At 71.1% G+C, this 56,696-nt stretch carries 55 protein-coding genes (2 of these 55 only partly in view); 31 read left to right on the forward strand and 24 right to left on the reverse strand.

Annotation, left to right across the window (positions count from 1 at the left end):
* From AB0C25_RS02005 to AB0C25_RS02015, 3 genes are all read left to right on the forward strand, one after another.
* Window positions 1–504 carry the 3' portion of a PadR family transcriptional regulator gene (locus tag AB0C25_RS02005; RefSeq protein WP_357369032.1) on the forward strand. The gene continues 111 nt to the left of window position 1, outside the view, so only the last 504 of its 615 coding nucleotides appear in the window; the start codon falls outside the window, past its left edge; it ends in the stop codon at window positions 502–504.
* Between the two features lie 122 nt (window positions 505–626).
* Window positions 627–1,586, forward strand: a complete 960-nt coding sequence (locus tag AB0C25_RS02010; protein ID WP_357368588.1) for an ATP-binding cassette domain-containing protein — start codon at window positions 627–629, stop codon at window positions 1,584–1,586.
* 17 nt (window positions 1,587–1,603) lie between these two features.
* Window positions 1,604–2,359 (forward strand): ABC transporter permease, encoded by a 756-nt coding sequence (locus AB0C25_RS02015; protein ID WP_357241564.1) that lies wholly within the window; start codon window positions 1,604–1,606, stop codon window positions 2,357–2,359.
* A gap of 205 nt (window positions 2,360–2,564) precedes the next feature.
* On the opposite strand, the gene AB0C25_RS02020 is transcribed toward AB0C25_RS02015, so the two are convergent.
* From AB0C25_RS02020 to AB0C25_RS02045, 6 genes are all read right to left on the reverse strand, one after another.
* Window positions 2,565–3,218 (reverse strand): O-methyltransferase, encoded by a 654-nt coding sequence (locus tag AB0C25_RS02020; protein ID WP_357368590.1) that lies wholly within the window; start codon window positions 3,216–3,218, stop codon window positions 2,565–2,567.
* On the reverse strand, window positions 3,215–3,883 hold the full coding sequence (locus AB0C25_RS02025) for a Maf family protein (protein WP_357368592.1): 669 nt from the start codon (window positions 3,881–3,883) through the stop codon (window positions 3,215–3,217). The genes AB0C25_RS02020 and AB0C25_RS02025 overlap by 4 nt, the downstream gene beginning before the upstream one ends.
* A gap of 223 nt (window positions 3,884–4,106) precedes the next feature.
* Complete coding sequence (locus AB0C25_RS02030) at window positions 4,107–5,144, reverse strand: S8 family serine peptidase (RefSeq protein ID WP_357369034.1); 1,038 nt, start codon at window positions 5,142–5,144, stop codon at window positions 4,107–4,109.
* Window positions 5,145–5,263: 119 nt separating this feature from the next.
* Complete coding sequence (locus tag AB0C25_RS02035; protein WP_357368595.1) at window positions 5,264–6,631, reverse strand: hypothetical protein; 1,368 nt, start codon at window positions 6,629–6,631, stop codon at window positions 5,264–5,266.
* Window positions 6,628–7,092, reverse strand: coding sequence for a hypothetical protein (locus AB0C25_RS02040; RefSeq protein WP_357368597.1), 465 nt, complete (start codon window positions 7,090–7,092; stop codon window positions 6,628–6,630). Before AB0C25_RS02040 ends, AB0C25_RS02035 begins: the two co-directional genes overlap by 4 nt.
* 88 nt (window positions 7,093–7,180) lie before the next feature.
* A complete protein-coding gene (locus AB0C25_RS02045) occupies window positions 7,181–7,375 on the reverse strand; it encodes an acyl-CoA carboxylase subunit epsilon (protein WP_357368599.1) in 195 nt (64 codons plus the stop codon).
* A 90-nt stretch (window positions 7,376–7,465) separates the two neighbouring features.
* On the opposite strand from AB0C25_RS02045, the gene AB0C25_RS02050 reads away from it, so the two are divergent.
* Together AB0C25_RS02050 and AB0C25_RS02055 are read left to right on the forward strand one after the other, a co-directional pair.
* Window positions 7,466–9,511 carry a protein kinase gene (locus AB0C25_RS02050; RefSeq protein ID WP_357368601.1) on the forward strand — a complete coding sequence of 682 codons (2,046 nt, stop codon included), beginning with the start codon at window positions 7,466–7,468 and terminating at the stop codon, window positions 9,509–9,511.
* Window positions 9,512–9,598: 87 nt separating this feature from the next.
* A complete protein-coding gene (locus tag AB0C25_RS02055) occupies window positions 9,599–9,832 on the forward strand; it encodes a hypothetical protein (RefSeq protein WP_357368603.1) in 234 nt (77 codons plus the stop codon).
* An 81-nt stretch (window positions 9,833–9,913) separates the two neighbouring features.
* On the opposite strand, the gene AB0C25_RS02060 is transcribed toward AB0C25_RS02055, so the two are convergent.
* Entirely contained in the window at window positions 9,914–10,666 is a 753-nt protein-coding gene (locus tag AB0C25_RS02060) for a GH25 family lysozyme (protein WP_357368605.1), read from the reverse strand.
* 126 nt (window positions 10,667–10,792) lie between these two features.
* Window positions 10,793–11,344 carry a Uma2 family endonuclease gene (locus tag AB0C25_RS02065; protein WP_357368607.1) on the reverse strand — a complete coding sequence of 184 codons (552 nt, stop codon included), beginning with the start codon at window positions 11,342–11,344 and terminating at the stop codon, window positions 10,793–10,795.
* A gap of 101 nt (window positions 11,345–11,445) precedes the next feature.
* Here AB0C25_RS02065 and AB0C25_RS02070 point away from each other — a divergent pair, with 101 nt between their 5' ends.
* From AB0C25_RS02070 to AB0C25_RS02085, 4 genes are all read left to right on the forward strand, one after another.
* Complete coding sequence (locus AB0C25_RS02070; RefSeq protein ID WP_357368609.1) at window positions 11,446–12,189, forward strand: M50 family metallopeptidase; 744 nt, start codon at window positions 11,446–11,448, stop codon at window positions 12,187–12,189.
* A gap of 125 nt (window positions 12,190–12,314) precedes the next feature.
* The gene (locus AB0C25_RS02075; RefSeq protein WP_357368611.1) at window positions 12,315–13,283 is read left to right on the forward strand and encodes a 2-dehydropantoate 2-reductase N-terminal domain-containing protein; all 969 of its coding nucleotides are present in this window, start codon (window positions 12,315–12,317) and stop codon (window positions 13,281–13,283) included.
* A gap of 62 nt (window positions 13,284–13,345) precedes the next feature.
* Complete coding sequence (locus AB0C25_RS02080; RefSeq protein WP_357241602.1) at window positions 13,346–13,846, forward strand: sigma-70 family RNA polymerase sigma factor; 501 nt, start codon at window positions 13,346–13,348, stop codon at window positions 13,844–13,846.
* On the forward strand, window positions 13,839–14,705 hold the full coding sequence (locus AB0C25_RS02085; protein WP_357368613.1) for a hypothetical protein: 867 nt from the start codon (window positions 13,839–13,841) through the stop codon (window positions 14,703–14,705). Before AB0C25_RS02080 ends, AB0C25_RS02085 begins: the two co-directional genes overlap by 8 nt.
* 101 nt (window positions 14,706–14,806) lie before the next feature.
* Here AB0C25_RS02085 and AB0C25_RS02090 read toward each other — a convergent pair whose 3' ends face one another.
* The gene (locus AB0C25_RS02090; RefSeq protein WP_357368615.1) at window positions 14,807–16,390 is read right to left on the reverse strand and encodes an acyl-CoA carboxylase subunit beta; all 1,584 of its coding nucleotides are present in this window, start codon (window positions 16,388–16,390) and stop codon (window positions 14,807–14,809) included.
* 84 nt (window positions 16,391–16,474) lie between these two features.
* Here AB0C25_RS02090 and AB0C25_RS02095 point away from each other — a divergent pair, with 84 nt between their 5' ends.
* Window positions 16,475–17,350, forward strand: coding sequence for a biotin--[acetyl-CoA-carboxylase] ligase (locus AB0C25_RS02095; RefSeq protein ID WP_357368617.1), 876 nt, complete (start codon window positions 16,475–16,477; stop codon window positions 17,348–17,350).
* 122 nt (window positions 17,351–17,472) lie between these two features.
* Window positions 17,473–18,045: a PH domain-containing protein gene (locus tag AB0C25_RS02100; RefSeq protein ID WP_357368619.1), complete on the forward strand. Its 573-nt coding sequence runs from the start codon at window positions 17,473–17,475 to the stop codon at window positions 18,043–18,045.
* A 49-nt stretch (window positions 18,046–18,094) separates the two neighbouring features.
* On the opposite strand, the gene AB0C25_RS02105 is transcribed toward AB0C25_RS02100, so the two are convergent.
* The 3 genes from AB0C25_RS02105 to AB0C25_RS02115 form a co-directional block, all read right to left on the reverse strand.
* Window positions 18,095–18,853, reverse strand: a complete 759-nt coding sequence (locus AB0C25_RS02105; protein WP_357368622.1) for a MaoC/PaaZ C-terminal domain-containing protein — start codon at window positions 18,851–18,853, stop codon at window positions 18,095–18,097.
* Window positions 18,850–19,551, reverse strand: a complete 702-nt coding sequence (locus AB0C25_RS02110; protein WP_357368624.1) for a GtrA family protein — start codon at window positions 19,549–19,551, stop codon at window positions 18,850–18,852. Before AB0C25_RS02110 ends, AB0C25_RS02105 begins: the two co-directional genes overlap by 4 nt.
* Window positions 19,552–19,614: 63 nt before the next feature.
* A complete protein-coding gene (locus AB0C25_RS02115; protein WP_357369036.1) occupies window positions 19,615–20,151 on the reverse strand; it encodes a GtrA family protein in 537 nt (178 codons plus the stop codon).
* Window positions 20,152–20,589: 438 nt separating this feature from the next.
* Between AB0C25_RS02115 and AB0C25_RS02120 the strand changes: the two genes are divergently transcribed.
* From AB0C25_RS02120 to AB0C25_RS02135, 4 genes are all read left to right on the forward strand, one after another.
* Window positions 20,590–22,434, forward strand: a complete 1,845-nt coding sequence (locus tag AB0C25_RS02120; RefSeq protein WP_357241620.1) for a phosphoenolpyruvate carboxykinase (GTP) — start codon at window positions 20,590–20,592, stop codon at window positions 22,432–22,434.
* Between the two features lie 37 nt (window positions 22,435–22,471).
* On the forward strand, window positions 22,472–23,329 hold the full coding sequence (locus tag AB0C25_RS02125) for a hypothetical protein (protein ID WP_357368626.1): 858 nt from the start codon (window positions 22,472–22,474) through the stop codon (window positions 23,327–23,329).
* A gap of 561 nt (window positions 23,330–23,890) precedes the next feature.
* On the forward strand, window positions 23,891–25,033 hold the full coding sequence (locus AB0C25_RS02130) for a geranylgeranyl reductase family protein (RefSeq protein WP_357368628.1): 1,143 nt from the start codon (window positions 23,891–23,893) through the stop codon (window positions 25,031–25,033).
* 31 nt (window positions 25,034–25,064) lie between these two features.
* Complete coding sequence (locus AB0C25_RS02135) at window positions 25,065–25,835, forward strand: isoprenyl transferase (RefSeq protein WP_357368630.1); 771 nt, start codon at window positions 25,065–25,067, stop codon at window positions 25,833–25,835.
* Window positions 25,836–25,874: 39 nt separating this feature from the next.
* On the opposite strand, the gene otsB is transcribed toward AB0C25_RS02135, so the two are convergent.
* From otsB to AB0C25_RS02150, 3 genes are all read right to left on the reverse strand, one after another.
* The gene (gene otsB, locus AB0C25_RS02140) at window positions 25,875–26,699 is read right to left on the reverse strand and encodes a trehalose-phosphatase (RefSeq protein WP_357368632.1); all 825 of its coding nucleotides are present in this window, start codon (window positions 26,697–26,699) and stop codon (window positions 25,875–25,877) included.
* 67 nt (window positions 26,700–26,766) lie between these two features.
* A complete protein-coding gene (locus AB0C25_RS02145; RefSeq protein ID WP_357241645.1) occupies window positions 26,767–27,120 on the reverse strand; it encodes a hypothetical protein in 354 nt (117 codons plus the stop codon).
* A 161-nt stretch (window positions 27,121–27,281) separates the two neighbouring features.
* Window positions 27,282–27,725, reverse strand: a complete 444-nt coding sequence (locus AB0C25_RS02150) for an XRE family transcriptional regulator (RefSeq protein ID WP_357241648.1) — start codon at window positions 27,723–27,725, stop codon at window positions 27,282–27,284.
* Window positions 27,726–27,989: 264 nt separating this feature from the next.
* On the opposite strand from AB0C25_RS02150, the gene AB0C25_RS02155 reads away from it, so the two are divergent.
* From AB0C25_RS02155 to AB0C25_RS02185, 7 genes are all read left to right on the forward strand, one after another.
* A complete protein-coding gene (locus AB0C25_RS02155; RefSeq protein WP_357241651.1) occupies window positions 27,990–28,334 on the forward strand; it encodes a hypothetical protein in 345 nt (114 codons plus the stop codon).
* Between the two features lie 31 nt (window positions 28,335–28,365).
* On the forward strand, window positions 28,366–28,701 hold the full coding sequence (locus tag AB0C25_RS02160; protein ID WP_357368635.1) for a hypothetical protein: 336 nt from the start codon (window positions 28,366–28,368) through the stop codon (window positions 28,699–28,701).
* 415 nt (window positions 28,702–29,116) lie between these two features.
* Window positions 29,117–30,532 (forward strand): PhoH family protein, encoded by a 1,416-nt coding sequence (locus AB0C25_RS02165; protein ID WP_357241654.1) that lies wholly within the window; start codon window positions 29,117–29,119, stop codon window positions 30,530–30,532.
* 277 nt (window positions 30,533–30,809) lie between these two features.
* Window positions 30,810–31,487, forward strand: a complete 678-nt coding sequence (locus AB0C25_RS02170) for a lytic transglycosylase domain-containing protein (protein ID WP_357368637.1) — start codon at window positions 30,810–30,812, stop codon at window positions 31,485–31,487.
* A 107-nt stretch (window positions 31,488–31,594) separates the two neighbouring features.
* Entirely contained in the window at window positions 31,595–32,248 is a 654-nt protein-coding gene (locus AB0C25_RS02175; protein WP_357241660.1) for a rhomboid family intramembrane serine protease, read from the forward strand.
* Between the two features lie 106 nt (window positions 32,249–32,354).
* Window positions 32,355–33,323 carry an NAD(P)/FAD-dependent oxidoreductase gene (locus tag AB0C25_RS02180; protein ID WP_357368640.1) on the forward strand — a complete coding sequence of 323 codons (969 nt, stop codon included), beginning with the start codon at window positions 32,355–32,357 and terminating at the stop codon, window positions 33,321–33,323.
* Window positions 33,324–33,388: 65 nt separating this feature from the next.
* Window positions 33,389–35,059 (forward strand): hypothetical protein, encoded by a 1,671-nt coding sequence (locus AB0C25_RS02185; RefSeq protein WP_357368642.1) that lies wholly within the window; start codon window positions 33,389–33,391, stop codon window positions 35,057–35,059.
* Window positions 35,060–35,098: 39 nt separating this feature from the next.
* On the opposite strand, the gene AB0C25_RS02190 is transcribed toward AB0C25_RS02185, so the two are convergent.
* Window positions 35,099–36,070: a DMT family transporter gene (locus AB0C25_RS02190; RefSeq protein ID WP_357368644.1), complete on the reverse strand. Its 972-nt coding sequence runs from the start codon at window positions 36,068–36,070 to the stop codon at window positions 35,099–35,101.
* Window positions 36,067–37,098, reverse strand: coding sequence for a class II fructose-bisphosphatase (gene glpX, locus AB0C25_RS02195; protein ID WP_357241672.1), 1,032 nt, complete (start codon window positions 37,096–37,098; stop codon window positions 36,067–36,069). Before glpX ends, AB0C25_RS02190 begins: the two co-directional genes overlap by 4 nt.
* A gap of 158 nt (window positions 37,099–37,256) precedes the next feature.
* On the opposite strand from glpX, the gene AB0C25_RS02200 reads away from it, so the two are divergent.
* Both AB0C25_RS02200 and AB0C25_RS02205 read left to right on the forward strand, forming a co-directional pair.
* Window positions 37,257–37,904 (forward strand): DUF4245 family protein, encoded by a 648-nt coding sequence (locus AB0C25_RS02200; protein WP_357368646.1) that lies wholly within the window; start codon window positions 37,257–37,259, stop codon window positions 37,902–37,904.
* Window positions 37,905–38,067: 163 nt separating this feature from the next.
* Complete coding sequence (locus tag AB0C25_RS02205) at window positions 38,068–38,916, forward strand: hypothetical protein (RefSeq protein WP_357368648.1); 849 nt, start codon at window positions 38,068–38,070, stop codon at window positions 38,914–38,916.
* Window positions 38,917–38,959: 43 nt separating this feature from the next.
* Here the strand turns inward: AB0C25_RS02205 and AB0C25_RS02210 are convergent, their stop codons facing one another.
* Window positions 38,960–39,181, reverse strand: coding sequence for an exodeoxyribonuclease VII small subunit (locus AB0C25_RS02210; RefSeq protein ID WP_030328827.1), 222 nt, complete (start codon window positions 39,179–39,181; stop codon window positions 38,960–38,962).
* Between the two features lie 30 nt (window positions 39,182–39,211).
* Window positions 39,212–40,441: an exodeoxyribonuclease VII large subunit gene (gene xseA, locus AB0C25_RS02215; RefSeq protein WP_357368650.1), complete on the reverse strand. Its 1,230-nt coding sequence runs from the start codon at window positions 40,439–40,441 to the stop codon at window positions 39,212–39,214.
* 195 nt (window positions 40,442–40,636) lie between these two features.
* On the opposite strand from xseA, the gene AB0C25_RS02220 reads away from it, so the two are divergent.
* Both AB0C25_RS02220 and AB0C25_RS02225 read left to right on the forward strand, forming a co-directional pair.
* Window positions 40,637–41,623: a 4-hydroxy-3-methylbut-2-enyl diphosphate reductase gene (locus AB0C25_RS02220; RefSeq protein ID WP_357368652.1), complete on the forward strand. Its 987-nt coding sequence runs from the start codon at window positions 40,637–40,639 to the stop codon at window positions 41,621–41,623.
* A gap of 40 nt (window positions 41,624–41,663) precedes the next feature.
* A complete protein-coding gene (locus AB0C25_RS02225; RefSeq protein WP_357368654.1) occupies window positions 41,664–42,098 on the forward strand; it encodes a hypothetical protein in 435 nt (144 codons plus the stop codon).
* Window positions 42,099–42,105: 7 nt separating this feature from the next.
* On the opposite strand, the gene AB0C25_RS02230 is transcribed toward AB0C25_RS02225, so the two are convergent.
* A complete protein-coding gene (locus AB0C25_RS02230) occupies window positions 42,106–43,269 on the reverse strand; it encodes a DNA recombination protein RmuC (RefSeq protein ID WP_357241690.1) in 1,164 nt (387 codons plus the stop codon).
* Between the two features lie 54 nt (window positions 43,270–43,323).
* Here AB0C25_RS02230 and AB0C25_RS02235 point away from each other — a divergent pair, with 54 nt between their 5' ends.
* Complete coding sequence (locus AB0C25_RS02235; protein WP_357368656.1) at window positions 43,324–44,154, forward strand: hypothetical protein; 831 nt, start codon at window positions 43,324–43,326, stop codon at window positions 44,152–44,154.
* A gap of 67 nt (window positions 44,155–44,221) precedes the next feature.
* Here AB0C25_RS02235 and ppc read toward each other — a convergent pair whose 3' ends face one another.
* Together ppc and AB0C25_RS02245 are read right to left on the reverse strand one after the other, a co-directional pair.
* Window positions 44,222–47,008, reverse strand: coding sequence for a phosphoenolpyruvate carboxylase (ppc, locus tag AB0C25_RS02240; protein ID WP_357368658.1), 2,787 nt, complete (start codon window positions 47,006–47,008; stop codon window positions 44,222–44,224).
* A 129-nt stretch (window positions 47,009–47,137) separates the two neighbouring features.
* Window positions 47,138–48,211 (reverse strand): hypothetical protein, encoded by a 1,074-nt coding sequence (locus tag AB0C25_RS02245; protein ID WP_357368659.1) that lies wholly within the window; start codon window positions 48,209–48,211, stop codon window positions 47,138–47,140.
* A 71-nt stretch (window positions 48,212–48,282) separates the two neighbouring features.
* Here AB0C25_RS02245 and AB0C25_RS02250 point away from each other — a divergent pair, with 71 nt between their 5' ends.
* A complete protein-coding gene (locus AB0C25_RS02250; RefSeq protein ID WP_357368661.1) occupies window positions 48,283–49,323 on the forward strand; it encodes a S66 peptidase family protein in 1,041 nt (346 codons plus the stop codon).
* Between the two features lie 60 nt (window positions 49,324–49,383).
* Here AB0C25_RS02250 and AB0C25_RS02255 read toward each other — a convergent pair whose 3' ends face one another.
* The gene (locus AB0C25_RS02255; protein WP_357368663.1) at window positions 49,384–50,547 is read right to left on the reverse strand and encodes a serine hydrolase domain-containing protein; all 1,164 of its coding nucleotides are present in this window, start codon (window positions 50,545–50,547) and stop codon (window positions 49,384–49,386) included.
* A gap of 227 nt (window positions 50,548–50,774) precedes the next feature.
* Between AB0C25_RS02255 and AB0C25_RS02260 the strand changes: the two genes are divergently transcribed.
* On the forward strand, window positions 50,775–52,049 hold the full coding sequence (locus AB0C25_RS02260) for a sensor domain-containing protein (protein ID WP_357368665.1): 1,275 nt from the start codon (window positions 50,775–50,777) through the stop codon (window positions 52,047–52,049).
* 5 nt (window positions 52,050–52,054) lie between these two features.
* A complete protein-coding gene (locus AB0C25_RS02265; protein WP_357369038.1) occupies window positions 52,055–52,702 on the forward strand; it encodes a response regulator transcription factor in 648 nt (215 codons plus the stop codon).
* A gap of 53 nt (window positions 52,703–52,755) precedes the next feature.
* Here AB0C25_RS02265 and AB0C25_RS02270 read toward each other — a convergent pair whose 3' ends face one another.
* Window positions 52,756–53,667: a cyclase family protein gene (locus AB0C25_RS02270; RefSeq protein ID WP_357369040.1), complete on the reverse strand. Its 912-nt coding sequence runs from the start codon at window positions 53,665–53,667 to the stop codon at window positions 52,756–52,758.
* Window positions 53,668–54,157: 490 nt separating this feature from the next.
* On the opposite strand from AB0C25_RS02270, the gene mfd reads away from it, so the two are divergent.
* Window positions 54,158–56,696: the 5' portion of a transcription-repair coupling factor gene (gene mfd, locus AB0C25_RS02275; protein WP_357368667.1), read on the forward strand. It continues 1,091 nt past the right edge of the window; 2,539 of the gene's 3,630 nt are visible here — the first part of the coding sequence; it begins with the start codon at window positions 54,158–54,160; the stop codon falls past the right edge of the window.

Raw genomic sequence — 56,696 nt, forward strand, 5'->3', positions numbered from 1 at the left:
ATCTACCACGCGTTGCGCAAGCTCACCGAGGAAGGGCTGCTCCGAGCCGTCGCCACCGAGCAGGTGGGATCCCGTCCGGCCCGCACCACCTATGAGGTGACCCCCAAGGGTGAGGACGAGTTCGAGACGCTGCTGCGCAACCTCTGGTGGAACCTCGGCGAGCAGTCCGATCCCTTCGCGGCGGCCTTCTCCTTCCTGCCCGCCATGCCGCGCGCCGAGGCTGCGGCGGCCCTGCGCAACCGGGCCAATCTGCTGCGCGCCGGTGTCGAGTCGATGCGCGCCTCGCTGGAGTCGGACTGGGTGCGTAACCGCAAGCCGGTGCACGTGGGTTGGATGTTCGAGCTGTGGGCGGCGCGGGCGGAGGCGGAGATGGGGTGGTGCGACCGGATCGCGGAGCGGATCGACTCCGGAGTGTCGTACCTGCCTGCTGAGCTGGCGGACGTCGAGGGTTGGTCGGGGTGGAGGGGAAGCCCCGAGTCGACGCCTCCGACGCAGGCGGAATAATCAACGTTGACTACAAGAGTTATATCGCGTTAGCCTGCTGGCGGCACATCGGGGGAGTGCGCCGTCCGGCGTCGTCCCACTCCGACGGCCGGCGCGACCGGCCCGAACGACCAGGAGCAAAAATGATCGAGACCAGGGGGCTGCGGAAGTCGTTCCGCTCCCGCGCGGGTCGAGAGACAAAGACGGTGGACGCCGTACGCGGCGTCAACCTCGAGGTCGCCGAGGGCGAGATCTTCGGCTTCCTCGGCCCCAACGGCGCCGGCAAGACCACCACGCTGCGGATGCTCGCCACGCTGATCGAGCCGGACGGCGGCGAGGCCACCATCGCCGGGGCCGACCTGCGCAAGGACCCGGCCGAGGTGCGTCGGCGGATCGGCTACGTCCCGCAGGGCGGCAGCACCTGGGACGAGTCCACCGCTCGCGACGAGCTGGTCCTGCATGCACGCATGTATGGCATCGGCAAGGCCGACGCGCAGCGCCGCGCCGTCCGCGCACTGGAGGCCTTCCAGCTCACCGAGTACGCGGACCGCAAGTGCAAGACCTACTCCGGTGGTCAGCGTCGGCGGGTCGAGATCGCGCTGGGCATCATCCACGAGCCGAAGATCGTCTTCCTGGACGAGCCGACCACCGGCCTCGACCCGCAGAGCCGCGCGCACATGTGGGACGAGATCCGGCGGCTACGCCGGGACGGGATGACCGTCTTCATCACCACGCACTACCTGGACGAGGCCGACGCCCTCTGCGACCGGATCGCGATCATGGACAACGGCGAGATCGTGGCCGAGGGCACGCCGGCCGAGCTCAAGCGCGAGATCTCCGGCGACGTGGTGCTTGTCGGTCTCGACCTGGCCGCCACCCCGCAGGCCGCCCAGGTGCTCGACGCCGAGCCGTTCGTCAACAAGCTGGAGACCATCGACGAGGGCGGCCTACGCCTCTACGTCGACGAGGGCGCCGTCGCCATCCCCCAGGTGCTGCGCAGGCTCGACCACGCCGGGCTGGATCTGCGCTCGATCGAGCTGCACCGACCCAGCCTGGACGACGTCTTCCTCACCAAGACCGGTCGCTCGCTGCGCGAGTCCTGACAACCCGGAGATCACTCATGAAATTCGCCCGTGACACCTGGCTGATCTTCCAACGCCAGACTCAACTCCTCCTGCGCAACCCGGTCTGGGTCTTCGTCGGCGTGTTCCAGCCGGTCATGTACCTGCTGCTCTTCGCCCCGCTGCTCAAGCCCGCACTGAACGCGCCCACCCAGGCCGCCGCCTACAAGATCTTCGTACCCGGTCTGCTGGTGCTGCTGGCGATCTTCGGCGGGCTGTTCCAGGGCTTCGGCCTGATCGCCGAGCTGCGCGCCGGCGTCATCGAACGCTCCCGGGTCACCCCGATCAGCCGACTCGCCCTACTGCTCGGTCGCTCGCTGCGGGACGTCGTGTCGCTCGTCGTGCAGGCGATCATCATCACCCTGCTGGCGCTCCTGTTCGACCTGCGGGTGTTCATCGGGGACCTGCTGCTGGCGTACCTGATGCTCGCCCTGATCGCCCTCATGACCTCGGCCGTCTCCTACGGCGTCGCTCTCAAGGTCAAGAGCGAGGACGCGCTGGCCCCCCTGATGAACACCGTGGCGCAGCCGGTGCTGCTGCTCTCCGGCATCCTGCTGCCGCTCACCTTCGCGCCCGGCTGGTTGCAGGGCATCGCCAACTGGAACCCGTTCTCCTGGGCGGTCGACGGCACCCGGGCGCTGTTCGCCGGTGACCTGGGCAGCGACAAGGTCTGGCAGGGCCTGAGCATCACGGCGGTCCTCGCCGCGCTGGGCGTCTACTGGGCCGCCCGCCAGTTCGCCCGCAGCGTCCGCTGACCCGACCTGGACTCGACCAGCCCCAGCTGGTCGAGTCCACGGCCCGTTGGCCTGGTCGGCGCCCCGGCGCCCCGGCGCCCCTGGTCGGCTCGGCGGCGGCGGCTGGCTTGATCGACTCGGTTTCCTGAAAGTCGGGGTGTCCTACCGGGTGGGATGCCGCGACTTCCAGGAACTCGAGAGGATCAAGCCGGTCAGGCGTCGGCGGTCAGCGCACCCGGGCGAGGGTGAGACCGTCCGCGATCGGCAGCATCACCGGATCCACCCGCACGTCGGCCACCACCTCATCGTTGAAGGCGGCCATCGCCCGGTCGCCCTCGTTCTGCGGCGCGACGATCCGGCCGCCACGCAGGACGTTGTCAACCGCGATCACCCCACCGGGCCGCATCCGAGGCACCAACTCGGCCCAGTAGACCGGGTAACCCGTCTTGTCGGCGTCGATGAACGCGAAGTCCAGGTAGCGCTCGTGCGGCAACTCCCGCAACGTCTCCCCGGCCGGGCCGATGCGCAGCTCGATCCGGTCCTGCACGCCGGCCCGAGCCCAGTAGCGCCGGGCGATGCCGGTGAACTCCTCGGAGATGTCGAAGCAGGTCAGCCGCCCGCCCTCCGGCAAGCCACGGGCAATCGCCAGCGACGACAGCCCGGTGAACGTGCCAACCTCGACAGCCTGCCGTACGTCGAGCAGCCGGGTGAGGAACGTCAGGAAGGCGGCCTGCTCCGGCGCCACCTGCATGCTGGCGTGTTCTGGTAGCACCGACCGGGTCTCCTCGGCCAGGTCCCGAATGATCTCGTCCGGCGGGGAGCCGTGGGCGACCAGGTAGGAGTGCAGTTCGTCAGTCAGCGGAATCGACTTGGTGGTCATGACCGGACGTTACCGACCGACTCGACCGACTGGCCCCCGGGCGCGACCTTCGTCCACAGGTCGGTGATCCGTAGGTCGAGTTCCGCGAGAAGTCGACGCAGCAGCGGCATCGACAGCCCGACCACGGTCCCCGGGTCACCCTCGATCCGCTCCACGAACGGCCCGCCCAACCCGTCGATCGTGAACGCGCCGGCCACCGCCAGCGGCTCACCACTTGCCACGTACGCGGCGATCTCGTCGTCGCTGATGTCCGCGAAGTGGACAGTGGTCGAGGCCACCGCCTCCGCGCGCCGCCCGGCGGAAACGTCGATGAGGCAGTGCCCACTGTGCAGAACGCCGCTGCGCCCCCGCATCCGCAGCCACCGCCCGGTGGCGTCCGCCGGGTCCGTAGGCTTGCCGAGGATCTCCCCGTCGAACGCGAGCACCGAGTCGCAGCCGATCACCAGCGTCCGCTGGCCGGCGCCGGGGCTTAGCCGGGTCAACACCGCCTGCGCCTTGAGCCGCGCCAACTCCAGGCACAACTCCTCAGCCCGATCGGTCACCACCAGCGACTCATCAACCCCGCTGACCAGCACATCTGGCTCAATCCCGGCAGCCTGGAGGATCTTGCGACGGGCAGGGCTCGCCGAGGCGAGCACAAGGCGGAGCGGCAAAGTTTCGGACACCCATCCGACGTTACCGGCTACCACCGCCGCAACGCCTCCCACCACGCACCGACCCAAGCGACCGGGCGCACGATCCGCCGCACGAACCGCCGGGCGATCCGCCGGGCGAACCCCGGGCGAACCCCAGGCGTGATCGACTCGCCTTCGTTGAAATCGGGGTGTCCCACCGCCCCGGACACCGCAACATCAAGAAAACCGAGTCGATCGCCGCGCTGTCGCCCAATCAGCGACTAATCCTGGGCGGCGGATCGTCGCCGCGCCGCCGCCGCCGCGCCACCACCGCCCAGCCGACCCCCGCAGCCAAGATCACCCCTAGCGTGACCAGGCCACGCGCGGTCGCGCCGCCCTCGTCGTCACCCGGCTGGGCACCAGCCGTCGTCGGGCCAGCCGACGCGTTCACAGATTCAAACCCCAGCGGCGGTACGTCCGCCGTCAGCGCCGCCACCAGATCGATCACGCCGTAGCCGTACTCGTCGTCACGCCCAGGCGCTCCCTTGTCGATCGCCGTCGCCGTGAGCCGGTGCGCCACCTCCCGCGCCGGCAGGTACGGATACTTGGACCGGATCAACGCCGCCGCCCCCGCCACGATCGCCGTGGCGTCAGAGGTCCCGGTGCCTTTGCGGTACTTGCCATCGATGCTCGTGCTGTAAATATCGACCGCGGGCGCAACCAAATCAATCTCCGGTCCAGTCACCGAAACGGCAGCGCGGTTCCCGTCTCGATCGACTCCCCCGACAGCGAGGACGCCATCAACAGACGCGGGGTAACCGACCTGGTTGTCCATTGGTCGGTTACCCGCAGCAGCGACGACGACAACATTTGCAGTGAGGGCAGATTTGATCGCGTCACGCAAGACAAGGCTCGAGCCTCCCGCGCTCGATATGCTGATGACGCTGGCGCCCGACGAAATCGCGTATTCGATGGCTCTGCCTAGGTCGTCCGGGTCGCTTCGATTGTCTACTGTAGAGGATAGGATCGGCAGAATTTTAGCTTTCGGCGCAATGCCCCGAGCTCCTTGGGTTTCGCCTTGTCCGTGGGCGGCGATAAGGCCCGCCATGCCGGTGCCGTGACTATTTCGATCACCTTGGCCGTCGCTGCTCCCCTCATCGAGGATGTTGATCCCTCGGAGAAGATTGCCTGCCAAATCGGGATGCGGGGAGACACCCGTGTCCGGAACTGCAACAGTAACGCCCTCGCCTTGGGTGATTCTGTTCGCCTCCGCGGAGGCGAGAGTCCTTAGATGCCACTGGTCGGAGCGAATACGATTAGGGCCTTCGTCAGACGGTAGGCCCGGCGATTCAGCGACAGCAGGGTTCGCTGAGGCGGCGGCGACCCATACGCATGTCAGGACCACCATCGTTATTCGTAGTGTAGATGTCCTCACCGGCCCATGCCGATTGCTGGCCCTGGATCTACTGGACCATCGTCGTCTGGAGGTAGGACCACCGGGTTGACTCCACGCTGGGTCTCCCAAGGGTTGTCTGGGTCCCAATGTCTCGGTTCTGTCGTGTCGTCTTCCCGTCGGCCGAGGCGGCCAGCCCCTCCCGACCCAGGACCCCAGATCCCGGGTGCACCGCCGATGGGCGGCATGCCGTGGGTGCTAGAGAAGCCCCTACCGGCCGAAGGGCGAGAGCCAGCTGCACCAGTAGGGGCGGTCCCCGCGCCCCCACCGCCGATCACCCCTCCAACCGGGTTCACGCGCCGCGAGGGATTGCTGGTGTTTTCCGGTTGACGGGCCGGTGCTCCCGGTGCGCCACCGATAACGCCTCCCGGCGGTGTGGCTCTCAGTGGTTCCGACGCGGGTCCCCGCAGTGGACCACTCGGACTGTTTGGAATGAGTTTGCCAGGGGGTCCGCCGAGCCGCTGGTTCGATGCGGGAGTGCGGGATATCGGCGGAGGTGCGGGCGGCATGACCGATTGATAAGTTGAGGGAGGTGAAGTTGATGCGGAGCTAGGAGTAATGCTATTCAAGTTTGGCGTTACTCCTGTCCCGGTCCCGCCAAGTATGGGGCCGCCGCCGTTTGCTGTAGGTGCAGACGTGGTCGTCGTCCCCAATTTCGAGGATGGCGTAATGGTCGCGCTGTCGCGCATAGGCACAGAAATTACTGACGGGATGATAGGCGCGGCGTTATTGCCATACGCGTCTGGATTTGAGATGTCTTTACCGGCTTGCGAGGGCGTCGAGGGTGGTTTTTGAAGGGTTGCTTGGGCTTGTTGGAGTTCGCCGCTGAGGTTGAACATCGCCGCTCGTGCCTGAACATTGAGCCGTTCCAGGTCCGCATCACTGACGGGCGATTCGGTGACCCGGTTGCCCATCACCGCTTTCGGGTCGGCGGCCATCGACTCGTACGCCTGCTTCTTCTGGGACTTGGTCGCGTACTCCTCGTGGATCTTGCGGAGCGCGGCGCGCGTGGTGCCGATGGCCTGGGTGGCGGCGGAGAGCGCGGTGTAGTTCGCGGCGGCGGCGTTGTGGGTGCGTTGCACCTTGTCGATCAGCTCGTCGAGCTCGGCGAGGTAGGTGCTGGAGGCGGCGCTGGTTTCGGGTGGCCACGCCTCGGCGAGCCCGCGCCGGTATTCCTGGAGGCGGCTGAGGTGGGTCTGCGCCAGGTCGCAGACCTTGCGCCAGCCGGCGACCTGCTTCCAGTGGTTGTCGGTCTCGTGGTCCTGGAGGCAGGCCCACATGCTGTTGACGTCCATCAGGTGCCAGTCGGTGAGGCCGGAGGTGCGGCCGGAATCCCGTTTGATCATGGCAGCACCACCGGCCCTTCAATGTCGGCGTCGGGGCCGGTCGGGTCGGTCAGCATGGGTGTCGGGCCGCCGGGCAGCATGCTGGTCGGGTCGGCGAGGGCCTGTCGTACGTCCACCACTCGCGCGGCGGTGAAGGCGTCGCTGTCGGCGTACCGGGTGGCGACCTGATCGGCGGCGGCGGCCAGGTGGCCGGTGGCGCCGCGGACGGCGTAGACCATGTCGGCGGTGGCCTGTTGCGTCTCGTGGTGCGCGTGCAGGAACGTGACCAGCTCGACGAAGGCGTCGCACGGGTTGGGCAGGCGCGCGGACATGTCCTCGGCGATGTACGGAAGGTGCGGCGCGTAGTTGCTCTCGACCTCGGCGGCGAGCCGGTCGGCGAACTCTCTGAGCTGGCTGATGTCGGCCTCGATGCCGCCGTAGCCGCGCAGCCAGGGCGCTGGCCGGTCCTCTTCGGGGATCACGGGTCCTCCCTCGCTGTCACGACACCGTCTCCCTGAGTGAGGGTAACGTCTGCACGCACCGCTGGCAGCCCCCGCCCGGAGGGTCGCGTCAGCGAGGCAGGCCGGCGGCGCGCCACCCGCCGGAGCTGACCGGCCGACCGCTGCGCGCCCAGGCGGACGCGGTCGTCGGCGCGGGCGCGGCGGCTGGCCGGGATCGTACGATGATCGCCCCCACCAGGGCGGCCAACTCCTCCGCGGTGGGCACGCCCCGGACGACCCGGAACAGCGGCTCTTCGACAGACATGACGCCAGGGTACGCCGCGCGAAGTTACCGGAAGCGCACAGTGGCGTGCCGGCGGTGTGAGCGTCGGTGGGTCCGGGTACCGTCTCACCGATGTCGAACGCGCTTCCCCAACTTGTCGCTGACCGATACCGGCTTCTGTCGCCGCTCGGCCAGGGTGGCATGGGCCGGGTGTGGAAGGCGCGCGACGAGGTGTTGCACCGCGACGTCGCCATCAAGGAATTGGTGCCGCCGCCGGGTCTCACCGACGAGGAGCGCCGTGAGATGCGCGAGCGCTCGTTGCGGGAGGCGCGGGCCATCGCCCGGCTCAACCACGCGAACGTCGTCCGCATCTTCGACGTGCTGCGCACCGATGGTGATCCGTGGATCGTCATGGAGTACGTGGCGTCGAAGTCGTTGCAGGACACTCTCGCCGAAGACGGTCCCGTGTCGGTGGCCCGCACGGTGGAGATCGGTCTCGGCGTGCTGGGCGCGCTCAGTGCCGCGCACAAGGCGGGCGTCATGCACCGCGACGTCAAGCCCGGCAACGTGCTGCTGGGCGACGACGGCCGGGTGGTGCTGACCGATTTCGGTCTCGCCACGATCCCGGGCGACCCGAACGTGACCCGTACCGGCATGGTGCTCGGCTCACCCGCGTACATCTCACCGGAGCGGGCCCGCGACGGCACCGCCGGGCCGGAGGCCGACCTGTGGTCGTTGGGCGCGACGCTCTACGCGGCGGTCGAGGGTAAGTCGCCCTACGCCCGCCCGTCGGCGATCGGCACCCTCGCGGCGCTGGCGACCGAGCCGATTCCGCCGCCGAAGAACGCCGGTCCGCTCAAGGCCGTGCTCAACGGGCTGCTGCGCAAGGATCCGCACGAGCGGATCACCGCCGAGGTGGCGGAACGTCTGCTGCGCCGCGCCGGTGGCAAGCGTGCGCGCGGGATCTCGCTGTTGGATGGCGTACGCCGGCCGGGGCCGAACGGTCCGCGCGAGCCGCGCCCGCCGCACGTCCCCGCCCCGCGGCCGGCCGAGAGTGTCGACCGGCCGGTGTCGCCGCCGCCAGCTGCGGCCTCGACCTCGGTTGCCGCAGCTGCGAGTCCCGCCGCGGATGCCACGCCGACGACAGTCGTTCCCTCCGGCGAGCATTCCGACCCGACCGCACCGGTGCCAGCCGACCCGACCGCGGTGGTGCCAGCCGACCCGACCGCGGTGGTGCCGGCCGAGCCGACCGCCACGATCGACAGCCCGTCCGATGCCGACCCGACCGCGAAGGTCACGGCCACGGCCGACACGACCGACGACGGTACGACGAGCGTCGACGACGGTACGGCGAACGTCGACGACGAACCGACTGTGGTCGACGGCCCGCCGGTGGCGCCGGAGCAGCGCAGGCCGACGACGCCGACGTCGCTCATGCCGCCGCTGAGCCCGGCCGGGCGTGCGGCGGTCCCGCCGTCGGACGGCACGAAGCCGAACAACACCCGACGCAACGTGCTGATCGGGGCGCTTGTGGCCCTGCTGCTGATCGGCCTCGTGGTGATCGTGCCGATGCTCACCAAGGGCGACGACAACGAGACCCCGCAGACCGGCCCGACGACCGGTGCGGCCGCGACGTCGGCGCCGGCGCAGTCCTCGGCTCCGGCGGCGCCTCCGCCCACCACGGGCGCACCGAGTACGTCGCCCTCGGCCACGCCGTCGACCGACCCGAACGCGCTGCCGGCGGGCTGGAAGCTGCACGAGGGGCCGACCTTCTCCATTCCGCTTCCACCCGGCTGGAGCGGCCGTCAGACCAGATCGGACACGGTCGTCTTCAACCAGCCCAATGGGCCTGGCATAATGCTGGTCCAGTGGACCCCCACCCCTAAGAAGGACGCGGTCGCCGACTGGAAGGCGATCGAACCTGACCGTCGGGATCTGGTCACCAACTACCAGTTGGTGGGCAGCATCAAGGCCTGCGACTGGTATCGGACCTGCGCCGACTGGGAGTGGTTGGAGACCCGGGACGGCACCCGCATCCACGTGCGTAACCGGGGCTTCGTAACCGCCACCAACCGGGGTTTCGCCATCCGGTGGGAGATCGCGGAGAAGGACTGGCAGGCGAACCTCGCCAACTTCGACCAGATCGTCAGGGGCTTCAAGCCCGATCGGGTCAACTGACAGGCGTTCCGCACCTGCGCGAACCTCTCTCGCATGTTCTTGCGTCGTTCGGGGTATCTGATCTCCAACGACGGAGGGAGGTGCGACATGGGTTACCGATACAGGAACGCCCGGCCCCGGCTGGCACTGTGGATGCTCGTCGCACTCGGGGATGTGGCACTGCTGCTGATCAGCGTTGGGATTCCGGTGCTCGTCGCGCTGTTCGGCGTCGTTGCCATCACCGCTGGTGCGGTGGGCGTCCGGCGACTCAGCCGGCGGGACGCGCTGGTCCGCGAGGATGCTCCGGTGATGGTGCCGGCGTTGAGCCGACGGCGGGTCTGACCCGTACCCGGTGGGTGGCGGCAGCCGGACCGATTGTCAACCGTGTGGTGACCGTCGATCCCGCTGCCGCCAACGGCCCGATCAGGTGTTGTTGGCCAGCGCGATCAGTCGACTGCGGTCACCGTTCCAGTAGTTGCGGTCCACGTTGCCGCTGATCCCGGAGACGACGCCGGTGCTGGTGTACTGCCAGAAGCTCCACACCGGTGCCCCGGCCGGCAGAGCGCCGGGCGTGCTCGACCAGCGGGCCAGCCACAGCGGGTGGTTCGCCCACGGGCCGGTCCAGCTGCCGGTGCACTGGTTCCACCAGCTCGTGGTGGTGTAGATGACGGCGTACCGGCCGGTGCGCGACCGGTAGGTGTTCAGGAAGTCCTGCACCCAGTTGCGCATTCCGGTCGTGCTGAGCCCGTAGCAGTAGCCGCCGCTGTACGGGTTGGCCTCGATGTCCAGCGCCGCCGGCAGGGTGCGGCTGTCCGCCGACCAGGCGCCGCCGTTGGAGGCCAGGTAGTTGGCCTGGGTGGAGCCGGCGGAGATGTTGGGCCGGGCGAAGTGGTACGCCCCGCGGATCACCCCGGCGTTGTACGAGTTGACGTAGTTGGCGTTGAAGTTCGCGTCCTTGTAGGCGGTGCCCTCGGTCGCCTTGATGAAGGCGAACTGGATGCCCGCGTTGCGGACGCTCGTCCAGTTGATGGTGCCCTGGTAGCGGGAGACGTCGATGCCGGGTGTGGTGGCGGCGGCCGCCGGTCCGGCGGTCGCGACCAGAGCCGCCGCCGCGGTGGCGAGGACGGTGAGGCTGGCCGCGAGCGCGCGGCGCAGCATTGACGAGGTACGGGCCATGAATGCCTCCAAGGACGTCGCTCTATCGACAACCATCTTTGGAGGTAAGTGCCCTAGATCACAAGGGCGACTGAAAAAAGCTTCATCGACGGGCGTGTGTCGCTCCGGTTGCGGGAGTCGGACGGATCAGCTCAGAGTGGCCGGGTCGAGCTGCCAGCGGAACGGCTCGACGACGGTCAGCGTCTCGCCCGCCTTGGCGATCTGGTCCTCGACGTAGTGCTCACCGTCGAGCCGGTGCAGCCGCAGCGAGTGACCCTCGCCGTCCTGCTCGACCAGCAGATACCAGGGGATTCGCGCGATGGCGTAGAGCTGCATCTTGACCAGCCGGTCCGCAGCGGCGTTGCCGGGCGAGACGATCTCGCCGACGAGGACCACCCGGTCGGGGTCGAGGAAGGTGCCGTCGTCATCAACATCGGTCACAACGAGGTCCGGAATGACGACTCGATCGATGCCGAGCCGGACGTTGATCGCTTCGAAGACCGACAGCCCGTGGAGGTCTGCCGCTGCTTCGACGCTGTTCGCCAGTCGGCGCGACACCCGCTGGTGCCGTCGGCTCGGGGCAGGGCTCACCAGAAGGCTCCCGTCGAGCAGTTCGATCCGGTCAGGCGTTTCGCCCAAGGCGAAGTAGTCGGCCTCGGTCCACAGGCCGACGTGCGGCTCCAGGGGCGCTGCGCTCACCCGCGTTCACCTCCCGCTCGACTCGCCACCCGATCAGTCTCCCAGGATACGAGGCGGTGCTCCGGGAGCGACACGGAACGCCGCCGGTAGGCTCGCGCCCCATGATGTCGATCGACGGGCTGGGCGAGACCTGGGACACGCTGTTCGGCGCTCAGCCGGACCCGCCCCCGCTGCTGGTGCTGATCACCGCGGCCGTGGCGCTGGTGGTGGTGTCCACCCGGCTGCCGTGGCGGATCGCCCGTAACGCCATCACCATCGCGCACGAGGGCGGGCACGCGCTCGTCGCCCTGCTCACCGGGCGCAAGCTGCGCGGCATCCGGCTGCACTCGGACACGTCGGGGCTGACGCTCTCCGCCGGCCGTCCCACCGGGCCGGGCATGATCCTCACCCTGCTCGCCGGTTACGTCGCCCCGCCGCTGGTCGGGCTGGCCGGTGCCTGGCTGCTCGGCGGCAACCGGATCACCCTGCTGCTCTGGGTGGCGGTGGCGCTGCTGCTGGCCATGCTCGTCCTGATCCGCAACGTCTTCGGGGTGGTGTCGCTGCTGGTCACCGGCGCACTGGTGTTCGCCGTCTCGTGGTACGCCACGCCGCAGGTCCAGGCCGCGTTCGCGTACGTCGGGGTGTGGTTCCTGCTGCTCGGCGGGGTGCGGCCGGTGGTCGAGCTGCAACGGCTGCGTTCGCGGGGCCGGATGCCCGCCTCCGACGCCGACCAGCTCGCCGGGCTCACCCCTTTCCCGCCGCTCTTCTGGGTGGCCGTCTTCGCGCTCGTCAACCTGGCCGCCCTGGTCGCCGGCGCCCTGCTGCTGACCGGCCCCATCCTCACCAGCGCCGGCCTGGCGCTCTAAAACCGACCTCCGCACGGGTCGATCATGGAGTTGTGGTGGGCCGCGAAAGCCGCAATACCCCCGCAGTCAGGCACCACAACTCCATGATCGACGGCGGGAGGGGTGGGGGCGGGCAGAATGAGGCCATGCGATACGTGATCATCGGGGCGGGTGCGGTCGGCGGGACCATCGGCGTACGGCTGGCCCAGGCCGACCGGGACGTGACAGTGGTCGCGCGCGGTGCCCACCTGGACGCGATCCGGGCGCACGGGTTGACCCTGCGGCAGCCCGACGGCGAGGTCACCGCCCGGCTCGCGGCGGTGGACCGGCCCACGGACCAGCCGCTGCCAGCGGACACCGTGCTGATCCTCACCGTGAAGTCGCAGGACACCGCCGGCGCGTTGGCCGCCTGGGTGGACGCGCCGGTGGTCGGCGGTGGCACGGCGGGCGAACGTCTCCCGCTGGTGACCGCGCAGAACGGGGTGGCCAACGAGCGGGCCGCGCTGCGGCTCTTCGCCGACGTGCACCCGGTCTGCGTCTGGCTGCCGGCCACCCACCTGGACCCGGGCGTGGTGGTGGCGAACGGCTACCCGCACCCGGGGATGCTCCACATCGGGCGCTGCCCCGAGGGCGCCGACGACACCGACCGGGCGATCGCCGCCGGGTTTGTCGCGCCGGTCCGTGAGGACGTGCTGCGCTGGAAGTACGGCAAGCTGCTCAGCAATCTCGGCAACGGCCTCCAGGCGCTGCTCGGTCGGGACATCCCGGAGGCGTTGGCCGAGCGGGTACGCGCCGAGGGTGTCGCCGCGCTCGCCGCCGCCGGGATCGCGCACACGTCGCCGCCGGAGGAGAAGGCCGAACGCGGCGACCTGGTGCAGCAGCGCCCGGTCGACGGCGAGGGCCGCTCGGGTGGCTCCACCTGGCAGAGCCTGGCCCGGGGCACCGGCTCGACCGAGGTCGACCACCTCAACGGTGAGATCGCGCTGCTCGGCCGGCTGCACGGCGTGCCGACGCCGGCCAACGTCGCCGTGCAGCGGGCCGTACGCCGGGCGGTCCGGGAGCGGATCGCGGCCGGCGCGTTCCCGCTCGCCGAACTGGAGAAGATGATCTCCTGATCGGGGCAACCGATGACCCGGCCCGGCGCGTGTTCCCTGCGACCGACACGGGGAGGCAACGGGTGCCGGACGTCGACGAGTTCGACGAGTTCTACCGGGGCAGCCGGCAACGGCTGCTCGGGTTCGTCTACGCCCTGACCGGGGACCGGGTCGAGGCTCAGGACGCCGTGCAGGAGGCGTACATCCGGGCGTGGCAGCGGTGGTCGACGGTCCGCGGGTACGACGACCCGGAGGCGTGGGTGCGGGTGGTGGCCAGCCGGGTCGCGGTCAGCCGGTGGCGCAGCCTGCGCAGCCGGGCCCGCGCGTACCTGCGGCACGGTGCCACCGAGAGCGTTCCCGGCCCGGGCACCGACACCGTCGAGGTGGTCGCGGCCCTGCGTCGACTGCCCGAGGAGCAACGCGTCGCCATCGCCCTGTACTACCTGGTCGGCATGCCGGTCGCCGACGTGGCGCGGGAGACCGCAGCCCCGGTGGGCACCGTCAAGGCTCGACTCTCCCGGGGGCGCACCGCGCTCGCCGGCCTGCTCGCTGTCTCTGACCTGGAGGAGGCTACCGATGCGTGACGACGACCTGGCATTCGTCGAACGGGTCCACCGGGACCTGAGTGACGTCAGGTGGCCGGAGCCGGAGGAGATCCGGGCGGTGGCCCACAGGCGTAGGCGTCGCACGGTCGCGTTCGCGGCGGTCGCGGTAATCGCGGCAGTGACCGGCCCGGCATACGCCCTGACGGAGCGCACGTCGGCTCCGCCCACTGCCGCCGTGCCTGTGGCGACGCAGAGCCCCGCCCGGGCGGAGATCCCCCTCGACTCCCTGCTGACTGTCACCGAGGTGCCGGTGAAGGGCGCCGTGCAGCTCGGCGACGCCGGCCTCGGTGAGGTCGTCCGACTGGATCCGACGCTGCAGAGGTGCGGCGACGACCGTGGCGTGCCGGCGGTGCCCGCGTACTCCCGTTACTCGCGGTCGCAGACCCTGTTGTCGCCGACGAGGGCCGGCAGGGCACCGACCCGGGTCGAACTCAGCCAGGACGTCTACCGGCTCGATCCGTTGGTGAGCGCGCGACTCTTCACTCACCTGAGGGCGCTGCTCGACGCCTGCCCCGAGTGGCATGTCGTCGAGAACGTCGTCGCCGCGGGCGAGACGACGCCCAACGAGAGCAAGCACGCCTGGGAGACGGCGGCGAGCAACTTCGCCGGTGACGAGTCGATTCTGGTGCGGCGAGTGCCGTTCGCCCCCCGTGGCCCGGCCTCGGGAAGGACGCTCCAGCGTTCCAGCCCGGTGGGGATGACCGTCGTGGTCCGGGTCGGCGACCTGGTCACCGTGCTGGTGCCCGACCCGGGCCTGGGCCTGGGCGACGCGGATCTTGAGGCGCTGGGCCGGACGGCCGCTCGGCGACTGTGCCCCGCGGCCAACCCGACCTGCTGACCCTTCTGAACCACGCAACGTCGGGGATGTTGCTGCCTCCCGGTGCCGGGAGGCAGCACTTTCCCCGACGTTGCGCGGATCAAGCGACCAGGCGCCACCGCTCAGAGCGGGATGTTGCCGTGCTTCTTGGGCGGCAGGGTCTCCCGCTTGGTACGCAGCACGCGCAGTGCCCGGACGATCTGGGTGCGCGTCTCGTGCGGTGCGATCACCGAGTCGATGTAGCCGCGCTCGGCCGCCACGTACGGGTTGGCCAGGGTGTCCTCGTACTCGGCGATCTTCTCGGCCCGGATCGCGGCCGGGTCCTCGGCGCTGGCCAGCTCGGAGCGGTAGAGGATGTTCACAGCGCCCTGCGCCCCCATCACGGCGATCTGGGCGGTGGGCCAGGCGAAGTTCAGGTCCGCGCCGAGGTGCTTGGAGCCCATCACGTCGTACGCGCCGCCGTACGCCTTGCGGGTGATCACGGTGACCTTGGGGACGGTGGCCTCGGCGTACGCGTAGATGAGCTTGGCGCCCCGGCGGATGATGCCGTCCCACTCCTGGCCGGTGCCGGGCAGGAAGCCGGGCACGTCCACGAAGGTCAGCACCGGGATGTTGAACGCGTCGCAGGTGCGCACGAACCGGGCGGCCTTCTCCGAGGCGGCGATGTCCAGGGTGCCGGCGAAGTGCATCGGCTGGTTGGCGACGACGCCCACCGGGCGGCCCTCCACCCGGCCGTAGCCGACCACGATGTTCTGCGCGTAGAGCGGCTGGACCTCCAGGAACTCCCCGTCGTCGAGGACGTGCTCCAGCACGGTGTGGATGTCGTACGGCTGGTTGGCCGAGTCCGGGATCAGCGTGTCCAACTCCCGGTCCTCGTCGCTGATCGCCAGGTCGGCGGGCGCGTCGAAGACGACCGGCTCGTCGAGGTTGTTCGACGGCAGGTACGACAGCAGTGCCTTGACGTAGTCGACCGCGTCGTCCTCGTCGGTGGCGAGGTAGTGCGCGTTGCCGCTGCGCGTGTTGTGCGTGCGGGCGCCGCCCAACTCCTCCATGCCGACGTCCTCGCCGGTCACCGTCTTGATCACGTCCGGGCCGGTGATGAACATGTGTGAGGTCTGGTCGACCATCACGGTGAAGTCGGTGACCGCCGGGGAGTAGACCGCACCGCCCGCGCAGGGTCCCACCACCAGGGAGATCTGCGGGATGACGCCGGAGGCCCGCACGTTGCGGAAGAAGATCTCGCCGTAGAGGCCGAGCGAGACCACGCCCTCCTGGATGCGGGCGCCGCCGGAGTCGTTGATGCCGACCACCGGGCAGCCGATCTTCATGGCCAGGTCCATCACCTTGACGATCTTCTCGCCGAAGACCTCACCGAGCGAACCACCGAAGACCGTGAAGTCCTGCGCGAACACGCACACCTGCCGGCCGTCGACAGTGCCGTAGCCGGTGACCACACCGTCGCCGTACGGGCGGTTGCGCTCCAGCCCGAAGGCCGTGGACCGGTGCCGGGCCAGCTCGTCGAGTTCGACGAAGGAGCCCTCGTCGAGCAGCATCCCGATCCGCTCGCGGGCGGTCTTCTTGCCCCGCGCGTGCTGCTTCTCGACCGCGCGGGCCGACCCGGCGTGCACCGCCTCGTCGACCCGGCGCTCCAGGTCCGCCAGCTTGCCCGCGGTGCTGTGGATGTTGGTCCCGGTCTCGGTAGTCACCCTGGGAATATAACGATGGTTCAGGTCGGTGCCGCTGTGCAGTACCCCTCAGTGTCGGCGCCGCCACCGCCGTAGGCTGGCGGAATGTCGGGCTCCCCGTACACCGATCTGGACCGTCCGCCGCTGTCGGCGGCGCGGCTGCGTCGCGCGCTGGTCGCGCCGAACGGGCCGTGGTCCCGCCTGGAGTTGCACGCCGAGACCGGCTCCACGAACGCCGACGCGGCCGAGGCGGCCCGGGCCGGCGAACCCGAGGGCCTGGTCGTGGTGGCTGAGCGGCAGACCGCCGGGCGTGGCCGGCGCGGTCGGGTCTGGCAGTCGCCGCCCCGGGCCGGCATCGCGACGAGCGTGCTGCTGCGGCCCGGCGTGGCCGTGCCGGACCGCGACTGGCCACCCGCGCCACCCACCGGGTACGGGTGGCTGCCGTTGCTGGCCGGCGTGGCGCTGGTGGAGGCGGTGGCCCGGCTGGCCGAGCTGGACGCCACCCTGAAGTGGCCCAACGACCTGCTGATCGACGACGCGAAGTGCGCGGGTGTGCTGGCCGAGGCGGTGCCCGGGCGGGCACCGGACCAACCGCCGGCCATCGTGCTCGGCATCGGGCTGAACGTGACGCTGCGCGCCGAGGAGCTGCCGGTGAATCCGACCGGGCTGCCGGCCACCTCGTTGCAGTTGGCGGGTGCGGCGGCGACCGACCGGGACCCCCTGTTGCGGGCACTGCTGCGCTCGGTCGCCGAGTGGTACGACCGCTGGCGTTCGGCGGGTGGCGACGCGGTCGCCAGCGGCCTGCGCGACGCCTACCTGGCGGCCTGCGCGACGATCGGCCGTGAGGTACGCGTCCTGCTCCCCGACGGCGAGACCGTGACCGGCACCGCCACCGGAGTGGACCCGGACGGCCAACTCCAGCTCACCACCCCGGCGGGCGCCCGAACCCTGGCCGCCGGAGACGTCCTGCACCTGCGCTGACCACCACCCGTTTCGAGACACGTGCAAGATCACGGACAGCGGGTGGGGCCGCGTGGCGGATGTCGTGGTGAGGGCTGGGGGTTTACCGTCTGCGCGTCGGAAAAATGGCGATGGAGGTTGTCGTGGCGTTTCCTGAAGACGTGCTCACCGCGGACGAGCATGTCGTGCTCCATCTGCACCCGCACTGGAAGGCCCTGATCCGGCCGATCGTGGTGCTGGTGCTGGCCATCGCCGCGGTGGTGGTCGGTGTGCTCCTGCTGCCCGAGGGCGGTGGCGGTTCGGTCGCGCTGGCCGTGATCGGAGCGATCGCCCTGGTCGGGGTGCTCTGGCTCGGGCTGTGGCCGTTCCTGGTCTGGCGTAGCACCCACTACCTGTTCACGAATGAGCGGGTGCTGATCCAGCAGGGTGTCTTCTCCCGCGACCGGCGCGATCTTCCGCTCACCCGGGTCAACGACCACGCGATGAACCAGCGGTTCGTCGAACGTCTGCTCGGCTGCGGCACGCTCACCATCGAGTCGGCCGGTGAACGCGGCCAGTCGGTGCTCGCCGACGTGCCGAGTGTCGGAAAGGTGCAGACCACCCTCTACGAGCTGGTCGAGGCGCAACACGACAAGCACTCGCTCGGCGACGGGGAGATGCGCGACATCCTCGCCGACATGCAGGACGGCAAGCCGCTGCGGGACACCACGACCTGATCCGGGTCGGGTGCGGTGGAGGCCCGCCGCCGCAGTGTGTCGGGGCGGGTCAGCCGGGCGGTTCGGCCCGGGGTGGGCCGTTGGCGGGTCGTTCCGGGCCGATCTGGTCCGAGCCGGCGGCCGGCGGCCCACCCGCTGGCTGGCCGGCGTCGGCTTCGGCGGCATCGGCTTCAGCGGGGCCGGCCTGGGACGCGTCGGCCTCGGCTGGGTCGGGCGCGTCGGCCTCGACCGGGTCGGGCGCGTCTGCTTCGACTGGGTCGGCGTCGAGCGGGTCGGCTTCGAGTGGTTCGGCGTCGAGCGTGTCGGCGTCGCGTGGGCGGACGGCGAACCAGCCACGGAAGCGGGTCCGCAGCACCTCCTGCTCGGGCCGGTCGTCCGGGCCGAGACGCAGCATGGTGCCGGTGAGGCTGACGGTGCCGAGCCCCGGGCGGGCGCTCGACGGCCGGGCGCCCATCACGTCGACCCGAACGGCGAGCCGGTCACCGGCGCGCACGGGGGCGAGCCAGCGCAGCTCCTCCAGGCCGGGGGAGGCGTCCGCGGCGGCCCGGGACAGCAGGTGGTCGACGTACGCGCGCATGAACAGGCTGACCGTGTAGAAGCCGCTGGCGATCAGCCCACCGTGCCGGCTGGCCCCGGCCAGGCCGGCGTCGACGTGGTACCACTGCGGGTCGAAGCGTCGCGCGAAGGCGACCATCTCGTCGCCATCCACGGTGACCACGCCGAGGTCGACGGTGAGCCCCGGGACAAGATCCTCGAAGAACAGCTCGGCGGGTTGCCCGGTGCCGGAGCGGGCGTCGGGTGTCGTCACCGGCGGGGCGCGCGGCGGGTGCTGACGTGCAACTCCGCGGCGAGTTCCGCGTCCAGGTCGGCGGCGGGGCTGACGCTCAACCGGGGGCGGCCCTGGGTGGGCGCGCCGGCCGGTGGGTCGGCACGTCGCGCGGACTCCGCCTCCTCCAACTCCGACACGGATTCGGCCAGCTCGGCGACCGGGTCCATCTCGGCCATCGTGTCCCACTCGTCGCGGGGGATGTCGTGCCAGGTGGGCTCGTGCTTCGCCTCGTCGTCGTCGACAGCGACGGGCTGGAAGACGAAGGTCCGGTACGACCAGAACCGGAACAGCGTGGCCAACAGGACACCGACGGTCTTTGCCACGTTCAGTGCCAGCAGGCCGTGCACGCCTAGGCCGTACTTGGCTGCCGCCACGGCGCCCAGCTCGATGAGCAGGCCAGCCCCGTTGAAGAGGAAGAAGAGGACATACTCCCGGCGCAACGCCGATTTCGGGCGATCCCGGTACGTCCAGTGCCGATTCATCAGGTACGACGTGATCGTGGCGACGACTGTCGCAATCACCGTCGCCTTCAACTGACCATTGACGAAAACGGTCAGTGCAAGGGCATTGAACACTGCGTAATTGATGACGGTGTTGATGCCACCGACGATGCCGAACTTGAGCGCCTCGTGGATGAACTTCTGCCAGCGCTCAGGCAGCAGGCGGACAAGACGCATGCGAAACACCTTAGGGCAGTCGGTGTGACCGGCGATCACCGGCCAAACGGGGTGAGCGGCAGGTCACGCCCTGCGGTCGGGGTCGGGTCTTACCTGCGGAACGGTCCGGGTTCCCGCTTCGACGAAGACGAACCGCCGGTACGACCAGAATCGGAACAGCGTGCCGAGGCCCGTGCCGACGATGTAGCTGGCGACGTTGTCGGCCAGGCGCGTCTGGAACACGGCCGGCCAGACGCTGCCGAGCCCGTACCTGCTGATCGCGAGGCAGGCCACCGCGATGCCGAGACCGACGACGTTGAAGAAGAAGAACAGCGCGTACTCGCGGGCCGGGTTGCTGCGCTGGCGGTGCCGCCAGGTCCAGAACCGGTTGCCTACGAAGGCGACGGAGGCCGCGATGATGGTCGAGATCGTCTTCGCCGTCAGCTCCTCGACGCCGCGCGTGCTCGTCAGGTAGTTGAAGAGCGCGAAGTCGACGAGGAAGGCGACGCCACCCACGGTCGCGAACTTGCTCATCTCGCGGACGAGGTGACCGAAGCGGTCCAGCAGTTTGCCAACCAGACCCGGTCGGGTCTGCCGGGGACCCGGTTGCTCCCCGGTCATCGTGGCGGCCACGGAGCGAGCCTACCGGCTCCGAGCCAGTCCGCGGGGTAGCTACGGCAAGCGGGCGTGGTCGCCCGGCACAGCTGATCACCGTGTGCGAAACCGTCGTACGCAGCGTAACCAATTGGGAGGACTGACGCGCCTCGGAACGGGAATCCACGCACCGGTCGGCGGGGCAGGTCCATGGCCCCACCGCACAAGCGTCCGCCGGGGTGCACAACAAGATTTGCGTGAAACTGCGCAGGAAAGCGGGTATCAGATCGTGATGCCGCAGCGTGGCCGTAGCTTGTGCAGTTCTTCACAACCAGTCCCACTGACTCGGAAGGCTGCCCGGTTTACGCTGAGGCCAATCCCAGGTTTCCACGAAGGCGACGCATCGCGCCGCTGAGTCTCGTGCATCCCATAGATCGGTCAGCGTCGACCACAAGGAGATGTGTCATGGTTGCTCCGGCTGTTGTGCGGGGTATTGATCAGGCCCCGACGTCCCATCCGAAACTGCTCGCCTGGGTCCGTGAGGTCGCGGAACTGACCACCCCGGACCGGGTCGTCTGGGTGGATGGGTCCGACGAGGAGTGGCGCCGCCTCACCGACGAGCTGGTCGAAGCCGGCACGCTGATCCGGCTGAACCCGGAGAAGAAGCCCAACTCGTTCTACGCGCGTACCGACCCGACGGACGTCGCCCGGGTCGAGGAACGCACCTACATCTGCTCCGTCGACGAGGCGGACGCCGGCCCCACCAACAACTGGATGGCGCCCGCGGAGATGAAGCGGACGATGACCGAGCTGTACCGCGGCTCGATGCGGGGCCGGACCATGTACGTCATCCCGTTCGTCATGGGTCCGGTCGAGGCCGAGTCCCCGATGTTCGGTGTCGAGATCACCGACAGCCCGTACGTGGTCGCCTCGATGCGCATCATGACGCGGATGGGCACCCGCGTCCTCGAGGCGTTGGGCGACGACGCGGACTTCGTGCACGCGTTGCACTCGATCGGCGCCCCGCTCGCCCCCGGCCAGCAGGACGTCGCCTGGCCGTGCAACGAGACCAAGTACATCTCGCACTTCCCGGAGAGCCGGGAGATCTGGTCGTACGGCTCCGGTTACGGCGGCAACTCGCTGCTCGGCAAGAAGTGCTACTCGCTGCGGATCGCCAGCGTCATGGGTCGCGACGAGGGCTGGCTCGCCGAGCACATGCTGATCCTCAAGATCACCTCGCCGGAGGGCAAGGTCCACCACATCGCCGGCGCGTTCCCCTCGGCCTGTGGCAAGACCAACCTGGCCATGGTCGAGCCGACCATCCCGGGTTGGAAGGTCGAGACCATCGGCGACGACATCGCCTGGATGCGGTTCGGCCCGGACGGCCGCCTCTACGCCGTCAACCCGGAGTACGGCCTGTTCGGTGTCGCGCCCGGCACCGACTGGAAGACCAACGCCAACGCCATGCGCACCCTGGACCGGGGCAATTCCGTCTTCACGAACGTGGGCCTCACCGATGACGGTGACGTCTGGTGGGAGGGGATGGGGGAGCCGCCGGCGCACCTGATCGACTGGAAGGGCAACGACTGGACGCCGGAGAGCGAGGGCCTCTCCTCCCACGCGAACAGCCGGTTCTGCACCCCGATCACCCAGTGCCCGATCCTCGCCGACGAGTACTTCGACCCCAACGGCGTACCGATCGACGCGATCCTCTTCGGTGGCCGTCGTAAGGACACCATCCCGTTGGTGACCGAGGCCCGCGACTGGGTGCACGGCGTCTACATGGGTGCCACGCTCTCGTCGGAGACGACGGCCGCCGCGTCCGGCGCGGTCGGCGTGGTCCGCCGGGATCCGATGGCGATGTTGCCGTTCATCGGCTACCACGCTGGTGATTACTTCCGGCACTGGATCGAGATGGGCAAGGGCACCGACGGCGACGAGGCGAAGCTGCCGAAGATCTACTACGTCAACTGGTTCCGCAAGGACCCGGACGGCTCCTTCCTCTGGCCGGGCTTCGGGGAGAACTCCCGGGTGCTCAAGTGGGTCGTCGAGCGGATCGAGGGCACGGCCGACGCGGTCGAGACCCCGGTGGGCATGGTGCCGACGCCCGAGTCGCTGGACGTCGAGGGCCTGGACATGACCCCGGAGGACGTCCGGATCGCGCTGAAGGTCGACCCGGACGAGTGGCGCGACGAGCTGCCGATGATCACCGAGTGGTTCGAGAAGTTCGGTGACAAGCTGCCGGGCGTGCTCTGGGCCGAGTTGGACGCGCTGCGCGCCCGCCTGGACGCCGCACAACCGCAGCGCTAGGTGTGAACATCGCCCGCCGCGGGCAAGAACGGATCCCATGAGGACGGCCGCCGAGACCGAGGTCCGGCGGCCGTCCGCCGTCCGGGTGCTCACCTTCCTGCTCGCGACGACGGCGGCGGCCACCGTCGTGGTCGAGCTGCTCAATTGGTGGTACGCCCCGGAGCAGGGCTTCGGGCTGGCCGTACGGACCGGCTGGGCGATGCTGCGCTCGTTCGGCTTCCTGCTGCTGATCGGGCACGTGCGCCGGGGTCGGACGGTGGCTCGCCCGTTCGGGCTGATCCTCGCGGTCACCACGGTCTTCGCCGTCGGCCGGTTGATCGTGCCCCGGCAGGGGGTGCCGCCGCTGCCCGGCCTGCTCGGCTTCGCCGTGCTCAGCGCGCTCTGTGTGGCGGTGGTCTGGCTGCTCTACCGCTCGCCGGCGCTCGCCGGGCATCTCGTCCGGCACCGACCCCGGCTGGTCATCGACCGCGACGGGTTCTCCTGGCGGGAAACGCCCCCGCGCCGGCCGGAGGCGAGCGCCTGGCTGTTGACCAGTCGGGTGGCGGCGTTCACGTACAGCCCCCTGATGCTGGTGCCGGCCCTGGTGGCCGGGGGTTCCATCCTGGACGGGCGGCTGACCGCGCTGCCGGCCGTGCTGCTCTGGTTCGGCGCCGGCATCGTGGCCAGCTACGCGGTGCTGTTCTGCACCGCGTTCCTGATGCGGGGCAAGGACTGGGCGCGCGGCCTGCTGGTCGGCGTGACCCTGGTCGTACTCGCCGTGGACCTGCCGCTGTGCTGGTGGCTGCTGGGCGTGGACGGCCTGGTCCGCGACGGCGCCCCGCTGGTCGCCGCCGCCGGGCTGGCTCTCTACGGCCTCCGCCGCGCCGCCCGCGCCCCCGACGTCGACCCCGGTTGACGGCAGCACCGCCCGCGCCCGGGAGGCTCGCAGCCCCCGTCTCTGGCCGGGTAGTCGCGGCCGCTCCGGCTGACGGCAGCACCACCCCGCGCCCGCGAGGCCCACAGCCTCCGTCTCTGGCCGGGTAGTTGCCGCCGCTGTAGAGCTGCCCCAGATGTGGGGCGGGCCGGACGGGCCGGGCATCAGACGCGCTGGCACGCGGGTCCAGCCTCGACTCCGCCCGCGTCCGTATCCACGCCGCCGCCGAGGGCCCCGCCCGGTGCCCCGAATGTGGGGCAGGTCTACAGGCTGTTGGACAGGTGGGCCGCCTCCGCAGCGCTGATGTCTCCCGGCCTGAGTGACCTTCCGTTCGCCACGCCTGGACTGCTCGTGCCTAGCCGCGGGAGGCGATCGCGTTTCTGACGGCAGGAAGTCAGCGCTGTGCGGGTGCGGCACGCAGGAGCGGGCAGAGGGCAGGATGGCGGGTGGCGTCGGTCACAACGGTCGGCGTGGGCGGCGCAGTGGATCGTCGGGCGGTGCCTGATCGGCACGGCCGCGCCGCGTTGGTCGGAGGGAGGCGCGGTGAGCGACGAGTTCGACGTGGTGGTGGTGGGAGCGGGGCCGGCCGGGGCAGCCGCCGCATTGACGGCGCGGCGGGCGGGCGCCAGCGTGCTGCTGCTGGACCGGGCCGACTTCCCCCGGGACAAGGCGTGTGGCGACGGGATCGCCGCGCACTCGGTGGATGTGTTGACCGAGTTGGGGGTGACCGAGGCGGTGGCGGGTTACGCGCCGCTGCCCGCGCTACGCATGATCGCGCCGGGTGGCGGTGCCGTGGCCCGGGCGCTGCCCCGACCCGCGTACACCGTGCCCCGGGAGGTCTTCGACGCGCGCCTGGTGGCGGCGGCCGTGGCGGCGGGCGCGCAGTTGCGCCGGCACACCGTGCGCCGGGTCGAGCCGCGTGCCGACCGGGTGGTGCTGGACGGTGAGGTGTCCGGGCGGGTGGTGGTGGGCGCCGACGGCGCCGGGTCGGTGGTGCGTCGGGCGCTCGGCCACCCGCAGAATCCCGACCGGCACCTGGCGCTTGCCATCCGGGGGTACGCGCCGGCCCTGCCCGGCCCGTCCGAGCAGCTCATCGTCACCTCGAAGGCGCGCTGGCCGGCGTACGCCTGGTCGTTTCCGATCGGCGACGGGCGGGCGAACGTCGGGTACGGGGAGGTGCTGCGCGGTGAGTCGCTGAGCAGGGCGTACCTGCTGGACCGGCTGGCCGCGCTGCTGCCCGGCACCGACCTGGGGACGGTGACCGCGTTGCGCGCCCATCACCTGCCACTGTCCACCCACCGGCCAGCACCGGGGCGGGGGCGCACGTTGCTGGCCGGGGACGCGCTGTCACTGATCAATCCGTTCACCGGGGAGGGCATTTTCTACGCGCTGCTCTCCGGTGCGCTCGCCGGTGCGGCGGCGGCCGAGGCCCCCGAGTCGGCAGCGGGCCGCTACGCGCACGGGTTGCGTCGCCGCCTCGGCACCCACCTGCGGCACAGTTCGGTCGCGGCCTGGTTGGCGCGCCGCGGCCGAGTGGTGGACGCGGCGGTCCGGGCCGCCCGGCGCGACGACCGGGTGTTCTACGACGTGGTCGAGCTGGGACTGGGTGACGGACGTCTCACCGCCCGTACGCTGGCGATGATCGGCATCGGTCTGGGCGGCGGGGATGGGGCTCCGAGGCGGTGATCTGGGCGAAGGGTCGCTACGCTGCTAGGTGATGACGCTGCGGGACCTTATCTACTCCGTGTACGAGCGCCGGCTCACGGCGAAGCTCGCGGGTAAGCCGGTGCCCCGGCACGTCGGGGTGATGTGCGACGGCAACCGCCGCTGGGCGAGGGAGATGGGCTTCGTCGACCCGAACGACGGACACCGGGTCGGCGCGGCGAAGATCAAGCATGTCCTCGGCTGGTGTGACCAGGCCGGCGTGGGGCACGTGACCCTCTACCTGCTGGCCACCGACAACCTGCGCCGACCGGCCAGTGAGCTGGACCCGCTCCTCAAGATCATTGAGGACCTGGTGGTGGAGCTCTCCGAGGAGGGCAACCCCTGGCGGCTGCGCATCGTCGGGGCGCTCGACCTGCTCCCGGCGCAGACCGCGGCGGCGCTCAAGGGCGCCGAGGAACGCACCCGCGAGCGCACCGGCGGCGCGGAGGTCAACATCGCGGTGGGCTACGGCGGTCGGCGGGAGATCACCGACGCGGTCCGTTCGCTGCTGTTGGAGCATGCCGCCACCGGCGGCACCATCGAGGAGTTGGCCGAGGTGCTGGACGTCGAGCACATCGCCGAGCACCTCTACACCCGTGGCCAGCCCGATCCCGACCTGGTCATTCGCACCAGCGGGGAGCAGCGGCTGTCCGGCTTCATGCTCTGGCAGTCCGCGCACTCGGAGTTCTACTTCTGCGAGCTCAACTGGCCGGATTTCCGGCACATCGACTTCCTGCGCGCACTGCGCTCGTACGCGACCAGGCAACGCCGCTACGGCGCCTGAGCCGGCGGCGGGCGACGTGTCCGTCGCCGCGCGGCCGGGTCAGGGCAGGTGGGTCAGTGCCTGGGTGAGGAAGTCGCCAAGGGCGGCCGGGGACTCGATCGTCAGGTCGGCGGCGTTTGCCACCTCGTGGCCGGTCTCCGGGTTGGCCACGGCCACGCAGATGCCGAGGAAGTCCGGGTCGGCGGCGGCGCGGGCGCGCAGCGCGGCGAAGGCCTTGATGTCCGAGACGTCGTCACCGAAGTACCAGGCGCCGGTGGCACCCTTGATCGCCTCGCCGATGACCATGCCCTTGTCCCGGTCGACAGGCGGTTTGAGCTCCAGCACCATCCGCCCGGCCTGCACGCGCAGCCCCAGGCGGTCGGCCTGAGCCTGCCCCCACTGCTGCACGGTCGAGCCGAGCTGCGGGGCGGTACGCCAGTGCAGGGCGACCGAGAGCCGCTTGTATTCCACGAGCGTGCCGGGTGGCAGCTCAGCACGGGCGAGGTCGGCCAGCTCCGCCATGGTCGGCACCCAGGGGAGGGCGGCCGGCTCGGTCACGGTCTCCCCGCCGGAGTGGCTGTGCTCCAGCCCGTAGAGGCCGTAGAGGTCCACGCCGGTGAGCCCGCCGAGCTGATCCCGAAGGAACTCGACGGGTCGGGCGGAGACGATCGCGACCCGCTGCACGACCGGGGCGAGTGCCTCGATCGCGGCCAACGCCTTGGGAGCCGGGCGTACCGCGGTCGGATCGTCGTCGACGGGCGCGAGCGTGCCGTCGAAGTCGAAGAAGAGCACGGTCCCGGCCGCCCGGCTGGCGGTGGTCCGCCAGGCCTGGTCGGCGTTCAACGGGGTTCTCGGCTGGTGATTGCCCAAATTCAACGGCGGCACGCGCGTCAGCGTACCCCGGCGATGAAGGCTCATTCCTGGCCGAGCGGACCCGTTACGCGGTAGGCGATCAGCGTTCGGCGGCTCCTCGTCCACGCCGGCCGAACGGCACCACCGCCGCGTCCTGGCCGTGGCTCAACAGGTAGCCCTCCACAAACCCGGTGTTGCGATCGCCGGTGTGGTTCTCGATCTCGTTGAGCCGTGCCACCAGGAACTCGGTGAGCGCGCTGATCCGGTCGTTCATCCGCTCGTGCAGCTCGGCGACGACGGCCAGGATGACCGCGGTGCCGGCGGTGATGAGCACAAAGAGGTTCACGAGCAGCGGAAGCTGCCCGCCGTCGACCGCGAGGGTCACCGCGTTGCCGGTCGCCCACAGTGTCATCGACACCGTCGCGACCACGACTGCCAACCACTTCAGGGTCATGGACAGACCCCTCCTTTGTCCCGCAGGGCTGGGTTCGGCCTTGTCCCGTCCCCCCGCCGATGACGAGCCCAAGCAGTACGAGTACGGACGCTAGCGTGCCCGTTCCGGCCCCGGAGGCAAACGAATGAACCTGACCAGGCGTTCTTTCGCCATCTGAGGAACTACCCTGCTTGATTGCCTCTATTTCGGACATCGACCGGCAGCGTTGGGCGGTATGCGAGATATCTGATGGTTTCGCGGATGTGGAACTTCTCCGCGTCCGAGACGTTCGGATCGACCAGACGGCGTAGCAGGGCCTCGACGTCCGGGTCCATCGGAGGGGCGGGCTGGCCGCCGCGGGGGCCGGCCGCGGTGCGGTCCCAGCCGAGTGCGGCGAAGGCGGCCGCCGGGTTCAGGCCCAGGCCCTCGCAGAAGGCGACCACCCGTTCGGCTTCCGGGTCGCTGGCCCAGTCGCCCCGGACCCACCGGTTGATGGTCTGCCGGGAGACCCCGGTGCGCCGGGACACCTCGGTGCCACTCCAGGCCCGGGTCGCTCGTGCCTCGTCCAGGGCGCGGCGGACGAAGGTGGCGAAGGCGATCTTCCGCGCATTGGCCGTCTCGGTCACTCCGTGACCGTACGGCCAGCCGGTGACGAGCGCGCGCCCCGGCTCGCCACTGTCACGCCTACGTGACGATGGCTTCGGATTTCCGGTAAACGACTCAGTGCCACTGTTGAGGGGCGTCACGCGGGCAGAATAGATGCCCGTAGTGGCAAGCGTAAGCGGACGAAAAGCTGATACTGTCACGCCCATGGGACAATCTACGGTGTGTCACGTGCATGAGACGATTGGTGCTCACATGCGTCACACCCCCGGTTCGGAGGGGGTGTGGTGACCGAGCTCGCCACCCGCGCCCAGGCCTTCGGGCTGATCGCCGAGGGGGTGGCCGCGGGGCTGACCGCCCCCTGGCGCCTCTACCTCGCCCGAGGCTGCCGCTACCTGTCGCTGAGCGTCGGCGACCGCGCCGAGTGGAACGCCTGGCGTACCCATCTCGGCTGCCCGGAGCTGAGCGTCCGGGTCTACGACGCCGGCGGCGAGATCCGCCGTTCCTCGGTGGCCGAGATCATGCTGGACGGCTGCCGGATCAGCGTCGAACTGGTCGAGGAGGTCAGCACCGACGACCTGGATCGGCTGCTCGTCGCGGATCCCACCACGATCGAGCCGGAGGAGAAGTGACCGGGCGTCCGGGCCGGGCCGGGGTCGCCCGATGAGCCCGTTTCTCGCGGTATTCCTCGTCCTGGTGCTCGGCGCGACCAGCTACGCGGCCGGCCGGTTGCACGGGCAGCTCAGCTACCGCATCGGCTACCGCTTCGGCTACCGGCAGGGCTACTTCGACGGTGACCGGGGCGCCTGGAACCGGCGTCGCCGCGACGCCCAGGCCGCGATCGCCTCCGCCCTGTCGGTCTCCCCGGGGAGCGTCGTCCGCTCGGCCAGCACCGTCGCCCGCCCCGGCACCACGTACACCGGCTCGTCGTTCAGTGCGCCGGCCGCCCCGATCACCGGGCGGCACCCGACGGGCACGCTCGTGCGACGTACCGGTTGAGGTCGGTCGGCGGGCACGATCCCGCCGACCGACACCACCGACGCGGTGCGTCGTCCGCGGCGGACACGCACCGTCGGGGTCACGTCAGACCGGTGACGGTGACCCCAGACCGGCCGGGGTGCGCGCAGGGGGCATGCATCCCGGCCGGTTCCGCCGCGCCCACCGCCGGCCTTCCCGGTGGTGAGGGGCCCCGCGAAGCCGTGTTCACACGCCCGTCTAGGTAGATCCACGTCGGCCCCCTAGCCGGAAGGGGCCGGCGGGGCTAGCGTCTAGGCATGGCACGGGGTTCTCCCGAGCCAGCCGGTCCGCCCGGATCTGCGACCTCGCGCATGGGGTTCCGCATCCGACCCCGTGTCCCCGGGCACCGGAGGAGGCGGAACACGGGTGGCGGATGCCCATCCGTCGGAGCAGGCCTGTGACGACTCGCCGTACCACCGCCGGTGCCGACCAGACCCCGGCCGCGACTGCCACGAACCGCCGTGCCACCAGGAGCCGCCGCACGGCGGCCGCCGCGCCGGCCGACCCGAAGGAGCCGCGACCAGCCGGCCAGGCCTTTGTCCTGGACACGTCCGTGCTGCTCTCCGATCCGGCGGCGTTCCACCGGTTCGCGGAGCACGAGGTGGTGCTGCCTCTGGTGGTCATCACCGAACTGGAGGGCAAGCGGCACCATCCGGAGCTGGGCTGGTTCGCCCGGCAGTCGCTCCGGATGCTCGACGACCTGCGGGTTCGGCATGGTCGACTCGACCGACCGGTGCCGGCCAACGACGTCGGCGGCACCCTGCGGGTGGAGCTCAACCACACCGACGACGGGGTGCTGCCACCCGGTTTCCGGACCGAGAGCAACGACGCCCGGATCCTCTCCGTCGCGCTCAACCTCGCCGGCGAGGGCCGGGAGGTCACCCTGGTCAGCAAGGACATGCCGCTGCGGGTCAAGGCGGCCTCGGTGGGCCTGCGGGCCGACGAGTACCGCCACGGTCAGGCCAGCGACCCGACCTGGACCGGCATGTCCGAGATGGACCTGACCGAGGAGCAGATCGGGTCGTTGTACGCCGGCGAGACACTCGACCTCGACGAGGCGGCCGGTCTGCCCTGCCACACCGGTCTGGTGCTGCACTCGGGACGGGGCTCCGCGCTCGGCCGGGTGCTGCCGGACAAGTCGGTCCGGCTGGTCCGGGGCGATCGGGAGGCGTTCGGGTTGCACGGCCGCTCGGCCGAGCAGCGCATCGCCCTCGACATGTTGCTCGACGAGTCGATCGGGATCGTGTCGCTGGGCGGCCGGGCGGGCACCGGCAAGTCGGCGTTGGCGCTCTGCGCCGGGCTGGAGGCGGTGATGGAGCGGCGCCGGCACAAGAAGGTGATCGTGTTCCGCCCGCTGTACGCCGTCGGCGGCCAGGAGCTGGGCTACCTGCCCGGTTCGGAGTCGGAGAAGATGTCGCCGTGGGCGCAGGCGGTCTTCGACACGCTCGGCGCGGTGGTGCACGAGAACGTGCTGGAGGAGGTCACCTCGCGGGGCATCCTGGAGGTGCTGCCGCTGACCCACATCCGGGGGCGCAGCCTGCACGACGCCTACGTGATCGTGGACGAGGCGCAGTCCCTGGAGCGCGGGGTGCTGTTGACGGTGCTGTCCCGAATCGGGCAGGGCTCCCGGGTGGTGCTCACCCACGACGTGGCCCAGCGGGACAATCTGCGGGTCGGTCGGCACGACGGCGTGACGGCCGTCATCGAGGCGCTCAAGGGTCATCCGCTCTTCGCCCACGTCACCCTCAGCCGTTCGGAGCGGTCGCCGATCGCCGCGATGGTCACCGACCTCCTGGAGGACATCCCGATCTGACGGGTGCTTTTGTGGGCTTTTGTCCGCATTAAATGTGTGGTGCAGATCACAAACGCGCCGGTCGGTTTCCCATCGGCCTCACTGTGCGCAATCGTGTCCCACGAGCGTCCACGCACCACCCGGATCGTTGGTGATCGTTCGTCGCGAGGCGGGCGACATCGGCGGCGGTCGGTGTGTCGGCGCGACCGGCAATCGGTCGGGACGCTCGTGGCACGGTTGGCAGCCCACCTGTGGCCCCGCCGCGCCACGTCCTTGCTCCCGACGAAGGGACCACTTCGTGAGTCGGCTGTGGAGCCGGTTGGGTGCCCGTACGGCTGCTGTCGCCCTGCTGTCCGTGGGCGTTGCCGGCGGCTTCTACCTGGGCGAAGACCGGGAAACCCAGCAACAGGGCCTGACCGAGCAGGTCAGCCGCGAGATCGACCAGGCCGACCTCGCGTACCAGCGCGAACGGCAGGCCGCCCACCAGGTGCAGGTCTCCAAGCAGCGGGCCGCCGAGTACCAGGCCAAGCTGCGGGCGGCGCAGGCCGCGAAGGAGGCCGCCGAGCGGGCCCGTCGGGCCGAGGCCGCCGCGGCGTCCCGCAAGCGCGAACGCGCCGCCGCCAACGCGCCCGCCAAACCGTACGACGGACCGATCCCGGCGTCCTGCGAGGAGTACAGCGGCAACCGCAAGACCGGCTGCGCCCTCATGATCGACTCGGGCTTCGGCATCTCCGAGTTCCCCTGCCTGGAGAAGCTCTGGACCAAGGAGAGCGGCTGGAACCACAAGGCCGCCAACAACTCGTCCGGTGCGTACGGCATCCCGCAGTCCCTGCCGGGCAGCAAGATGGGTTCGGTCGCCTCCGACTGGCGGACCAACCCGGCCACCCAGATCAAGTGGGGCTTGGGCTACATCAAGGGCAGGTACAAGACGCCCTGCGGCGCCTGGACCTTCTTCCAGAACAACAACCACTACTGACGGCTCTCGAAGGCGGGGCGGGTGGGTCTCCACTCGCCCCGCCTTCGCGCGTACTTTGGACGGGACGTGAGTGGCGGTCGGCCGCTTTTGCTGATAGCAGTTGTGGAGTGACCCTGCACCCGTCAAGCGGCGACCCCTACCGGTTCGGCACCGAGGCGTTCTACGCCGCGCTCGGCCGGGCGTTCGTCGCCATGTGCGCGGTCGTCCCGTTCCTCTTCCTCATCGAGGCCGTCGACCAGGGGCTCGCGTTCGGCCTGGACGCCAACGCCGGCATCATCCCGCAGCGCATCGAAGGCTTGGACGGGGTCTTCTTCTCCCCATTCCTGCACCACGGCTTCGACCACCTCTACAGCAACAGCATCCCGCTGATCCTGCTGGGCACGTTCGTCCTGGCCGCCGGTGCCCGCCGCTTCCTCTGGTCGACACTGGTCATCATCCTGGTCAGCGGGCTCGGCGTCTGGTTCACCGGCTCGCCCAACTCGGTGGTGGTCGGCGCCAGCGGCGTCATCTTCGGCTACCTGGGCATCCTGCTCACCCGGGGCATCGTCGAACGCAGCTGGTGGAACTTCGCGGTCTTCCTGCTGGTCGGCCTGCTCTACGGCTGGCAACTGGTCGGCATCCTCCCCACCGACGAGCGGATCTCCTGGCAGGGTCACCTGTTCGGCCTGCTCGGAGGGGTGGTGGCGGCGATCCTGTTCCGCCGTCGGCGCCCAGCGTTGGATGGGCCGGACTACTCGGGTGACACCCTCCGCCTGCCCTGACCAATTCCCCGGCGCGCCCCGGAGCGGTGCTTGCCGGACCACCGCCACCGGCCTACCGTCGAAGATCAGCCTGCGTTGATCCGTAAGCGGAAAGCGACGGTACGCCATGCGCGAGGTCGATGTCGCCGTGATCGGGGCCGGTCCGGCCGGTCTCTTCGCCGCGTACTACGCCGGGTTCCGAGGTCTGTCGGTGGCGGTGATCGACGCGCTGCCCGAGCCCGGCGGTCAGGTCACCGCCATGTACCCGGAAAAGTTGATCCTCGACGTGGCCGGCTTTCCCGCCGTCAAGGGCCGGGACCTGGTGGCCAACCTGGTCGCACAGGCCGCCCCGTTCGCCCCGCAATACCTGCTCAACACCCGTGCCGAGAAACTCTCGTACGTCGACGACCGCCCAGTGCTCGGCCTGGCCGGGGGTGAGCAGCTCGGTTGCGGTGCGGTGGTGGTCACCGGTGGGCTCGGCAGCTTCAGCCCGCGGCCGCTGCCGTGCGCCGACGGCGCTCCCGGCACCGGGATCGTCTACTTCGTCACCGAGCCGGCCGCGCTGGCCGACCGGGACGTGCTGATCGTCGGTGGTGGCGACTCCGCCTTCGACTGGGCGTTGGCGCTGCAACCACTGGCCCGTTCGGTGACCCTCGTGCACCGCCGGGAAAAGTTCCGGGCGCACGCCTCAACTGTCGCCCGAGTGCTGTCCCTGCCGGTGCGGGTGGTGGTCAACGCCGAGGTCAGCCGGCTGATCGGGGAGGGCGCGGTGACCGCCGCCGAGGTGACCGTCCGCGGTGGTGCCACCGAGACACTGCCGGTGGACACCGTGGTCGCCGCGCTGGGCTTCACCGCCGACCTGGGTCCGCTCGCCGAGTGGGGGCTGCGTCTGGACCGCCGGCACATCCTGGTGGACAGCGCGATGGCCACCAACCTGCCCCGGGTCTTCGCGGCGGGCGACATCACCGAATACCCGGGCAAGGTGCGGCTGATCGCCACCGGCTTCGGCGAGGCGGCGACGGCTGTCAACAACGCGGCCGTGGCCATCGCCCCGAGCGCACACCTCTTCCCGGGGCACTCCTCCGACGCCGGCTGACCGTCGGTATCGGACCCACACCGACCTGAGTCCTGATCGAGACAGGTCGACCGGATCCTGTCAGGATGACGGGTTCCGAGACACCGCAGGACGGCGCACCCACCACGCTGTCCTGGCTCTCCCATCCCGCCACCGTGATCGCCCTGGTCCTGCTGCTGGTCAACGACCACGTACTGAAGGCGGCCCACCCCGGCCTGCTGACCGGCAAGCTGAGCGACGTCGCCGGTCTGGTGCTCGCCCCGCCGCTTGTCGCGGTGCTGCTGACCCTCCTGGTGCCGCGGATGCCGGCCCGGGCCGCCGCGCTGGCCGGTCTGGTCGTGGTGGGCGCCGGGTTCGCGCTCGTCAAATCCAACGGGTACGCCGCCGAGCTGGCCTCGTCGGCCTGGACCGTGCTGGCCGGGCCGTCGCTGGTCCGGGCCGACCGGACCGACCTGCTGACCCTGCCGGCGCTCGGCCTGGCCTGGTGGAGTTGGACCCGGTCGCGCCGCCGACCGGTGCGCCACCGGACCGCCCGGCTGGTCCGACTGCTGGTGGTGCTGCCACCGGCGGTCCTGGCGGTAGCCGCCACCAGCCCGATCTACTACCCGTACGCGGTGAGCACCGCGACCCTCGACGGCCACCCGGCGATCTCGGTCGGCAGCGGCTACAGCACGTCGGACTGGCCGGCCAGCCCGCTGGACGGGCAGTGGGCGGTCAGCGAGGACGGCGCGACCACCTGGCGGCCCGCCACCGAGGATGAGCAGCGGCGGCTGTCCCGCCAGGAGGTGGGGCAGCAGCAGGCGTGCGCGCCGGACGCGCCCCGGCGTTGCTACCGGATCGTCACCGGGCACCTACGGGTCGAGGAGAGCGACGACGCCGGCGCGACCTGGCGGGTGGCCTGGGAGGTGCCCGACGGGCAGCGGGAGGAGTTGGCCCGCCGGTCGCCGAACCCGGGCGATGTCCAGCGCCACTTCGCCTCCCGCGATCTGGTCGTCTATCCCCACGCCGGGGGTGGTCACGAGGTGCTCGTCGCCAACGGGCGGGACGGGTTTCTCCGCCGCCTGCCCGACGGTGGGTGGCAGCGCGACGGGTTCCTCTTCGAGGAGGGGGAACGCTTCACGTCGCGGGGCGAACCGCCGCGCCTGGGCGGTGGCGGCCCCGGCGACCGCCAGATGGACCTGTTGCTCGCCGTCACGCTGGCGCTGACTCTCGGCTGTGCGGTCACTGCGCTCGCCGGTCATCTCGCGATCCGCCGTGGTGGAGGTCCGCGCTGGTGGGGGGTCGTCAGCAGTGCGTCGATGCTGGTCGCGGGGATGGTGTTGACCGCGGCCTGGGGGCGCGACGACGACAGCGTGACGTTCATGGCCGTGCCGTTCGTGCTGGTGGTGGGCGTCCTCACCGCGGTGGCCATGATCGTTCGAGCCTCCTACCAGGGCGCTCTGCGGCGCTGGATCGGCTGGGTGCTCACCGGGCTCCTCCTCACCGCGTTCCTGGCCGGGCTGCCGCTCGTCGGTTGGCTGTACGGCACCCCGTCGCGGACCCGGTTCGCGGTGGCGCTCGCCCTGCTGGCCGCAGTGCCGGGCGTGCTGCTGGCCACCCGGATCGCGCGGCTGGTGGACCCGGCCCGTGGGTTCGAGCGCCGGTACCAGCCGCGCCCGCCCTATCCGCCGCACGTGCCCTATCCGCCTGCGCCCTACCCTGCGTACCCACCGAGGGTCCCTGATCCGCCGTACCCGTCGCAGTCGCCGCCGCAGTGAACCTCCGACGTGCCGCTGACCCCTCTGCGGGCGGTTGGGTCAGCGGCGGGCGCTTGGCGCCAACGCGGCGACCAGCACCGCCACCATGGTCAGCGCTGCGCCGAGCAGGGTGTTCACACCGGGGTGGGAGGCCGCGGTGGGCAACACCAGGTCCAGGAGGACCGCCCCCACGATCTGGCCGGCGATGGTGGCCAGACCGAGCAGCAGCACACCGGTGAAGCGCACGATCGCGGCGGCGATCGCGATGAACACGATGCCGATCGGGCCGCCCAGGTAGAGCCACGGCTCGCTCGGCAGGTCGCCGTTCGGCCAGCCGCGTACGGCGATGTCGATGGCGAACGCGACGAGCAGGGTGACGGTCCCGACCGCGAAGTTGACGAGTGTGGCGGTCAACGCGCTGTCGGCCGCCGCCCGGACCCGGCCGTTGACGGCCTGCTGCCAGGCGATGCCCACCCCGGCGAGCAGCGGCAGCAGGGCCAGCGCCAACGCGCCCGGGTCGCCGAGTCGGTCGCCGACCGCCAGGCCGACCGCCAGCACGGTGAGCACCGCGCCGGCCAGCCGCTGCCGGGTGACCGGCTGCCGGCCGGTCGGCCCGATTCCGGCCCGGTCCACGGCGAGGCTGCTGCCGGTCTGGCCGGCCACCACCGCCACGGTGAAGACCGCCACCCCGAGCGTGCCGATGGTGAGCCCCTGGGTGGCCACGAGGAAAGCCCCGCACATCCCGCCGAGGCACTGCCATGGTCGCAGCGTTCCCGTCGCCAGGGCACGCCGCGTCGCGGCCAGCCCACGCCGCCCGCCGGGGGTGGCGGGCACCAGCACCAGGAGCACCAGCAGGCCGATGCCGAACGAGACGACCGCGGCGGCGAAGCCGTCGGCGAGGCGTACCCCCAATTCGCCGTTGATCCGGGACTGCACCGCCACCGCGACCCCGGAGACGGACGCCAGCGCGACGCCGGTGACCCGGCGGGCGGCCGACAGGATCTGTGGTGTCTCCGTGTTGGTGGCTGTCACTCCTGCTCGGCCAGCGGACGACCGTCGAAGTCGACAGCGGAGTAGAGCGCCAGCTTCTCCAGCCGGTGGTACGAGTCGATCACCCGGATCGTGCCGCTCTTCGACCGCATCACGATCGACTGGGTGTACGCGCCGCCGGCCCGGTACCGCACCCCGCGCAGCAGATCTCCGGAGGTGACCCCGGTCGCCACGAAGAAGCAGTTGTCACCGGTGACCAGATCATCGGTGCCCAGCACCCGGTCCAGGTCGTGCCCGGCGGCGAGCGCCTTCTCCCGCTCCTGCTCGTCGCGCGGCCAGAGCTTGGCCTGCATCGCACCACCCATGCACTTCAGGGCGCACGCGGAGATGATGCCCTCCGGGGTGCCGCCGATGCCCATCAGCACGTCGACCTCCGACTCGCCGCGCGCGGCCGCGATGGAGCCCGCGATGTCGCCGTCGGAGATGAACCGGATGCCCGCCCCGGTCCGGCGGATCTGGGTGACCAGGTCGTCGTGGCGGCTCCGGTCCAGCACACAGACCGTCACCTCGGAGACGTCGGTGCCCTTGACCTTGGCGATCCGGCGCAGGTTCTCGGCCACCCCGGCGTTGATGTCGATCACGTCGGCATACGCCGGCCCGACGGCGAGCTTCTCCATGTAGAAGACGGCGCTGGGGTCGAACATCGCGCCCCGCTCGGAGACGGCGAGCACCGCGACGGCGTTCGGCATGCCCTTGCTCATCAGCGTGGTGCCGTCGACCGGGTCGACGGCGACGTCCACCTCCGGGCCGGTGCCGTCGCCGACGTGTTCGCCGTTGAAGAGCATCGGGGCGTTGTCCTTCTCGCCCTCGCCGATCACCACCACGCCACGCATCTGAATCGAGTTGATCAGCTTGCGCATGGCGTCCACGGCCGCGCCGTCGCCACCCTCCTTGTCGCCCCGGCCCACCCACCGACCGGCCGCCATCGCGGCGGCCTCGGTGACCCGGACCAGGTCGAGGGCGAGGTTTCGGTCGAGATCCTGTGGGATCCGCGTCCTGGTGTTGGTCATGACGGCTGCTCCTCCTCGCGACGGTGCGGGGACGACCGGCGGCGGGGCGGTCCCCGCTGCGGCTCTGTCGCTGATCCTCACACGATGGCCGACCGGGCGTTGGCGCGGGGCGGTGATGGCCTGGATACCGCCGGTCGGGCGGCTGCGAAGATGGAGGGGTGGAGCCCGCACAGCCAGCCGACCGCGTACCCGCCGACCGCACGCCACCCGACGGCCAGCCGCCGGTCGACGTCCCCGTCGCCCCCGGTGGTGAGAGCGCCGGCGATGACCCGACGCCACCGCAGCGCGCGGCGCCCGCCAAATCCGAGCGGTCGCCGAAGGACATGGCGATCTCGTTGCTGGTGCTGCTCGTCCCGATCGCGCTGCTGCTGGCGTTCTACCGGGGCTTTCTGGGTGGTGATCAGGCCACGACAGTCGATCCGGCCCCGGCCATCGAACAGGCCCGGTCGGCGAACGTGTTTCCGGTGAGCCAGCCGGAGGGGCTCGGCTCCGACTGGTCGACGGTCAGCGCCCGCTACCAGACCGTCGACGGCGGTGCGAACCTGCGGATCGGCTACCTCACCCCGGAGGGGCGGGGCGTCCAACTCCTGCAGAGCAGTGTGCCGGCCGAGCGGCTGCTCCCCGCCGAGCTGACCGACCAGGGCCAGCCGCAGGGGCCGACCGAGCTGGCCGGACGGACCTGGCAGCTCTACGCGGCCCGGGGCAACCAGCAGGCGCTGGTCCTGCTGGAACCGACCCGCACGGTGATCGTCGTCGGTGATGCCGGGGACAACGAACTACGCGAGCTGGCCGGCTCGCTGCACTGATCGGACAGAAGGGCGATTGTCCGACCCGTCGACAGGGAACAGAGAGGGAGTGATCCGGGCGCGCTGACTCGACCCGGATCGCGCGTCGCGGCCGACGGTGCTGCCGCGTCGCCCGGTTTCCGGCGCCGTCCAGGTCGTCGGGTGACCCTCTTGGGAGACACGTATGACTGTTCGACGACTCGGCGCCGGCCTGGTAGCCGCCGCTCTGCTCACACCCGCACTGGCCGCCTGCGCCAGCGGTACGACCGGCAGCGCCGGATCGACCGCCACTCCGACGGCGACCGCCTCCGGCACGGCGAGCCCGTCCGGAGCCCCGGCGGCGGGCGACGCCAAGCAGGCCCTGCTCGACTCCACCAAGGAGATCAGCAACGGGAACTTCCGATTCACCCTCGCCGGCGCCGGCTCGACGGCGGAGGGCCAGGTGCACCAGCCCAGCCAGAGCGCGACGATGAAGGTCGCGATCGGCGGACCCTCGTCCGACCTGGCAATGAAGCTCGACGTGATCCACTACAAGCCGGACAGCTGGGTCAAGCTGGAGCTGAGCGGCGCCACCGCCGACAGCCTGCCCACCATCAAGCAGCTCAACCTCGGCAAGTACCAGCACCTGGACCAGTCCCGGATCAAGGGCAACCGCAGCCTCGGGTTCGACTTCGAGAAGGTCGACCCGGCCGGCAGCGCGGTGCTCACCCAGGGCATCACCGAGGTCCGCAGCACCGGCACCGGCGCGTACGCGGGCACCATCGACGTCACCAAGGCCGCCGAGGCGGGCTCGCTGAACGCCGCCACGATCGCCGCGCTGGGCACCCAGGCGAAGACGGTTCCCTTCACCGCGAAGGTGGACCCGCAGGGCCGGCTCAGCGAGCTGGTGCTGCAGCTGCCGGCCGCCGGGCAGACCGCCGCCCAGGAGGTCAAGATGACGTACTCCGACTACGGTGCCGCCACCGCTGCCCAGAAGCCGCCGGCTGCCGAGGTCGTCGAGGCGCCGGCCGAGCTGTACAACCTGTTCAACTGACGTGTCCGCGTGGGGCGGCTCCGGCCGCCCCACCGGCGGTCGGTCAGGAAGCGGGCTCCTGCCGGGCGGCGTCGATCCGTGCCCGCGCCCCATCCAGCCAGCGTTGGCAGATCACCGCCAGCGCCTCGCCGCGCTCCCACAGCGCCAGCGACTCCTCCAGGGACGTGCCGCCGGCCTCCAGCCGCTCGACCACCGAGGCCAGCTCGGCGCGGGCCTGCTCGTAACTGAGCCGTTCGTCCGGCCCGGCCTTCGTGTCGTCAGTCATCGCACCCATCTCAGCACACCGCTCGTCCGGTCACCGCGTCGCCACTGCGCCGTCGACCGTGGCGGCCAGTTCACCGTCGGCCAGCCGTACCCGGAGCGGGTCGCCCTTGCCGACCTCCGTCGCCGCGCGCACCACGTGGCCGTCCGCGCGCTGCACGATCGCGTACCCCCGGTCCAGGGTGGCGGCGGGGGAGAGCGCGCGTAGTCGGGCGAGGGTGTGGCGCAGGTCGTCGTCGGCGGCGACGAGCCGGTGTTCCAGACAGCGGCCGGCCCGCTGGCGCAACGCGGTCAGCTCGGTCGCCCGATGGTCCACCATCACCTGCGGTCGAGCCAGCACCGGCCGGGACCGCAGCCCGTCGAGCCGGTGGGTCTCCCGATCGACGAGGTTGCGCACCGCCCGTTCCAGGCGGTGCCGGGCCTGACCGATGAGGCGTACCTCCTCGGTGAGGTCGGGGACGACCCGCTTGGCCGCGTCGGTCGGGGTGGAGGCGCGGACGTCGGCGACGTAGTCGATCAGCGGTGCGTCCGTCTCGTGACCGATGGCGCTGACCACCGGAGTACGGCAGCCGAACACGGCGCGGCAGAGCGCCTCGTCGGAGAAGGGCAGCAGATCCTCGATGCCGCCGCCGCCGCGGGCAATGATGATCACGTCGATGCTCGGGTCGGCGTCCAGCACCCGGAGCGCGTCGACGATCTGCGGCACCGCGGAGGGACCCTGCACGGCCACGTTGACGGTGCGGAACTCCACCGCCGGCCAGCGTCGCCGGGCGTTCGTCAGCACGTCCCGCTCCGCCGCGGACGCCCGACCGGTGATGAGCCCGATCCGGCCGGGCAGGAACGGCAGTCGGCGCTTACGGGCGCGGTCGAAGAGCCCTTCGGCGGCGAGCAGCTTCTTGAGCTTCTCCAGCCGGGCCAGCAGTTCCCCGAGCCCCACCTGACGGATCTCGTCGGCGCGCAGGCTCAACGTGCCCCGGGCGGCGTAGAACTCCGGCTTGGCGTGCAGTACGACCCGGGCGCCCTCGCGTAGCTCCGGTGCGCCGGCGTCGAGCACGTCCCGGTTCGTGGTGACGGTCAGGCTCAGGTCGGCCGACGGGTCACGCAGGGTGAGGAAGACAGTGCTGGCCCCGGGGCGGCGGCTGATCTGCGCCACCTGCCCGTCCACCCACACCCAGCCCAGCTTGGCGATCCAGGCCCCCACCTTCTGGCTGACCACCCGAACCGGCCAGGGCTCCTCCGCGCTGCTGCGCGCCCCCTCAGTCACCGACCCACCCCCACACTCACCCGCCCACCCTACGGACCCCCACGGTTGGCCCCGTCGATCATGAAGTTATTGCCCCTGGTCTCGGCGTGTCGCAGCGATAACCTCATGATCAACAGGGCTGGGGGTGGGCTGGGGGGTGGGGGTTTGGGGTTGTGGGCGGGTGGTCTTGGAGACGCCGGCACGTACGATGGGTTCGTGACTGAGGCTGAGGCGACTCCCCGGACCGGCAAGCGCGTGCTCCTGGCGAAGCCCCGCGGCTACTGCGCCGGTGTCGACCGCGCCGTGCAGACCGTCGAGGAGGCACTGAAGCTCTACGGTGCCCCGATCTACGTGCGCAAGCAGATCGTGCACAACAAGCACGTGGTGCAGACCCTGGAGGCGCAGGGCGCGATCTTCGTGGAGGAGAACGAGGAGGTGCCGGAGGGGTCCACCGTCATCTTCTCCGCGCACGGCGTCGCTCCCGAGGTCTACGAGCAGGCCAAGCAGCGCTCGCTGAAGGCGATCGACGCGACCTGCCCGCTGGTCACCAAGGTGCACCACGAGGCGAAGCGGTTCGCCGCCGAGGACTACGACATCCTGCTCATCGGCCACGAGGGGCACGAAGAGGTCATCGGCACCGCCGGCGAGGCCCCCGCGCACATCCAACTGGTCGACGGCCCGGACGGCGCGGACAAGGTCACCGTCCGGGATCCGGAGAAGGTCGTCTGGCTCTCCCAGACCACGCTCTCCGTCGACGAGACGTTGGAGACGGTGGCCCGGCTCAAGCAGCGACTGCCGCTGTTGCAGTCCCCGCCCAGCGACGACATCTGCTACGCCACCTCCAACCGGCAGCACGTGGTCAAGGAGATCGCCCCCGACTGCGACGTGGTGATCGTGGTCGGCTCGACGAACTCCTCCAACTCGATCCGCCTGGTCGAGGTCGCCCTGGACGCGGGCGCGCGCGCCGGCCACCTGGTCGACTTCGCCCACGAGATCGACGACGCCTGGCTGGAGGGGGCCACCACGGTCGGCCTGACCTCCGGCGCGAGCGTCCCGGACGAGCTGGTCCAGGACGTGCTGGCCTACCTCGCCGCGCGGGGCTTCGCCGACGTGGAGGAGATCACCACCGCCAACGAGCGGCTCGTGTTCTCGCTCCCGCAGGAGCTGAAGCGGGACATGAAGGCCGCGGCGGCGCGCGGCTGAGCACGGGAACGAACCCGACCCGGCGTACGTCAGATCTGGCATGAGGACCTTTCGGCTCGTCGTCACCGCGCTGACCATCTGCGTGGCGCTCAGCGCCTGCGGCGGCCAGGACGCCGAACGCGGCAACCCCCCGCCGGTGCCGACCGGAACGCAGCCGGTGACCAGCTCGCCCGTCCCCGACCCGACCAGCACGCCGCCGATCGTCGACCCCGCACCGACGGGCCTGCCGTCGAGCCCGAAGCCGGGCGGGCCGAGCACGCCTCCGGGGGTCCGGGCCACCACCCTGACCGGCACGGTGCAGAGCGGGGTGGAGCCCAACTGCGTCCTGCTCGACGGATACCTGCTGCTCGGGGGTCCGCGGGACGTGCTGACCCCGGGCGCGCGGGTGGAGGTCACCGGCCGGGCCGAGCCCGACATGATGACCACCTGCCAGCAGGGCACCCCGTTCGTCGTGTCGAACGCCAACCGGTCCTGATCAGCCGCTAGCGCGCCGCAACCTCGTCGTCGGACGGATCGACCAGCTCGGGCGCCTGCGGCTGCCGGGGCGTCAACTCGACCTGCGCGGGCGTTGCCAACTCGTCGTCCGACACGCCCAACTCGGCGAGCTTGCGGGCGCTGACCAGCACCCGGGCCTCCAACGAGCCGACCGCCCGGTTGTACGCGGTCACCGCCCCGGCCAGCGACGACCCGAGCTTTCCCACGTGGTCGCCCAGGGTGGAGAGCCGCCCGTACAGCTCGCGGGCGAGGGTGTGCACCGCCAGCGCGTTGCGGGCCAGTGCCTCCTGCCGCCACGAGTAGGCGACGGTGCGGAGCAGGGCGACAAGCGTCGCCGGCGTGGCCAGCACCACGTTGCGGGTGAAGGCGTGCTCCAGCAGCGTCGGGTCACGCTGGAGCGCGACATCGAGGAACGGGTCGGCGGGGACGAACAGCACCACGAACTCGGGTGAGTTGTCGAACGCCGACCAGTACGACTTGGCGGCCAGCGCGTCCACATGCCCCCGCAGGTGCCGGGCGTGCGCGTCGAGGTGGGTGTCGCGACCCCGCTCGTCACGGGCCTCCATGGCCGTCAGGTACGCGTCGAACGGCGCCTTGGCGTCCACCACCACCGACCGGCCGCCGTGCAGCCGGACCACCAGATCCGGTCGGACGACCTGCTGGTCGGTGGCGGCGGTGACCTGCTCGGAGAAGTCGCAGTGCTCCAACATTCCGGCCGCCTCGACGATCCGACGCAACTGGTGCTCACCCCACCGGCCCCGCACCTGCGGGGCGCGAAGCGCCGCCACCAGCTGCTTGGTCTCGGTGCGCAGCTCACCGGAGACGGCGGTCATCGACCGGACCTGCTCGCGCAGCTCGGCGTACGCGTCGACCCGGTCGTGCTCCAGCTCGGCCACCCGCTGCTCGTAGCGACGCAGGGTGTCGTGCAGCGGCGCGACCGCCCGGGCCACCGCCTCCTGGGACTGCGCGGTGGCCTCGTAACCCAGCGCCCGCATGGACTGCTCCAGCCGGCCCTCGCCCTCCCGGGTGGCGGCCAGGGTGGCATCGAGGCGGGCGATGTCGGCCGCCGACCGGGACCGGGCCGCCAGCCAACCGACCGCTCCGCCGGCACCGAGGCACACGACCACCACGAGCAGCGTCGAGACGTCCATCACCGGAGCTTGCCAGACCGGTACGACGTGCGAGCCGGGGGTACGTTCGTTGGCATGGAACTTGTGCTCTGCCTCGTCGTCGTGCTGGTCGGCGCGTTGGGCGCCGCGGCGCTCATCCGCGCCCAGGCTGGGGCTCGCCAACGCACGGCGCTCGGCGACGCCCGCGCGGAGGCGCAGCGGTGGTACGAGCGCCTCGGCGGCCAGTTGATGAACCTGCACGGCGAGGAACCAGCGGTACGTCAGGCGCTGGCCGACGCCGGTGAGCGGTACAACGCGGCCGGCTCGCAGTTGGAGCAGGCGCGTACGCCGCACCAGTTCGGGCTGGCCCGGGAGACCGCGCTGGAGGGGTTGGCGTACATCCGGGCGGCGCGTACCGCGCTGGGCATCGACCCGGGTCCCGAGGTGCCGGCGCTGGCCGCCGCGCGCGGTGTCGGGCAGCTCACCAGGGAGCGCGAGGTCGACGTGCAGGGGCAGACCTTCCGGGCCGGCCCGCAACCCGGCCGGGAGACGCCCTACTACTACCCGGGTGGGCGTTACCAGGGTCGACCGGTGCCGGCCGGCTGGTATTCGACGCCGTGGTGGAAGACGGCGCTGGGTGCGGGCGCCGGGGTGCTCGGCGGCATCCTGATCGCCGACGCGCTGTTCTCGCCGGCCTTCGCCGACCCCGGTTACGGCTATGACGCCGGCTACCAGGAGGGCTTCGGCGACGGTGTCGATCAGGGTGGCGACGGCGGCGACCAGGGTGGCGACTTCGGTGGCGGCGACCAGGGCGGGGACGTCGGTGGCGACTACGCCGGTGGCGACTTCGGGGGCGGCGACTTCGGTGGTGGCGACTTCGGTGGTGGCGACTTCGGTGGTGGCGACTTCGGTGGTGGCGACTTCTGACCGTCGGGCGGATCTGACGAAACGGACCCGGTCGCAGCGACCGGGGTCCGTTTCGCGTTCGGCCTGATCAGCCGGTGTTGCGCATCCCGGCGGCGATGCCGTTGACCGTGGTGAGCAGTGCCCGTTCCAGGGCGGTGCCGTCGCTCGGTGCGCGTCGGCCGCCCGGCGCGGTGGCGATCGCCCGCCCGGCGGCGCCGGACTCCCGGTACTGCCGCAGCAGCGCCACCTGGAGATGGTGCAGCGGCTCGAGGTAGGTGTCTCGGACGGCGAGGGTGCGCTGGAGCACCGGCGAGTTTTCCAGCAGGGCGGGCGAGGCGGTCACCGCCAGCACCTCCCGCTTGGTCAGCTCGTACTCCTGCTCGATCTGCTCGAAGATCGGGTGCAGCTTCTTCGGGACCAGGGTCTCGACGTACCGGCGGGCGATGCTCAGGTCGGTCTTGGTCACCATCATCTCGACGTTCGACAGGAACGTGCGGAAGAAGTGCCAGTTGCGGTGCATCTCGGCGAGCACGTCCGCCAGCCCGGCCTCGCGGGCGGCGGCCAGTCCGGAGCCCACGCCGAACCAGCCCGGCACGATCTGCCGGGTCTGCGTCCACCCGAACACCCACGGAATGGCCCGCAGACCGGACAGCCCCGCGCCGGTGTTCGGGCGCTTCGCCGGTCGGGAGCCGATGTTCAGCGCGCCGAGCAGTTCGGTGGGGGTGGATGCCCAGAAGTACGCCGGCAGGTCCGGGTCCTCGACGAGCGAGCGGTAGGACCGGTACGCCGACTCGGAGACCACGTCCATGGTGGCGTCCCAGCGTTCCAGCTGCTCGGCCGGCTGGCGAGGAGCGGTGTGCAGCAGGGTCGCCTGGAGCACCGCCGCGAGGGTGAGCTCCAGATTTTCCCGGGCCAGGGACGGCAGGGTGTACTTGTCGGAGATCACCTCGCCCTGTTCGGTCACCTTGATCGCGCCGTCCAGCGTGCCGTACGGCTGAGCCAGGATCGCCTCGTGCGTCGGCCCGCCGCCGCGCCCGACGGTGCCGCCCCGGCCGTGGAACAGCCGCAGGTGCACCCCGTGCCGGGCGGCCACGTCGCGCAGGGCGCGCTGCGCCCGGTGGATCGACCACTGGCTGGTGGTGATCCCGGCCTCCTTGTTGGAGTCGGAGTAGCCGAGCATGACCTCCTGCACGTCGCCTCGGGCGCTCACCAGGGCCCGGTACGCGGGCAGCGACAGCAGGTCGTCGAGGAGTTCACCGCCGGCGTTCAGCTCGGCTGGGGTCTCCAACAGCGGTACGAACCCGACCCGGGCCCGCCGGCTGTGCACGTCCACGAGGCCGGCCTCACGGGCCAGCACCACCGCGGCCAGCACGTCGTCGACGCCCATGGTCATCGAGATGATGTACGACTCGATCACCTCGGTGCCGAACCGGTCCTGGGCCTCCCGGATCGTGCTGAACACGTCGAACGTCTTGCGGGTCGGCTCGGTGAGCGGAGTGTCGAGGGTGGACAGCGGTCGACGGCCGGTGAGCTCGTCGGCCAGCAGCTTGGTGCGTTCCAGCCGGGTCAGCGACGGGTAGTCGGAGACCTCGCCGACGGCCTCGTAGAGCTGGGCGAGCACCGCGTGGTGCGCCTCGGCGTGCTCCCGGACGTCCATGGTGGCCAGGTGCAGGCCGAACGCGGAGACGGTACGGATGGTCGAGGCCAACCGGCCGACGGCGGTGAGCTGCCCGGAGTTGCGGGCCAGCGAGGCGCGCAGCAGATCCAGGTCGGCGATCAGCTCGGCGGAGCCCCGGTAGTCCCGGCCCGGTACGTGCGCGGTGCCCTGGCGCAACCGCTGCCGGGTGTTGGCGAGCTTCGCCTTCACGCAGCGCGCCTTGAGCCGGTACGGCTCCTCCGCGTTGACCCGGCGGAACCGCGTCGCCACCTCGGGCAGCGCGTCCAGGTCGGCGGCGAGGCTGGCGGAGAGGTCGAGCGACACCCCGCGCAGCCGGCGGGAGACGGACACCTCGTTGATCAGGTGGTCCATCGCCTTCTCGGTGGCGGCGATGCCGTGCTCGTGCTGGATGGTCAGCACCTCGCGGGTGACCGCCGGGGTGACGAACGGGTTGCCGTCGCGGTCGCCGCCGATCCAGGTGCCGAAGCTCAGCGGCCGGGCCGTCGGTGAGGTCTCCACGCCGAGGGTGCGCAGCGTGTCGGCCAGGTCGTCGAGCACCTGCGGGGCGGCCTCGGCGTAGAGGTCGCGCAGGTAGTAGATGGCGTTGCGGGCCTCGTCGGTCGGGTCCGGCCGGTCGAGGCGCAGCTCGTCGGTCTGCCACATCAGGTCCAGCAGCTCGGCCAGCCGGCGGTTGGCGGGACCCTCGTCGCTGGCGCCGTAGAGGATCGCGTTGGCGGTCTCGGTGTCCAACTCGTCGGCGATGGCCCGCAGCTTGGACAGGATCGAGCGGCGGGCCGCCTCGGTCGGGTGGGCGGTGAAGACCGGGCGCACCGCCAGCCGGCGTGCCGCGTTGGCGATCTCCTCGGCGGGCACCCCGCGCTCGGCGATCATCTTGGCGGCCTGGTCCAGCCAGCCGCCCTGTACGGCGCGGCGGCGGCGCAGATCCCGCGCGCGGTGCACCTGCTCGGTGATGTTGGCGAGGTGGAAGTAGGTGGAGAAGGCGCGGGCCAGCTTGGTGCCGGTGGTCACGTCGAGCCCGCCGAGACGCTGGGCGGCCGCCGGGGCGTCGGTGCGGACCTGGGCGCGGATCTCCTCGACGAGGTCGAGCAGCGGGCGACCCTCCTGGCGGGCCAGCGTCTGCCCGAGCAGGGTGCCGAGCCGGCGGATGTCGGCACGCAGCGCGGCGTCGGGGCCGTCGTGGTCGTGCTGGTCAGTCACGGTGCGCTCCCTCACGTGGATACGAAGGACAGCGCTGTCCGACTTACTGGATGGTATCCGCGCGCACCGGGTGTCTGGAGGGCCCCCTGGTGATCCACTGTCTCCGAGGTGGTGTTTTCGGGCGTGATCTCAGCCACCGTCGCGGGCTGATCCGGGGCCGTCGGAGGCGGACCCGGGGCCGGGGCGGGGCGACCCGGAGCCGGCGGTGGCGGCCCGGCGGCCCCGCACCAGGCTCGCGCTGACCAGGCCGAGTGCGCCGAGCACCGCCCAGAGGGTGAGGGCGATCGCCGGCCAGCCGGCCGATCGCCAGTCGAAGTAGACCGCGGCCTTGGTCAGGTCGTTCGCGAGCCCGGGAATGTTCCACCGGTGCATGCCGCGCAGCAGGCCGGGCAGGAACTCGGGCGCGTAGATGCCGCCGGAGCCGGGGTTGCCGAGCACCACCAGGAGCAGGATGACAAGCGCGGTGCCCGCGACACCGAGCCAGCCCTGGATGGCGCTGGCGATCAGCGCGGCGGCGAAGACGGCAAGCGCGCCGATGGCGGCGATCGTCGGTACGTCGTGGTGCCAGATGTCCAGCACCGGCCCGACCACGACCGCGCCGGCGATGCCGAGCAGCACGCTGTAGACCGCCAGGGCGGCGATCCGCAGCCCGGCCCGCCGTGCCGTGCGGGGGGTGGTGCCGACGGACAGCCCGAGCACGGTCGAGGCGAGGTAGCCGCCGAGCACGAAGCCGACGTTCAGGTAGAAGGGCACCACCCCGCGCGGGTCGGACGAGGTGACCGGCACCCTGTCGACGATCTGTAGCGGGGTGCCGGTGCGGGTGGCGGCGGTGGTGAGCACCTCCCGGATCGCGCTGGTGGCGGAGGGGCCGGAGGCGCTGGCGACGGTGAGGAGCAGGCCGTTGTCGGGGCCGGTGCTGAGCACCGCGTACACCGCGCGGCTGAGCAGGCCGTCCTCGGCGGCGCGGGCGTCGTCGTACCGGATCGGTTTGATGATGTTGGTCTGACCGCGCACGGCGTCGAGCGTCGCCTGGGCGCGCTGGTCGCCGAGGGCGACACCGACCGGCAGGTCGCGCGGGGTGGGCTGGTGCAGCGCGCCGACGTAGGCGGCGATGAACGCGGTGGCCAACGCGAGGGTGCCGAGCAGCAGGCCGATGCTGCGCGGTGCCCAGTCCCGGGCTCGACCCTGCGGGATTTCGTCCATATTGCCAGCGTATGGTCCGGTTCGTCGTTCGCCGGGCGAAAACCGGTTGGCTGGTCGGATAGCTTCTGATCATGGTGTCGCTGCGCTACCCGCCCAAACCGCGGCCGGGAGACCGGGTCGCGGTCGTCTCACCGTCCGCCGGCCTGCCGGCGATCTTCCCCCACGTGTACGAGTTGGGGCTGCGCCGGCTACGCGAGGAGTTCGGACTGGAGCCGGTGGAGTATCCGACCACCCGGGTCCTGGGCGCCGACCCGCGCGACCGGGCCCGCGACCTGACCGCCGCCTTCGCCGACCCGAGCGTCACCGCCGTGCTCGCCACGATCGGCGGGAACGACCTGATCACGGTCACCCCGCACCTCGACGACGACGTGGTACGGGCCAACCCGAAGCCCTACTTCGGCTACTCGGACAACACGAACGTGCTCAACCACCTCTACCGCCTGGGCATGGTCGCCTATCACGGCGGGTCGGTGCTCGTGCACCTCGGCCGTCCGGGCGCGCCGCATCCGCTGACCTTCGACTCGCTTCGCGCGGCCCTGTTCAGCACCGACTGGTACGAGTTGACGCCCGCCCACGAATGGGGTGACCGGCCGAACCCGTGGACCGAGCCCGAGACGCTGGCGTACGAGCCGGAGATGCTGCCCGGCGAGGGCTGGCGCTGGCAGGGCCCACAGCGGGCGGTGCGGGGGCGCACCTGGGGCGGCAACCTGGATTTCCTGCACTGGCTGCTGGCCACCGACCGGGTGCCCACGGTCGCCGAGTTGGCCGGGTCCGTGCTCGTCGTCGAGACCTCGCAGGAGATGCCCGGCGCGCAGGAGGTGTTCCGGATCGTGCGGAACATGGGGGAGCGGGGGCTGCTCTCCGCCTTCCCGGCGATCGTCGTCGGTCGCCCGAAGGCATGGGATTTCGACAAACCGCTGTCGGTGCCCGAACGGTCGGCGTGGGGCGAGGCCCAGCGGGAGGCGATCACCCGCGCTCTCACCCCGTACAACCCGGACGCGGTGGTGGTCTTCGACGTCGACCTCGGTCACACCGACCCGCAGTTGATCATCCCCTACGGCGGCGAGATCCTGGTCGACGCCGTCGATCGCCGGATCTCGGTGCGCTACTGACGGGACCTGCGCGTGGCGCACGCACCCGGTGGGGAGGTGCGTGCGCCGGATCCGCAGGTGTCAGTCGGTCGGGCAGAACACCGATCGCAGCGCGGCCAGGGCGCCCGCGCTCGCCGGCACCGGCGGCAGCCCCCGAACGTCGGCGTCGATGTCGTAGACGTTGCCGGCGAGGACGAACTGCCGGGAGTTGTCCAGGCTGGTCGCCGCGATGCTGGTGAAGCCCGGTCCGCCGCCGTCGGTCGTCCACACCGACGTCGGGCCCTCGGCGCAGGGGACAGTCATGCGTTGCACGCCCAGCCCGTACCCGTCCGGCCCGTCGTCGGTGGCCACCAGCGTCTGCAACGCACGCTGCTGTGCCGGCGCGAGCAGTCGCCCGCCGAACAGCGCCCGGTGGAACCGCGCCAGGTCCGCCGCCGTCGAGATCATCGCTCCGGCGGTCCAGTCGTAGGACGGGCTGAAGGTGGTCACGTCTCGCCCGGCCAGGTCGTAACCGTGCAGGTGCCGGCCGTGGATCTCCGGGTCGGTGACCGGGAACGAGGTGTGCCGCAGACCCAACGGGACGATGATCCGCCGCCGTACCTCGGTTGCCGCATCCCGGCCGGTGACCGCCTCGATGATCAGGCCGGCCAGCAGGTAGTTCGTGTTCGAGTAGCCCCACGAGGCGCCGGGGGCGAAGTCCGGTTGGTGAGCCACCGCGCGGGCGATCACCGCGTGGGGCGAGATGACCCGGTCCCAGTCGTGGTCGTCGAGGTACGGCGTCCAGAAGCTCCGTTCGCCGGTCGGGTCCCAGATGCCGCTCGTGTGGTTGAGCAACTGCCGGACGGTGATCGTCGACCCGTCGTTGCCGTTACCCCGCACGACCCTCGGCAGCCACCGCTCGACCGGATCGTCGAGGGTCAACCGACCCTCACCCACCAGTTGCAGCAGCACCGTCGACACGAACGCCTTGGTGTTGCTGGCGATCCGGAACCGGTCGTCCGGCCGGGCCCGCGCCCCGGTGGCCCGGTCGGCGACGCCCGCCGCGACCTGCCACCGTCGGCCGTCCACCCGCCCGTACGCCACCGCACCGGGGAAACCGTCGGCGACCAGTTGGTCGAGCGCGGCAGCCATCGCCTGGCGCTCCGCCCCTGGTTGGCCGGCATGAGCCGGCACGGGTGCGACGGCGAGTGTGGCGACCAACGAGCCGACCGACACCACCGCGGTCCAGAGCTGACGCATCATCATCTTGCTCCCATCGACGTGACGACTTATGTCCCCGTCGACCCTGTCGACCTACGGCCCGCAGGTGAATGCGGCTCTCCCGCCGGTCGGGTGGGGGTTAACCCGACAGATCACGGCGGGTTGACCGGCTGGGCGGGTGGCGTGCGCGCCGAGCATGCTCGGCGGGGCACCCGGCGCTGGCCGCCGTCCGGGACGATGGCAGCCGGCGTGACGTCGGTCGGGAGGATCAGATGACGCGTCTCCGGCAACTCCGCCACCAGGTCGGGTACGTGCTGGTCGGCCTGCCGCTGGCGGTCGTCGGCTTCGCGTACGCCGCTCTCACGGTCGTGGCCGGCGGCCTGTTCTCGCTGACGCTCCTCGGCCTCCCGCTGCTGTCCTCGGGCATCCTCGGCGCTCGCGGCTGGGGCCGACTGCACCGCGCTCTCGCCCGCGCGGCGCTCGGGCTGCGGGTCGACGCGCCACGCCCGGTCCGCCGACGGCCCGGCCCGGTGGGGTACGTCCGCACCGGCCTGGGCGATGCCACCGGGTGGCGGGCGATGGCCTATCTGATCGTCAAGCTGCCGGTGACCGTGCTCGCGGCGGCGGTGGTCGCGGTCTTCCTCTGCTACCCGGTGTTCCTGCTCAGCCATCCCCTCTGGTGGACGTTCGTCCAGCCGGTCAACACCGACAGCCTCGGCCGGCCGCACCGCGCCGCCCTGCAACTCGGGGACTTCTTCTTCGACACGTGGCCCCGATCGTTCCTGCTGGCGGGGGTCGGTGCCGGGATGCTTCTCGCCGGTCCCTGGCTGCTGCGCGCCGTGCTGCTCCTGGACGAGCTGCTGATCCGCGGCCTGCTCGGCCCGACCACCCTCGACGACCGGGTCGACACCCTCGAACGGACCCGTGCCCTGGCCGTCGACGACGCCGCCGCGCTGCTGCGCCGCATCGAACGCGACCTGCACGACGGCACCCAGGCGCAACTGGTCGCGCTGGCCATGAAGCTGGGGATGGTCAAGGAGAAGCTCGCCGACGGCGCCGGCCCGGAAGCCAGGGCACTCGTGGAGACCGCCCACCGGGACGCGAAGACCGCCATCACCGACCTGCGGGACCTGGCCCGGGGCATTCACCCGCCGATGCTCGACAACGGGCTGGAGGCGGCGCTGGCCACCCTGGCGGCCCGGGGCGCCGTACCCGTGGAGCTGCGTGTCGCGCTGCGTGAGCGGCCGTCGCCGGCCGTGGAGACGATCGTCTACTACTGCGTCGCCGAGTTGCTCACAAACGTCGCCAAACATTCCACCGCCCAGCGGGCGAGCGTCGAGGTACACCACGATGGCGGTCTGCTGCGGGTGCGGGTCTCCGACGACGGCGGTGGAGGAGCCAGGATCAGGTCCGCGGCGCACGCCCTGCCCGGCGGCGGGTTGGTCGGCCTGCGCGATCGGGCCCGTACCGTGGACGGCACGATGCGGATAGACAGCCCACCCGGGGGGCCGACGCTGGTCACCGTGGAACTCCCGGTACGGCCATGACCGGGCTGCGAGTGGTCCTCGCCGAGGACTCCGGGATCCTGCGCGACGGGCTCACCTACCTGCTCACCGACCGGGGACACCTGGTGCTCGCCGCGGTGGCCGATCCGGAGGCGCTACGGGCCGCCGTCGACGAGCACCGGCCGGACATCGCGGTGATCGACATCCGGATGCCACCCACGTACACCGACGAGGGGCTGCGGGCCGCGCTCGCCGTCCGCGCGGCACATCCCGGCACGCCGGTGCTGCTCTTCTCCCAGTACGTGGAGACCCGGTACGCGGCGCAGCTGCTCGCCGGTGGTGCCGGAGGTGTCGGTTACCTGCTCAAGGACCGGGTGGCCGAGGTCGGCGAGTTCGTCGACGCGCTCACCCGGGTCGCTGCCGGGGCGACCGTGCTCGACCCGGAGGTGGTGACCCAACTGCTCGGTGCGGCTCGCGGTGGCGAGGACCTGGCCCGCCTCTCCGAGCGGGAACGGACCGTCCTGGCCCTGATGGCCCAGGGGCGCTCGAACGTGGCGATCGCCGCGACGCTGTTCCTCAGCGTGGGGGCGGTGGAGAAACACATCACCAGCATCTTCGGCAAGCTCGGCCTGCCCCCGTCCGAGAGCGATCATCGGCGGGTCATCGCGGTCCTGCGTCACCTTCAGTCCGGCTGAAGGGATGGTCGTGGCTGGTGGTTCAGCGATCGACGCTGGCCCGGCTGGCCAGTTCAGCGATCGACGCTGGCGAAGGCGCGGACCGGGAAGGTGCCCATGCCGGCCACCCTCGGTGGGGCCGCCGTGAACCGGAATCCGCTCGGCGGTAGCGCGTCCAGGCCGGTCAGGTGCTCCACGATCGGGACGCCGGCGGCGAGCAGGGTGCTGTGCGCGGGGCGTACGCCGCCGGCCGCCGGACTCATGTCGTCGATGTTGATCGAGTCGATGCCGACCAGAGCGGCGCCAGCGTCGGCAAGAGCCTGGGCGGCGTCCCCGGTCAGGTACGGCGCCTCCGGCGCGCCGTACCGCTCGGTGCCGAAGTGCACGTCCCACCCCGTGTGCAGCAGCACCGCGCACCCCGCCACCTCGTACGGCGCCAGCATCAGTCGGTCCACGGCCCGCGTGTCGGCCGGCACTCGCACCAGCACACCGGGCAGGTCGGCGAGGCGGCTCAACGACACCCCGGCGAGGTCGTCGCCGCCGGCCCAGCGGTGGGCCGGGGTGTCCAGGTACGTGCCGGTGTTGGCGATCATGTCGATCCGGGCGACATGGAACTCGGTGCCGGGCGCGTAGTTCGCCCGGGACGCCGCGAAGGTCAGCCAGTCACTGATCCGTGGTGCCGGCCAGCCCGGCAGGGTGACCATCCCGTCGCTGATCACGTGGCTCAACTCGACCAGCCGACGATCGGAGCCGGACTCCTCGACGGCGACGCCCCGACCACCCTTGTGCGGCTCCTCGATGATCGTCTTCGCGCTGATCCGGACCTCGGCGACCATGAGCAGCCCGAGGTGCCGGACGAACAACGCCGCCAGGTCGTCGTCGCTGATCTCCGGACCGGGAATGTCCAGCCGGAACTCCTCGGTGCGCAGCCCACCGCCGTTGGCGAAGCTCACCTGCGCGTCGAACTGTGCCCGCCACTGCCGCATCACACCCGCAACCCGACCACGGCAGCCGCCGATCGGTCAAGATCTACGTCCGTCTACCGGCCGTCCCCGGGCTGGGGTGTCTGGCGGCCTCTGTCCGAATTCTGCGTCCTCCAGCTGGCCAAGATCGTGCTCGATCCAGGAAAGAGTGGGATCCGCCGGCCCCGAGACCACTGCATCCTGGATCGAGCACGATCTTGAGCGGTGTTGCCGCGCGACGGTGTCGGCGCGGGATCGTCCGGCGCGGCGCGGCGCGGCGCGGCGCGGCGCGGACCTGGGCCGGGGTGCGCCGCGGGGGGGCGTGTGCGGGCGGATGCGCGCGGCGCGGACCTGGGCGGATGGGTTCGCGGGCGGGGTGTCGAGCGCGACGCGGCGCGGACCTGGGCGGAAGGGGGTGTGTGTCGGTGGACGGGGATAGGCTTGCGTGGTGCCCCCCCGTCCGGCTGGACGAGGGGCCTCCGTCGTGTGCGTCGACTCCCCGGAAAGGTCTCTCTTGCTCACCGGTCTGTTCTCCGCCGCCCTGGCCGACCCGGCTCTGGCCCGGGCGCGTGACCTGGCGCGCTCCGGTGCCGCCCAGGTCGACGGCCTTGACATCACCGCCCCCGCCGCGCTGCGCCCGTTCGCGGTCGCGGCGGTCGCGGCCGACAACGACGGGGCCGGGCGGCCCGTGCTGGCGGTGACCGCCACCACCCGCGAGGCCGACGACCTGGCCGCCGCGTTGGGTGGGCTGTTGCCGGCGGATCAGGTGGTGGTCTTCCCCTCCTGGGAGACGCTGCCGCACGAGCGGCTCTCCCCACGCTCGGACACCGTGGGTCGCCGGCTGGCGGTGCTGCGCCGCCTCGCGCACCCCGAGTCGACCGACGCGCACGGCGGCACCGGTCCGCTGCGGGTGGTCGTGGCCCCGGTCCGTTCGCTGCTCCAACCGCAGCTCAAGGGGCTCGGCGACCTGGAGCCGGTGCAGCTCGCCGCCGGCGAGGAGGCCGACCTGGAGGAGGTCGCCCACCGCCTCGTCGACATGGCGTACGCGCGGGTCGACCTGGTCACCAAGCGCGGCGAGTTCGCCGTGCGCGGCGGCATCCTGGACGTCTTCCCGCCCACCGACGAGCACCCGTCCCGGGTCGAGTTCTGGGGTGACGAGGTGGAGGAGATCCGCACCTTCGCCGTCGCCGACCAGCGGACCATCGAGCAGGTTCCGTTGCTCTGGGCACCGCCGTGCCGTGAGCTGCTGCTGACCCCGGCAGTCCGCGACCGGGCCGCCGCGCTGGCCGAGCAGCACCCCGAGCTGGCGGAGATCCTGGACAAGCTGGCCGAGGGCATCCCGGTGGAGGGGATGGAGTCCCTCGCTCCGGTGCTGGTCGGCCCCGACTCGCTGGAGCTGCTGCTGGACGCCATGCCGGCCGGCACCCACGTGCTGCTCTGCGATCCGGAGCGGATCCGCACGAGGGCGCACGATCTGGTTCGTACCTCGGAGGAGTTCTTGCAGGCCAGCTGGGCTGCCGCCGCGGTCGGCGGCCTGGCCCCGGTGGACGTCGGTGCCGCCGCCTTCCGGACCCTCGGCGAGGTACGCGCCGCCGCAGGCAGGCTCGGCCAGCCGTGGTGGACGCTGTCCCCCTTCGGATTGGTGGAGGGGGAGACCGCCGAGGCGCGGCAGCCCTGGGAGGACGCGCCGGAGCAGGCCGCCGTCACCCCGGACGACGCCATCGCGGTGACCCTCGCCGCCCAGCCGGCCCCGCTCTATCACGGCGAGACCTCGCGGGTGGTCGAGGACCTCAAGCGTTGGGCCGGCGAGGGCTGGTCGATCGCGCTGGTCTTCGAGGGGCACGGCCCCGCCCAGCGGGCGGTGGAGGTGCTGCGCGACGCCGGCCTGGGCGCCCGGTTGACCGAGGAGGTGCCGACCGCGCCCGTCCCCGGCGAGCTGGTGGTGACCTGTGGTGCGCTGAGCAGCGGGTTCGTCGACGAGGCGTCCCGCTTCGTGCTGCTCACCGGCAACGACGTGACAGGCGGTCGGGGCACCTCGACGCGGGACATGCGCAAGATGCCGAGCCGGCGACGCAACACCATCGACCCGCTGGAGTTGAAGGCCGGCGACCACGTGGTGCACGAGCAGCACGGCATCGGCCGGTACGTGGAGCTGGTGCAGCGCACCGTCAACGGCGCCAGCCGCGAATATCTGGTGATCGAGTACGCGGCCAGCAAGCGGGGCCAGCCCGGCGACCGCCTGTTCGTGCCCACCGACCAGCTCGACCAGCTCAGCCGCTACGTGGGCGGCGAGCAGCCGACCCTGCACAAGATGGGCGGCTCGGACTGGCAGAAGTCCAAGGCCCGGGCCCGCAAGGCGGTCCGGGAGATCGCCGCGCAGCTCATCCAGCTGTACGCCGCCCGCAAGGCGTCCAAGGGCCACTCGTTCGGCCCGGACACCCCCTGGCAGCGGGAGCTGGAGGACGCCTTCCCCTGGCAGGAGACGCCGGACCAGCTCGCCGCGATCGACGAGGTCAAGCGGGACATGGAGCAGACCGTCCCGATGGACCGGCTGATCTGCGGTGACGTCGGCTACGGCAAGACCGAGATCGCGGTACGGGCGGCGTTCAAGGCCGTGCAGGACGGCAAGCAGGTGGCGGTGCTGGTGCCGACGACGCTGCTGGTGCAGCAGCACTACAACACGTTCGCCGAGCGGATGAGTCAGTTCCCGGTCGAGATCCGGCAGCTGTCGCGGTTCCAGACCGCGAAGGAGACCGAGCGGACGATGGAGATGGTCGCCGACGGCACCGTCGACATCGTCATCGGCACCCACCGGCTGCTGCAGACCGCCACCCGCTTCAAGCAGTTGGGTCTCGTGGTCGTCGACGAGGAGCAGCGCTTCGGTGTCGAGCACAAGGAGCACCTGAAGACGCTGCGCGCGTCGGTCGACGTGCTGAGCATGTCGGCCACCCCGATCCCGCGCACCCTGGAGATGGCGATCACCGGCATCCGGGAGATGTCCACGATCGCCACCCCGCCGGAGGAGCGACACCCGGTGCTCACCTTCGTGGGCG

Origin of the sequence: Micromonospora sp. NPDC048839 (assembly GCF_040649915.1) — a bacterium.
GTDB lineage: Bacteria > Actinomycetota > Actinomycetes > Mycobacteriales > Micromonosporaceae > Micromonospora.

Coding starts and splice junctions, on each gene's coding strand:
- AB0C25_RS02010 (WP_357368588.1), top strand. CDS start 627: ATGATCGAGACCAGGGGGCTGCGGAAGTCGTTCCGCTCCCGCGCGGGT.
- AB0C25_RS02015 (WP_357241564.1), top strand. CDS start 1,604: ATGAAATTCGCCCGTGACACCTGGCTGATCTTCCAACGCCAGACTCAA.
- AB0C25_RS02020 (WP_357368590.1), bottom strand. CDS start 3,218: ATGACCACCAAGTCGATTCCGCTGACTGACGAACTGCACTCCTACCTG.
- AB0C25_RS02035 (WP_357368595.1), bottom strand. CDS start 6,631: ATGATCAAACGGGATTCCGGCCGCACCTCCGGCCTCACCGACTGGCAC.
- AB0C25_RS02045 (WP_357368599.1), bottom strand. CDS start 7,375: ATGTCTGTCGAAGAGCCGCTGTTCCGGGTCGTCCGGGGCGTGCCCACC.
- AB0C25_RS02050 (WP_357368601.1), top strand. CDS start 7,466: ATGTCGAACGCGCTTCCCCAACTTGTCGCTGACCGATACCGGCTTCTG.
- AB0C25_RS02055 (WP_357368603.1), top strand. CDS start 9,599: ATGGGTTACCGATACAGGAACGCCCGGCCCCGGCTGGCACTGTGGATG.
- AB0C25_RS02060 (WP_357368605.1), bottom strand. CDS start 10,666: ATGGCCCGTACCTCGTCAATGCTGCGCCGCGCGCTCGCGGCCAGCCTC.
- AB0C25_RS02070 (WP_357368609.1), top strand. CDS start 11,446: ATGATGTCGATCGACGGGCTGGGCGAGACCTGGGACACGCTGTTCGGC.
- AB0C25_RS02075 (WP_357368611.1), top strand. CDS start 12,315: ATGCGATACGTGATCATCGGGGCGGGTGCGGTCGGCGGGACCATCGGC.
- AB0C25_RS02085 (WP_357368613.1), top strand. CDS start 13,839: ATGCGTGACGACGACCTGGCATTCGTCGAACGGGTCCACCGGGACCTG.
- AB0C25_RS02095 (WP_357368617.1), top strand. CDS start 16,475: ATGTCGGGCTCCCCGTACACCGATCTGGACCGTCCGCCGCTGTCGGCG.
- AB0C25_RS02110 (WP_357368624.1), bottom strand. CDS start 19,551: ATGCGTCTTGTCCGCCTGCTGCCTGAGCGCTGGCAGAAGTTCATCCAC.
- AB0C25_RS02115 (WP_357369036.1), bottom strand. CDS start 20,151: ATGACCGGGGAGCAACCGGGTCCCCGGCAGACCCGACCGGGTCTGGTT.
- AB0C25_RS02120 (WP_357241620.1), top strand. CDS start 20,590: ATGGTTGCTCCGGCTGTTGTGCGGGGTATTGATCAGGCCCCGACGTCC.
- AB0C25_RS02125 (WP_357368626.1), top strand. CDS start 22,472: ATGAGGACGGCCGCCGAGACCGAGGTCCGGCGGCCGTCCGCCGTCCGG.
- AB0C25_RS02135 (WP_357368630.1), top strand. CDS start 25,065: ATGACGCTGCGGGACCTTATCTACTCCGTGTACGAGCGCCGGCTCACG.
- AB0C25_RS02145 (WP_357241645.1), bottom strand. CDS start 27,120: ATGACCCTGAAGTGGTTGGCAGTCGTGGTCGCGACGGTGTCGATGACA.
- AB0C25_RS02160 (WP_357368635.1), top strand. CDS start 28,366: ATGAGCCCGTTTCTCGCGGTATTCCTCGTCCTGGTGCTCGGCGCGACC.
- AB0C25_RS02180 (WP_357368640.1), top strand. CDS start 32,355: ATGCGCGAGGTCGATGTCGCCGTGATCGGGGCCGGTCCGGCCGGTCTC.
- AB0C25_RS02185 (WP_357368642.1), top strand. CDS start 33,389: ATGACGGGTTCCGAGACACCGCAGGACGGCGCACCCACCACGCTGTCC.
- glpX (WP_357241672.1), bottom strand. CDS start 37,098: ATGACCAACACCAGGACGCGGATCCCACAGGATCTCGACCGAAACCTC.
- AB0C25_RS02205 (WP_357368648.1), top strand. CDS start 38,068: ATGACTGTTCGACGACTCGGCGCCGGCCTGGTAGCCGCCGCTCTGCTC.
- AB0C25_RS02210 (WP_030328827.1), bottom strand. CDS start 39,181: ATGACTGACGACACGAAGGCCGGGCCGGACGAACGGCTCAGTTACGAG.
- AB0C25_RS02225 (WP_357368654.1), top strand. CDS start 41,664: ATGAGGACCTTTCGGCTCGTCGTCACCGCGCTGACCATCTGCGTGGCG.
- AB0C25_RS02230 (WP_357241690.1), bottom strand. CDS start 43,269: ATGGACGTCTCGACGCTGCTCGTGGTGGTCGTGTGCCTCGGTGCCGGC.
- AB0C25_RS02235 (WP_357368656.1), top strand. CDS start 43,324: ATGGAACTTGTGCTCTGCCTCGTCGTCGTGCTGGTCGGCGCGTTGGGC.
- AB0C25_RS02245 (WP_357368659.1), bottom strand. CDS start 48,211: ATGGACGAAATCCCGCAGGGTCGAGCCCGGGACTGGGCACCGCGCAGC.
- AB0C25_RS02250 (WP_357368661.1), top strand. CDS start 48,283: ATGGTGTCGCTGCGCTACCCGCCCAAACCGCGGCCGGGAGACCGGGTC.
- AB0C25_RS02255 (WP_357368663.1), bottom strand. CDS start 50,547: ATGATGATGCGTCAGCTCTGGACCGCGGTGGTGTCGGTCGGCTCGTTG.
- AB0C25_RS02260 (WP_357368665.1), top strand. CDS start 50,775: ATGACGCGTCTCCGGCAACTCCGCCACCAGGTCGGGTACGTGCTGGTC.
- AB0C25_RS02270 (WP_357369040.1), bottom strand. CDS start 53,667: ATGCGGCAGTGGCGGGCACAGTTCGACGCGCAGGTGAGCTTCGCCAAC.